The 57,671-nt window shown below is 33.9% G+C and carries 50 protein-coding genes and 1 riboswitch (2 of these 51 running past the window's edge); of the genes, 39 read left to right on the top strand and 11 right to left on the bottom strand.

The window, feature by feature from the left end:
• The 3 genes in view from AC0J6S_RS13325 to AC0J6S_RS13315 are tightly spaced (at most 33 nt apart) and all read right to left on the bottom strand, a layout consistent with a single transcriptional unit that may run on beyond the window.
• Window positions 1–3,049, bottom strand: partial view of an efflux RND transporter permease subunit gene (locus AC0J6S_RS13325; protein ID WP_474954256.1) — the 5' portion only. Its footprint begins 122 nt before the window's first position; the window shows 3,049 of its 3,171 coding nt (coding positions 1–3,049); it begins with the start codon at window positions 3,047–3,049; its stop codon lies off the left edge, out of view.
• A gap of 33 nt (window positions 3,050–3,082) precedes the next feature.
• Window positions 3,083–4,189, bottom strand: coding sequence for an efflux RND transporter periplasmic adaptor subunit (locus tag AC0J6S_RS13320; protein ID WP_474954255.1), 1,107 nt, complete (start codon window positions 4,187–4,189; stop codon window positions 3,083–3,085).
• A 22-nt stretch (window positions 4,190–4,211) separates the two neighbouring features.
• On the bottom strand, window positions 4,212–4,709 hold the full coding sequence (locus AC0J6S_RS13315; RefSeq protein WP_474954254.1) for a GbsR/MarR family transcriptional regulator: 498 nt from the start codon (window positions 4,707–4,709) through the stop codon (window positions 4,212–4,214).
• Window positions 4,710–4,872: 163 nt separating this feature from the next.
• On the opposite strand from AC0J6S_RS13315, the gene AC0J6S_RS13310 reads away from it, so the two are divergent.
• The 15 genes from AC0J6S_RS13310 to AC0J6S_RS13240 all read left to right on the top strand — a co-directional run bounded on the left by AC0J6S_RS13310 (window position 4,873) and on the right by AC0J6S_RS13240 (window position 20,644).
• Window positions 4,873–5,739, top strand: coding sequence for a 3-keto-disaccharide hydrolase (locus AC0J6S_RS13310; protein ID WP_474954253.1), 867 nt, complete (start codon window positions 4,873–4,875; stop codon window positions 5,737–5,739).
• Between the two features lie 125 nt (window positions 5,740–5,864).
• Window positions 5,865–7,094 carry an HD domain-containing protein gene (locus AC0J6S_RS13305; RefSeq protein WP_474954252.1) on the top strand — a complete coding sequence of 410 codons (1,230 nt, stop codon included), beginning with the start codon at window positions 5,865–5,867 and terminating at the stop codon, window positions 7,092–7,094.
• A 40-nt stretch (window positions 7,095–7,134) separates the two neighbouring features.
• Window positions 7,135–8,178, top strand: a complete 1,044-nt coding sequence (lpxD, locus tag AC0J6S_RS13300) for a UDP-3-O-(3-hydroxymyristoyl)glucosamine N-acyltransferase (RefSeq protein ID WP_474954251.1) — start codon at window positions 7,135–7,137, stop codon at window positions 8,176–8,178.
• Window positions 8,171–9,559 (top strand): bifunctional UDP-3-O-[3-hydroxymyristoyl] N-acetylglucosamine deacetylase/3-hydroxyacyl-ACP dehydratase, encoded by a 1,389-nt coding sequence (locus tag AC0J6S_RS13295; protein WP_474956368.1) that lies wholly within the window; start codon window positions 8,171–8,173, stop codon window positions 9,557–9,559. Before lpxD ends, AC0J6S_RS13295 begins: the two co-directional genes overlap by 8 nt.
• 87 nt (window positions 9,560–9,646) lie before the next feature.
• Window positions 9,647–10,432, top strand: a complete 786-nt coding sequence (gene lpxA, locus AC0J6S_RS13290) for an acyl-ACP--UDP-N-acetylglucosamine O-acyltransferase (protein ID WP_474954250.1) — start codon at window positions 9,647–9,649, stop codon at window positions 10,430–10,432.
• 57 nt (window positions 10,433–10,489) lie between these two features.
• Window positions 10,490–11,056 (top strand): elongation factor P, encoded by a 567-nt coding sequence (efp, locus tag AC0J6S_RS13285; RefSeq protein WP_113665730.1) that lies wholly within the window; start codon window positions 10,490–10,492, stop codon window positions 11,054–11,056.
• Between the two features lie 68 nt (window positions 11,057–11,124).
• Window positions 11,125–12,054, top strand: coding sequence for a UDP-3-O-(3-hydroxymyristoyl)glucosamine N-acyltransferase (locus tag AC0J6S_RS13280; RefSeq protein WP_474954249.1), 930 nt, complete (start codon window positions 11,125–11,127; stop codon window positions 12,052–12,054).
• A gap of 1 nt (window position 12,055) precedes the next feature.
• Window positions 12,056–12,418, top strand: coding sequence for a nuclear transport factor 2 family protein (locus AC0J6S_RS13275; RefSeq protein WP_474954248.1), 363 nt, complete (start codon window positions 12,056–12,058; stop codon window positions 12,416–12,418).
• Window positions 12,419–12,512: 94 nt separating this feature from the next.
• Window positions 12,513–13,385 carry a succinate--CoA ligase subunit alpha gene (gene sucD, locus AC0J6S_RS13270; protein WP_035672307.1) on the top strand — a complete coding sequence of 291 codons (873 nt, stop codon included), beginning with the start codon at window positions 12,513–12,515 and terminating at the stop codon, window positions 13,383–13,385.
• 216 nt (window positions 13,386–13,601) lie between these two features.
• On the top strand, window positions 13,602–14,024 hold the full coding sequence (locus AC0J6S_RS13265) for a hypothetical protein (RefSeq protein ID WP_474954247.1): 423 nt from the start codon (window positions 13,602–13,604) through the stop codon (window positions 14,022–14,024).
• A gap of 124 nt (window positions 14,025–14,148) precedes the next feature.
• Window positions 14,149–14,245, top strand: a riboswitch (SAM-I-IV-variant riboswitch).
• A 54-nt stretch (window positions 14,246–14,299) separates the two neighbouring features.
• A complete protein-coding gene (locus tag AC0J6S_RS13260) occupies window positions 14,300–15,622 on the top strand; it encodes a Na+/H+ antiporter NhaC family protein (protein WP_474954246.1) in 1,323 nt (440 codons plus the stop codon).
• Window positions 15,623–15,804: 182 nt separating this feature from the next.
• A complete protein-coding gene (gene fabG, locus AC0J6S_RS13255; protein WP_131910322.1) occupies window positions 15,805–16,551 on the top strand; it encodes a 3-oxoacyl-[acyl-carrier-protein] reductase in 747 nt (248 codons plus the stop codon).
• Window positions 16,552–16,652: 101 nt separating this feature from the next.
• Entirely contained in the window at window positions 16,653–18,680 is a 2,028-nt protein-coding gene (locus AC0J6S_RS13250; protein ID WP_474954245.1) for a hypothetical protein, read from the top strand.
• Window positions 18,681–18,694: 14 nt separating this feature from the next.
• A complete protein-coding gene (locus tag AC0J6S_RS13245; protein ID WP_474954244.1) occupies window positions 18,695–19,591 on the top strand; it encodes a LysR family transcriptional regulator in 897 nt (298 codons plus the stop codon).
• A 96-nt stretch (window positions 19,592–19,687) separates the two neighbouring features.
• Window positions 19,688–20,644 carry a YeiH family protein gene (locus AC0J6S_RS13240; RefSeq protein ID WP_474956367.1) on the top strand — a complete coding sequence of 319 codons (957 nt, stop codon included), beginning with the start codon at window positions 19,688–19,690 and terminating at the stop codon, window positions 20,642–20,644.
• Here the strand turns inward: AC0J6S_RS13240 and AC0J6S_RS13235 are convergent.
• The gene (locus AC0J6S_RS13235) at window positions 20,628–21,377 is read right to left on the bottom strand and encodes a YoaK family protein (RefSeq protein WP_474954243.1); all 750 of its coding nucleotides are present in this window, start codon (window positions 21,375–21,377) and stop codon (window positions 20,628–20,630) included. The genes AC0J6S_RS13240 and AC0J6S_RS13235 overlap by 17 nt on opposite strands.
• A 98-nt stretch (window positions 21,378–21,475) precedes the next feature.
• Between AC0J6S_RS13235 and AC0J6S_RS13230 the strand changes: the two genes are divergently transcribed.
• Window positions 21,476–22,474 carry a zinc dependent phospholipase C family protein gene (locus AC0J6S_RS13230; RefSeq protein ID WP_474954242.1) on the top strand — a complete coding sequence of 333 codons (999 nt, stop codon included), beginning with the start codon at window positions 21,476–21,478 and terminating at the stop codon, window positions 22,472–22,474.
• Window positions 22,475–22,531: 57 nt separating this feature from the next.
• Here the strand turns inward: AC0J6S_RS13230 and AC0J6S_RS13225 are convergent, their stop codons facing one another.
• Window positions 22,532–24,631, bottom strand: coding sequence for an LTA synthase family protein (locus AC0J6S_RS13225; protein WP_474954241.1), 2,100 nt, complete (start codon window positions 24,629–24,631; stop codon window positions 22,532–22,534).
• A gap of 160 nt (window positions 24,632–24,791) precedes the next feature.
• Between AC0J6S_RS13225 and AC0J6S_RS13220 the strand changes: the two genes are divergently transcribed.
• The 23 genes from AC0J6S_RS13220 to AC0J6S_RS13110 all read left to right on the top strand — a co-directional run bounded on the left by AC0J6S_RS13220 (window position 24,792) and on the right by AC0J6S_RS13110 (window position 51,879).
• Window positions 24,792–25,226 (top strand): thioredoxin family protein, encoded by a 435-nt coding sequence (locus AC0J6S_RS13220; protein ID WP_474954240.1) that lies wholly within the window; start codon window positions 24,792–24,794, stop codon window positions 25,224–25,226.
• Complete coding sequence (locus tag AC0J6S_RS13215; protein WP_474954239.1) at window positions 25,226–26,209, top strand: FAD:protein FMN transferase; 984 nt, start codon at window positions 25,226–25,228, stop codon at window positions 26,207–26,209. The genes AC0J6S_RS13220 and AC0J6S_RS13215 overlap by 1 nt, the downstream gene beginning before the upstream one ends.
• A gap of 12 nt (window positions 26,210–26,221) precedes the next feature.
• On the top strand, window positions 26,222–26,434 hold the full coding sequence (locus AC0J6S_RS13210) for a DUF4266 domain-containing protein (RefSeq protein ID WP_474954238.1): 213 nt from the start codon (window positions 26,222–26,224) through the stop codon (window positions 26,432–26,434).
• Between the two features lie 43 nt (window positions 26,435–26,477).
• On the top strand, window positions 26,478–27,926 hold the full coding sequence (locus AC0J6S_RS13205; protein ID WP_474954237.1) for a DUF3570 domain-containing protein: 1,449 nt from the start codon (window positions 26,478–26,480) through the stop codon (window positions 27,924–27,926).
• Between the two features lie 25 nt (window positions 27,927–27,951).
• Window positions 27,952–28,614 (top strand): response regulator transcription factor, encoded by a 663-nt coding sequence (locus AC0J6S_RS13200; RefSeq protein WP_474954236.1) that lies wholly within the window; start codon window positions 27,952–27,954, stop codon window positions 28,612–28,614.
• A gap of 6 nt (window positions 28,615–28,620) precedes the next feature.
• Window positions 28,621–30,015, top strand: coding sequence for a HAMP domain-containing sensor histidine kinase (locus AC0J6S_RS13195; RefSeq protein WP_474954235.1), 1,395 nt, complete (start codon window positions 28,621–28,623; stop codon window positions 30,013–30,015).
• Between the two features lie 56 nt (window positions 30,016–30,071).
• Window positions 30,072–34,406, top strand: a complete 4,335-nt coding sequence (locus tag AC0J6S_RS13190; protein ID WP_474954234.1) for a CusA/CzcA family heavy metal efflux RND transporter — start codon at window positions 30,072–30,074, stop codon at window positions 34,404–34,406.
• Window positions 34,407–34,416: 10 nt separating this feature from the next.
• Complete coding sequence (locus tag AC0J6S_RS13185; protein WP_474954233.1) at window positions 34,417–35,532, top strand: efflux RND transporter periplasmic adaptor subunit; 1,116 nt, start codon at window positions 34,417–34,419, stop codon at window positions 35,530–35,532.
• Window positions 35,533–35,548: 16 nt separating this feature from the next.
• Window positions 35,549–36,667, top strand: coding sequence for a VIT1/CCC1 transporter family protein (locus AC0J6S_RS13180; protein WP_474954232.1), 1,119 nt, complete (start codon window positions 35,549–35,551; stop codon window positions 36,665–36,667).
• Between the two features lie 56 nt (window positions 36,668–36,723).
• Complete coding sequence (locus AC0J6S_RS13175) at window positions 36,724–37,233, top strand: DUF2231 domain-containing protein (RefSeq protein WP_474954231.1); 510 nt, start codon at window positions 36,724–36,726, stop codon at window positions 37,231–37,233.
• 278 nt (window positions 37,234–37,511) lie between these two features.
• Window positions 37,512–38,369, top strand: a complete 858-nt coding sequence (hisG, locus tag AC0J6S_RS13170) for an ATP phosphoribosyltransferase (RefSeq protein WP_196854210.1) — start codon at window positions 37,512–37,514, stop codon at window positions 38,367–38,369.
• Between the two features lie 79 nt (window positions 38,370–38,448).
• Window positions 38,449–39,741 (top strand): histidinol dehydrogenase, encoded by a 1,293-nt coding sequence (gene hisD, locus AC0J6S_RS13165; RefSeq protein WP_474954230.1) that lies wholly within the window; start codon window positions 38,449–38,451, stop codon window positions 39,739–39,741.
• Complete coding sequence (hisC, locus tag AC0J6S_RS13160; RefSeq protein WP_474954229.1) at window positions 39,731–40,780, top strand: histidinol-phosphate transaminase; 1,050 nt, start codon at window positions 39,731–39,733, stop codon at window positions 40,778–40,780. Before hisD ends, hisC begins: the two co-directional genes overlap by 11 nt.
• 24 nt (window positions 40,781–40,804) lie before the next feature.
• Window positions 40,805–41,941 (top strand): bifunctional histidinol-phosphatase/imidazoleglycerol-phosphate dehydratase HisB, encoded by a 1,137-nt coding sequence (gene hisB, locus AC0J6S_RS13155; RefSeq protein WP_474954228.1) that lies wholly within the window; start codon window positions 40,805–40,807, stop codon window positions 41,939–41,941.
• A gap of 77 nt (window positions 41,942–42,018) precedes the next feature.
• Window positions 42,019–42,606, top strand: a complete 588-nt coding sequence (gene hisH / locus AC0J6S_RS13150; RefSeq protein ID WP_474954227.1) for an imidazole glycerol phosphate synthase subunit HisH — start codon at window positions 42,019–42,021, stop codon at window positions 42,604–42,606.
• A gap of 99 nt (window positions 42,607–42,705) precedes the next feature.
• A complete protein-coding gene (gene hisA, locus AC0J6S_RS13145) occupies window positions 42,706–43,470 on the top strand; it encodes a 1-(5-phosphoribosyl)-5-[(5-phosphoribosylamino)methylideneamino]imidazole-4-carboxamide isomerase (RefSeq protein ID WP_474954226.1) in 765 nt (254 codons plus the stop codon).
• A gap of 98 nt (window positions 43,471–43,568) precedes the next feature.
• Window positions 43,569–44,324 (top strand): imidazole glycerol phosphate synthase subunit HisF, encoded by a 756-nt coding sequence (gene hisF, locus AC0J6S_RS13140; protein WP_474954225.1) that lies wholly within the window; start codon window positions 43,569–43,571, stop codon window positions 44,322–44,324.
• 40 nt (window positions 44,325–44,364) lie between these two features.
• Window positions 44,365–44,970: a bifunctional phosphoribosyl-AMP cyclohydrolase/phosphoribosyl-ATP diphosphatase HisIE gene (gene hisIE, locus AC0J6S_RS13135; protein ID WP_474954224.1), complete on the top strand. Its 606-nt coding sequence runs from the start codon at window positions 44,365–44,367 to the stop codon at window positions 44,968–44,970.
• Between the two features lie 121 nt (window positions 44,971–45,091).
• Window positions 45,092–46,237, top strand: a complete 1,146-nt coding sequence (locus tag AC0J6S_RS13130; protein WP_474954223.1) for an alpha/beta hydrolase — start codon at window positions 45,092–45,094, stop codon at window positions 46,235–46,237.
• An 84-nt stretch (window positions 46,238–46,321) separates the two neighbouring features.
• Entirely contained in the window at window positions 46,322–47,755 is a 1,434-nt protein-coding gene (locus AC0J6S_RS13125) for a leucyl aminopeptidase family protein (RefSeq protein ID WP_474954222.1), read from the top strand.
• 3 nt (window positions 47,756–47,758) lie between these two features.
• Complete coding sequence (locus tag AC0J6S_RS13120; protein ID WP_474954221.1) at window positions 47,759–48,973, top strand: ATP-grasp domain-containing protein; 1,215 nt, start codon at window positions 47,759–47,761, stop codon at window positions 48,971–48,973.
• A 144-nt stretch (window positions 48,974–49,117) separates the two neighbouring features.
• Window positions 49,118–50,164, top strand: a complete 1,047-nt coding sequence (locus tag AC0J6S_RS13115) for an alkaline phosphatase D family protein (RefSeq protein WP_474954220.1) — start codon at window positions 49,118–49,120, stop codon at window positions 50,162–50,164.
• 59 nt (window positions 50,165–50,223) lie between these two features.
• Window positions 50,224–51,879, top strand: a complete 1,656-nt coding sequence (locus tag AC0J6S_RS13110) for a M1 family metallopeptidase (RefSeq protein WP_474954219.1) — start codon at window positions 50,224–50,226, stop codon at window positions 51,877–51,879.
• A gap of 70 nt (window positions 51,880–51,949) precedes the next feature.
• Here the strand turns inward: AC0J6S_RS13110 and AC0J6S_RS13105 are convergent, their stop codons facing one another.
• From AC0J6S_RS13105 to AC0J6S_RS13080, 6 genes are all read right to left on the bottom strand, one after another.
• Complete coding sequence (locus AC0J6S_RS13105; protein WP_474954218.1) at window positions 51,950–52,825, bottom strand: sugar phosphate isomerase/epimerase family protein; 876 nt, start codon at window positions 52,823–52,825, stop codon at window positions 51,950–51,952.
• A gap of 20 nt (window positions 52,826–52,845) precedes the next feature.
• On the bottom strand, window positions 52,846–53,739 hold the full coding sequence (locus AC0J6S_RS13100) for a hydroxypyruvate isomerase family protein (RefSeq protein ID WP_474954217.1): 894 nt from the start codon (window positions 53,737–53,739) through the stop codon (window positions 52,846–52,848).
• 10 nt (window positions 53,740–53,749) lie between these two features.
• Window positions 53,750–54,988, bottom strand: coding sequence for a nucleoside permease (locus AC0J6S_RS13095; protein WP_474954216.1), 1,239 nt, complete (start codon window positions 54,986–54,988; stop codon window positions 53,750–53,752).
• Window positions 54,989–55,050: 62 nt separating this feature from the next.
• A complete protein-coding gene (locus AC0J6S_RS13090) occupies window positions 55,051–55,788 on the bottom strand; it encodes a 3-keto-disaccharide hydrolase (RefSeq protein WP_474954215.1) in 738 nt (245 codons plus the stop codon).
• Between the two features lie 32 nt (window positions 55,789–55,820).
• Window positions 55,821–57,278: a Gfo/Idh/MocA family protein gene (locus tag AC0J6S_RS13085; RefSeq protein WP_474954214.1), complete on the bottom strand. Its 1,458-nt coding sequence runs from the start codon at window positions 57,276–57,278 to the stop codon at window positions 55,821–55,823.
• 100 nt (window positions 57,279–57,378) lie between these two features.
• On the bottom strand, window positions 57,379–57,671 hold the 3' portion of the coding sequence (locus AC0J6S_RS13080) for a c-type cytochrome (protein WP_474954213.1). 82 nt of this gene lie beyond the right edge of the window; the window shows 293 of its 375 coding nt (coding positions 83–375); its start codon lies off the right edge, out of view — the gene reads right to left on this strand; the stop codon is at window positions 57,379–57,381.

Below are 57,671 nucleotides of genomic sequence, written 5' to 3'. Positions count from 1 at the left end.
AAACACCAAAAATAGTTCCTATTAACATTCCACCAATAGCTCCAGTTCCAATAGCATTGTTTCCAATAGCTCCAGCTCCTTTAGCTAACATTAAAGGTAATAATCCAAAGATAAATGCAAATGATGTCATTAATATAGGACGCAAACGCGCGACTGCACCATGAATAGCAGCTTGCGTTATACTCATTCCTTTTTTTCTGGAATCTACAGAAAATTCGACGATCAAAATGGCGTTCTTAGCGAGTAATCCAATAAGCATAATCAGTGTTATTTGAAGGTAAATGTTATCACTCACGTCGAATAAATAAGCAAATAAGTACGCTCCTGCTAAACCAATTGGCAATGAAATTAATACGGCAAAAGGCAACATATAACTTTCATATTGAGCAGCTAACAAGAAATATACAAATACCAAACACAATAGGAAAATATACAATGTTTGACCGCCTGCACTTATTTCCTCTCGGGTCATTCCTGAAAACTCATAGCCATAACCAATAGGTAAAGTTTGACTTGCCACTTCCTCAACTGCTTTGATGGCATCACCAGAACTGAAACCTACGTTTGGAGCACCTGTGATTTTTACAGAAGTAAACAAATTGAAACGCTCTATTGCTTGAGGGCCAAATACTTTTACTAACGTCACAAATTGTGAAATAGGCGCCATTTGACCGTTTTTATTTCTGACTAATACTTGATTTAATGATTCGGGATTACTTCTAAATTCAGGTTCAGATTGGTAAACCACACGAAATTGTTTTCCAAATTTGTTGAAATTAGAAGCATAAACGCCACCATAATATCCTTGCATCGTTCCTAAAACATCAGTAACTGTTAAACCTGATTTTTTTATGGAAGCAACATTCAAATCAATTCGGTACTGCGGATAATTTGGAGAAAAAGAAGTAGTCGCATATTTGATTTCAGGACGGCTGTTTAAAGCTGCCAAAAATTTATTATTTACCTCACTTAACTCCGAGATTGTTCCTCCTTTTTGATCTTGTAATTGAAATTCAAAACCATTGGTAAAACCAAAACCAACAAGTGTAGGACGAGCAAAATAAAGGACTTTTGCATCTTTTACTGAAGCTGTTCGCTTAAATAATTCCTGTACAACTGCATTTATTTCTTGATTCGTTTCTTTACGTTCTGCCCAAGTTTTCAATTTCACGATTACCATTCCGTAGTTGCTACCGGTACCACTTAGTAAACTTCGACCTGAAATACGAAGCACTTCTTTTATTTCAGAAATGTCTTTAACTTTATTTTCAATTTGTAATAAAACCTCTTCTGTTCTTTCCAATGACGTTCCTGGCGGAAGCGAAATATCTGAAAGAATAGCACCTGTATCTTCACCCGGAACAAAAGCCTTTGGAGTAATATTTAATAATAAGATAAAAATTCCTGCAAAGATGGCAATTCCTAAAAATGCCAACCATTTTCGTTTTATAAAAAACTCAATAGATCTTTTATATTTAGCGGTTGTGGTTTCAAATCCAACATTAAATGCAGTAAAAAAGCGATCTGCAAAACCTTTTTTCTTAGCACTTTTATCGTGTTCTTTTAAGAAAATGGCACATAAAGCTGGGGAAAGTGTCAAGGCATTAATAGCTGATAATACGATTGCAACAGCTAAAGTTATTCCAAACTGCTTGTAGAAAACTCCCGCAGATCCACTGATAAATGAAACTGGAATAAATACTGCCGACATAACTAACGTAATGGAAATAATTGCACTACTAATATCCTGCATGGCACTGTGAGCCGCTTTTTTGGGATTATGTTCCCCAGCTTCCATTTTGGCATGCACGGCCTCAACGACGACAATGGCATCATCGACCACAATTCCCACAGCGAGTACTAAGGCAAAAAGCGTTAGTAAATTTATGGTAAAGCCAAATAAACTTAGGAAAAAGAACGTTCCCACAATTGCAACAGGAACAGATATTGCAGGTATAAGGGTCGATCTCCAGTCTTGTAAGAAGATAAAAACTACGATGAACACCAATATAAAGGCTTCAATTAAGGTATGAATCACTTTAGTAATAGATTCGTCTAAGAAGTCGTTTGCATTAATTAAAGTGGCATATTTTACCCCTTTTGGGAAATTTACTTCCGCTTCATCTAATACTTTTAAGGAACCTTCAATTACTTCTTGTGCATTAGATCCTGCAGTTTGAGCAATTGCAATCGCAATGGATTTGTTTCCGTTTGTGTACGCATTACTGGCATAGTTTACAGCTCCCAATTCAATTTTTGCAACATCGCCTAACTTAAGGATTTCTCCGTTTTCGGTTGAACGAACGATAATTTCTTCGAACTCTTTTACATTTTGCAAACGACCTTTATATTTTAAAGCATATTGAAAAGATTGGTCACCACTTTCACCTAATTGTCCTGGAGCGGCTTCAATATTCTGCTCAGCCAATAATGCTGTAATGTCCGAAGGAACAAGTCCATATGCACCCATTACATCTGGCTTAAGCCAAATGCGCATGGAGTAGTCTTTTTGTCCAAAAATCATTGCTTCTCCAACTCCAGCTACACGTTTTATTTTTGGTAAAATATTAATGTTAGCATAATTTTGAAGAAAAGTATCATCATAATCGGGGTTGTCACTGTATAATGATAAAATCAAGATATTATCGCTCTGTCTTTTTGAAGTTGTAACACCGGCTTTTGTAACTTCCTGAGGTAGCAAAGGTGTAGCACGTGAAACACGATTTTGCACATTTACAGCGGCTAAATCTGGATTTGTTCCTAATTTAAAGTAAATATTAATGGCTGCCGAACCATCATTATTTGATGTAGAAGTCATGTAAGTCATGTCTTCGACACCGTTGATTTGTTCTTCTAATGGAATTACCACCGAGCTCATTACCACTTCGGCACTGGCTCCTTGATAATTTGCTGATACAGTTACTGTAGGTGGTGCTATTTCTGGATATTGTGAAACTGGAAGTGAGATTAACCCTAAAACTCCCAAAATTACGATGATAATAGATATCACCGTTGACAATACCGGTCTGTCAATGAATTTTGAAAACATATTTTATTATTTATTCAATAGTTAGTGTGTGAATTATTTTTTTGCAGGATTGATTATGGTATTAAAATCGACTACTTCAGGTTTAATAAGGGTTCCTTCCGTAACAATCCCAACACCTTCAACAAGTATTTTATCATTTAAATTTAATCCGCTATCCACTACAAAAAATTTGCCTCCAGGAATTGCACGAACTACAATAGGAACCGCTTGTACTTTGTTATTTTTATCCACAACAAGGGCAATACGCTTGTCTTGCAATTCTAATGTCGCATTTTGTGGGACAATAATAACATCTTCTAAATTTGTTGGGATTTGTATCGTTCCACTTCCTCCAGAACGCAACAATTTGTTTCCGTTTGCAAAGCGTGCTCTTACATTAAACGATCCTGTTTGTGCATTGGCTTGTCCGCTAAAGGTTTCAATTTTACCCTTTTGTTCATAAGGCATACCATTGCTCAAAACCAAATTCACCGCTTCCATTTTGTTTATTTTTTCCTGAAATGACTGTCCTTCAGCATTCATCATGATATCCAATTGTTCTTTTTCATTCACTGAAAAATAAGCATAAATGGTACTTACATCTGAAATTCGGGTTAATGGTTCAACGGTTTGGCTACTGACATAACTTCCCAGTCTTAAAGGCAAATTCCCTACAATTCCATTCACGGGACTTTTTATAGTAGCATAATTAATTCTGGCAACTATACTTTGATAGGTACTCTTGGCACTGGCTAAATTTGCTTTTGCAGTTTCTAATTGCACATCACTGATAATGTTACGTTCTACCAAAGGGATTAATCGATTTACCTCTACTTGAGCAGCAGCAACTTTTGCTTTTGCAGCACCAGCTTCTTGGGTTGCAGTTTGTGTCTCTAATTTAAAAAGTAATTGCCCTTTTTTAACTTCTTGGCCTTCTTGCACAAATATTTTTTCAATATAGCCATCCACTTTTGCACGAATGTCAATATCAGTAATTCCTTCTAAACTGGCAGGATACTCCGCTAATAAAGTGGTATTAGAGTTTCCTATTTTGACTACTTTATAGGACATAACTGGAGGAGCCGTTTGAGTAGTTTCTTTTTTGCAAGAGAGTAAGCTTATTGATAACAAAATTACACTTATAAAATATTTCTTTTTCATGCGGACTATTTACTAAAATTGATTAATTATTTTTACTGTTATTGATTTCTATTTCTTTGAATTTTTCGATGGTTTTAATCAAAAGTTCCTCCACTTCACATACATGGACTTTATAGGCTTTTACATTTTCCATATTGCATTGTTCCTCTTTACAAGAAATAGTCTGCTCTCTGTACGTGATTAATTTGTCTATTATTTTTTTTTCAAAATCAAGGATTTTGATATAATTAGAAAGTCTTTCACTAAATGGAGATGGTTTAAAATATTTTTTACGATCGCCACTTACTGTGTAGTAATTTATTTTATCCATCTTTAGAAGTAGATTCAAGTTTGTGGAAATAGAGCTTTTACTGGCAGCCATTTTTTCAACTATCTCTTCAAATGTTAACCCGGTCTTGCAACCATCTACTATTAATAATCCAAGAATTCTGGAACCTAATGGCGGTAAATTGTATAATAACTCAAAATGAATTCCGAACATCTCGATGAGTTCTTCTCTCTCTTTTTGGATTGTTGCCATGATTTTTTTTGCAAAAGTAAAGTTAGTTCGTAATTTACCGAACTAAACGAACTTAAAATTATGTTAATTTTCAAGAAAACGATTTCTCTATAACTTATTGTCTTTCGAATAAAAATCTAAAGTTTAACCCTCAATTAGTTATATTTAAATTAAAAGTTAGTTCGTGAAAAAAAAATGCTTAATATTGAAAAGAGAACAATTAGCCTATATTGTATTAAACCAAATGAATTTAACTATGAAATCTAAAGACTTCACGAACTCTTTTTTAATGATTGCCTTATTTTCTGCAACGGCAGCTATGGCGCAACACAAATATGTCAACACGCCGCCGGAGGTTTCACCAATGCCAATGAAACCGGAAATGACTGAAATTTGGGAACCAGAAGTGAAAGTTATTACTCCCGCAAAAACCATTGGAAATGCACCTTCGGATGCCATTATTTTATTTGACGGTAAAAACTTAGATCAATGGGTAAGTCAAAAAGATGCCAGCAAAACTGCACCTTGGAAAATTATTGACAAAGATTACATGGAAGTTGTTCCAGGTTCAGGAGCCATTCAAACCAAAATGTCTTTTGGAGATTGTCAACTGCATTTGGAATGGAGTGCGCCGGATGTTGTTTTAGATGGTGGACAGGCTAGAGGAAATAGCGGTGTATTTTTCCAAAATAGGTATGAATTGCAAATATTGGATTCCTACAATAACAGAACATACAGCAATGGACAGGCGGGAAGCATCTATAAAGATCATCCACCATTAGTTAACGCGGTAAAAACACCATTAGAGTGGAATGCTTATGATGTAATTTATACGGCACCTCGATTCAAAGCAGATGGCAAAATTGATGCTCCAGCTAGAATAACCGTATTTTTGAATGGGGTTTTAGTACAAAATAACACTACTATTAACGGATTGACGCTTTACATAGGTTTACATAATTATCCGTCGTCTCACGGCGAAGATGTTATTTCGCTTCAAGATCACGATTCAAAAAATCAATTTAGAAATATTTGGATTAGAAAACTTTAAAAATAAATAGACTAACGGAGCGCCATAAACGCTCCGTTTTTTTTTTGTTCTAAATCAGTATCAGTAACGCTTCTGTTTTGAAATCTAATTTACTTATATTTGTTGACCTTAAAAACAAACTTATAGTGAGTCAAATCAATAAGCTAAAAATATTCAATGATCCCATTTATGGGTTTATTACCATTCCAAATGCATTAATCTACGATTTAGTTCAGCATCCATATTTTCAACGTTTACGCCGCATTTCCCAAATGGGATTGTCGTATTTAGTATATCCCGGAGCGAATCACACCCGTTTTCATCACGCTTTAGGCTGTATGCATTTGATGCAAAAAGCAGTCGATGTGTTGCGTTTTAAAGGAGTTTCTATTTCTCAAGAAGAAGAAAATGCATTATATATTGCTATTTTACTGCACGATATTGGGCATGGACCTTTTTCGCATGCAATGGAAAAAAGCATTGTTGAAGATGTACATCACGAAGAAATTTCACTGTTATTTATGAACCAATTGAATGTGGAATTTAACGGTCAGTTAAGTTTGGCAATTCAGGTTTTCAAAGGAGAATACAATAGGAAATTCATGTTGCAATTGATTTCCAGTCAGTTGGATATGGATCGAATGGATTATTTAAAACGTGATAGTTTTTATTCGGGAGTGGCAGAAGGAAATGTCAATTCGGAAAGACTGATTCAAATGATGAATGTGGTAGAAGATTATTTGGTAATTGAAGAAAAAGGGATTTATTCTGTAGAAAAGTTTTTGATGTCGAGACGCTTAATGTATTGGCAGGCGTATTTGCACAAAACGAGTTTAGTGGCAGAGTTAATTTTGATGAAAATCTTAAAACGCGCCAAAGAATTAACGTTAAAAGGAGTGCAGTTGCCATGCAGTGAACCGTTATTGTTTTTTATGCAAAACAAGGTAACGATTGATACCTTTGATGCTGAAACTTTAGATTTATTTGCTCAATTAGATGATTTTGATATTATTGGAGCTTTGAAATCTTGGCAAAAACAGGATGATTTTATTTTATCGTCTTTGAGTAAAATGATTGTCAACAGAGATTTATTAAAAATAAAATTAACCAGTGAAAAAGTAGTGATTGAAGAATTACAGCCGCTAAAAGAACGATTTGCACTGGAAAATAATATTTCATTATTAGAAACTAATTATTTTATTTTTAAAGGCAAAATAAAAAATCAGGCGTACAGCAAAGAAGCGGAACCGATACGAATTTTGAAAAAAGACAGCACAATTGAGGACGTTATAGAATCTTCTGACCAGCTGAATTTAAAATCGTTATCTAAATTAGTGACTAAGTATTATATCTGTTTCCCAAAACAACTGTTATAAAAACGTCATTTAAAATCTATTTTTTTATATTTTTGTCGGGATGAAATTTACAGCAGAACAAATAGCGGGGATTTTAGAAGGAGTAGTGGTAGGGAATCCCATGGCCGAAGTTTTTAGATTGTCAAAAATCGAAGATGGCACGGAGGGATCGCTTACTTTTTTATCAAATCCTAAATATCTTAATTATATATATTCTACAAAAGCTTCCGTAACAATTGTTAATGAGACTTTTGAACCAGAATCACCCTTGACTACAACATTAATAAAAGTACAGGATGCGTATGCCGCATTTTCTAAATTATTGGAGTTTTATAATCAGGTGAAATTAAATAAAAGTGGAATAGAGCAACCTTCTTTTCTTTCACAAAGTGTAAAATACGGAGATAATTTATATCTTGGTAGCTTTAGTTATGTGGGACAGAATGTAGTTTTGGGAAAAAATGTAAAAATATATCCCAATTGTTTTGTTGGAGATAATGTGGTAATTGGCGATAATGTATTGTTATTTGCAGGCGCAAAAATATATTCGGAGACGGTGATTGGGAATAATTGTACCATTCATTCCGGAGCTATTATTGGCGCTGATGGTTTTGGTTTTGCACCAAATCCAGACGGATCGTATACTAAGATTCCGCAAATAGGAAACGTAATTATTGAAGATAATGTTGATATAGGTTCATGTACCACAATAGATAGGGCCACAATGGGATCAACAATTATTAGAAAAGGAGTAAAGCTTGACAATCAAATTCAGATTGCTCATAATGTTGAAATTGGAGAGAATACCGTAATTGCTGCTCAAACAGGGGTTGCTGGTTCTACAAAAATTGGAAAAAATGGGATGATTGGCGGTCAAGTTGGAATATCCGGGCACTTAACCATTGGAAATAATGTTCGAATCCAAGCGCAATCCGGTGTGGGACGAAATATAAAAGATGATGAAATCTTGCAAGGAAGCCCTACATTTGGATACAATGATTTTAGTAAATCGTATGTTCATTTTAAGAATTTACCGAAAATCGTTGCAGAAATAGAAGAATTAAAAAAACAAATATTAAACCAAAAAAATGGAAACAATGGTTAAACAGAAGACCATCAAGACAGAAATTTCGCTAACTGGAGTTGGATTACACACAGGAAAAGAAGTAAAAATGACTTTTAAACCTGCTCCAGTGAATAATGGTTTTACTTTTGTTCGAGTAGATCTTGAAGGACAACCTATTATTGAAGCAGATGCGAATTATGTTGTAAACACGCAAAGAGGAACCAATTTAGAGAAACTTGGCGTAAAAATACAGACACCTGAACATGTTTTAGCAGCATTAATTGGTTGTGATTTAGATAATGTCATTATTGAATTGAACGCCTCTGAACTTCCTATAATGGATGGCTCTTCTAAGTATTTTGTAGAAGCGCTTGAAAAAGCAGGTTTTGAAGAGCAAAATGCAAAAAGAAATGTATATGTTGTCAAAGAAGTAATTTCTTTTACTGACGAAGCATCAGGAAGTGAAATTTTAGTAATGCCGAGCGATCATTATTGTGTTACCGCAATGGTTGATTTTGGCACTAAAATTTTAGGAACTCAGAATGCAAACATGAAAAGTATTGCTGATTTCAAAACTGAAATATCACAGTCCAGAACCTTCAGCTTTTTACACGAATTAGAATCTCTCTTGGAAAATGGTTTGATAAAAGGTGGTGATTTGAATAATGCAATTGTTTATGTTGACAAAGAAATTTCAGCAGCAACAATGGAAAATTTAAAAGTTGCTTTTGGAAAAGACGAAATTACAGTTAAACCAAATGGAATTTTAGATAATCTCACATTACATTATCCAAACGAAGCTGCAAGACATAAATTACTTGATGTTGTAGGTGATTTGGCTTTAATTGGAACAAGAATTCAAGGAAAGGTAATTGCGAATAAACCTGGGCATTTTGTTAATACACAGTTTGCAAAAAAAATGGCGAAAATCATAAAAATAGAACAAAGAAATTATGTTCCTGTTTATGATTTAAACCTAGAACCTTTGATGGATATTCATAAGATTATGGCGGTTTTACCTCACAGACCACCGTTTTTATTGATTGACAGAATCATTGAAATGTCTGAAACCCATGTTGTGGGAATGAAAAATGTTACCATGAATGAAAACTTCTTTGTGGGTCATTTTCCTGAAGCTCCAGTTATGCCGGGTGTTTTAATTGTGGAAGCAATGGCGCAAACAGGTGGAATCTTAGTGTTAAGTACTGTTCCGGATCCTGAAAATTATTTGACGTATTTCATGAAAATTGACAATGTCAAATTCAAGCATAAAGTTTTGCCTGGTGATACTTTAATTTTTAAATGTGATTTAATTACGCCAATCAGAAGAGGAATTTGCCACATGCAAGCAAATGCTTACGCAAATGGTAAATTGGTTGCTGAAGCGGAATTAATGGCGCAAATTGCAAAAAAACAATAGACTTAGGTTGAAAACGTTACAATTGAATCTCAACAAGAATTGATTGGAGTTTTTATTCTGATAAATATAAAAAATAAATAATAGCTGATGAATCAACCACTAGCCTACGTTCATCCAGGCGCCAAAATAGCCAAGAATGTTGTCATCGAGCCATTTACAACCATTCACAATAACGTAATTATTGGGGATGGAACTTGGATTGGGTCGAATGTTACGATAATGGAAGGCGCAAGAATTGGAAAAAATTGCAATATATTTCCAGGTGCTGTAATATCGGCAGTTCCTCAGGATTTGAAATTTGGAGGAGAAGATTCTTTGGCAATAATTGGAGACAATTGTACGATTAGAGAGTGTGTCACCATCAATAGAGGAACGATTGCATCAGGTCAAACGACTTTAGGTAATAATTGTTTGGTAATGGCAACCGCTCATATTGCTCACGATTGTCATATAGGAGATAACGCTATTATTGTGAACGGAGTCGCTTTGGCCGGTCATGTAACCGTTGGTAACTACGCTGTTATTGGTGGGTTGGCTGCAATTCATCAATTTATTCATATTGGCGATCACGCGATGATTTCTGGTGGATCTCTGGTTCGAAAAGATGTTCCCCCTTATACAAAAGCAGCAAAAGAACCATTATCATATGTTGGAATTAATTCTGTAGGATTGAGAAGACGCGGTTTTACTACCGAAAAAATCCGTGAAATTCAGGATATTTACAGAATTCTTTATCAAAAAAATTACAATACTACTCAGGCTCTGGGTATTATTGAAGCTGAAATGGAAGCAACACCGGAAAGAGATGAAATCATTGATTTTATTCGAAATTCATCAAGAGGAGTAATGAAAGGATATTCTGGGAACTACTAAAAAAAAGTAATTTCAGTTACCAAAAAATAAAAATAGTAATAAAAAATAAACATTCAAATGGCATCTACATCAGATATTAAAAACGGATTGTGTATCAAATACAACAACGATATTTACAAAATTATTGAATTTCTTCACGTAAAACCAGGAAAAGGTCCAGCTTTCGTTAGAACTAAATTAAGAAGTTTGACAAACGGAAAAGTCCTAGACAATACGTTTTCAGCTGGTCATAAAATCGAAGAAGTTCGAGTTGAAAATCATAAATTTCAGTTTTTATACCCTGAAGGCGATGATTTTCATTTTATGAATACAGAAACTTTCGAACAAATTACTTTGAATAAAAATATTTTAGATTCACCAGACTTATTGAAAGAAGGAGAAAATGTAATGGTAAGTATCAACACTGAAACTGACTTACCGCTATCAGTAGATATGCCGGCATCTGTTATTCTTGAAGTAACTTATGCTGAACCAGGAATTAAAGGAAATACTGCTACAAATGCAACAAAATCAGCAACTGTTGAAACGGGTGCAACTGTAAATGTTCCTTTGTTTATCAATGAAGGGGACAAAATAAAAATTGATACTGCATCAGGTTCTTATATGGAACGTGTAAAAGAGTAGATTACAGTGTTCAGTATTCAGTTTAAAAAGGAGCTGAATACTGAATATTGAAACCGAACATTAAATTTATGAAATTCCAAAAATTTTACACTTTAGAAGAAATTGCTACTATCATCGACTGTGAATATGTTGGTGATAAAGATTTTCCAGTGACTGGAATGAATGAAATTCACGTTGTTGAATCTGGAGATATTGTTTTCGTAGATCATCCTAAGTATTACGACAAAGCATTAAATTCAGCGGCAACAATAGTTTTAATCAATAAAAACGTTACTTGTCCAGATGGAAAAGTACTGTTGATTTCTGAAGATCCCTTTAGGGATTTTAATAAATTGACAAATTATTTCAAGCCATTTCAATTTTCGAATGGTTCAATAGCTACTTCAGCTTATATAGGAGAAGGGACTGTAATACAGCCAAATGCATTTATTGGGAATCATGTTGTTATTGGGAAGAATTGTTTGATTCATTCTAATGTTTCGATTTATGATTACACCGTGATTGGAGATAATGTAATCATTCATGCCGGAACTATTCTGGGTGCTGATGCATTTTATTATAAGAAACGACCTGAAGGATACGATCAATTACGTTCTGGCGGAAGAGTGGTCATCAAAAATAATGTGGGAATAGGGGCGCTTTGTACTATTGACAAAGGAGTTACAGGTGATACCACTATTGGTGAGGGTACAAAAATTGACAATCAGGTACATGTTGGACATGACACTGTTATTGGGAAAAAATGTTTGATAGCTTCACAAACCGGAATTGCTGGTTGTGTAATCATTGAAGACGAAGTTACTATTTGGGGACAAGTAGGAACTACCAGCGGGATAACAATAGGAGCAAAGGCAGTGATTATGGGACAAACTGGTGTCACAAAATCAGTTGAAGGAGGAAAATCGTATTTTGGTACTCCAATAGAAGAATCAAGAGAAAAATTGAAACAACTGGCAAATATTAAGAAGATTCCAGAAATTTTAAATAAACTAAAATAATATGTCTGCTAAAGAAATCGTTCAGAAATTTTATAAATCAGATGCTTTCATCGATAGCGAGGTCATAAAAGATTTTTTGCATCCTGAAGTTATCGTCGAATGGAACAGCAGCAAAGGATTAGTTCAATTAGATTATGATTCCTTGGTAAGTTTATCCAATGATTTGAGCAAGGCATATGTACGTTCGAAAGTTCGTATCAGTCACATTTTATCTGAAAATGATTTAATTTCCGTTCGTTATTCTCATTTTGTGAAAACGATTGAGAATCCAAGGGAAGAGATGTTACTAGCACATTTTATTGTTATTTGGCAATTAAAAGACAATAAATTATTTCGAGGCTATCAAATGAGCCAATTATCCTAATTTAGTGTCAAAAAACTGAATGCTGAATACGGATTACTGATTAGTATTTTATACTTTTGCATAACGATTTTAAAAACTACATAAAAAATATATCATGAGTGTTTTAGTTAATAAAGATTCCAAAATAATTGTTCAAGGTTTTACAGGAAGTGAAGGAACTTTCCATGCTTCTCAAATGATTGAGTACGGTACTAACGTTGTTGGTGGTGTAACTCCTGGAAAAGGTGGGACAACTCACTTAGACAGACCAGTTTTCAATACTGTAAAAGATGCTGTAGAACAAGCAGGTGCTGATACAACTATCATTTTTGTACCGCCGGCTTTTGCTGCAGATGCAATTATGGAAGCTGCAGATGCCGGAATAAAAGTAATTATTGCAATTACTGAAGGAATTCCTGTTGCTGACATGATAAAAGCAAATAGTTATGTTAAAGAGAGAAACGCACGCTTAATCGGTCCAAATTGTCCTGGAATTATTACTCCGGGTGAAGCTAAAGTTGGTATCATGCCAGGTTTTGTTTTCAAAAAAGGAACTGTTGGTATTGTTTCTAAATCTGGAACATTAACATACGAAGCTGCTGACCAAGTTGTAAAACAAGGATTAGGAATTACTACTGCAATTGGTATTGGTGGAGACCCAATCATTGGGACTACTACTAAAGAAGCGGTTGAATTACTGATGAATGACCCAGAAACAGAATGTATCGTAATGATAGGTGAAATTGGTGGACAATTAGAAGCTGATGCTGCTCATTGGATTAAAGCTGATGGTAACCGTAAACCAGTTGTAGGTTTCATCGCAGGAGTTACTGCTCCTCCAGGACGTACAATGGGACATGCAGGTGCAATCGTTGGTGGATCTGACGATACTGCTGAAGCTAAAAAACAAATCATGAGAGAATGTGGAATTCACGTAGTAGATTCTCCAGCTGAAATTGGTAAAAAAGTAAAAGAAGTTTTAGGTTAATCTAAACTCCAATTAAATATTTCTAGAAGCCTCACAATTTGTGGGGCTTTTTTATTATTAATTGAATTAAAGAAATATCTTTGCACTTTATTAAATATTCTGTTTTTGCAGATTCAATTATAATAAGAACAAACATAAACGACTGAATTCTAATGGGCCTCACGGTTTTGTGGGGTATTTTTTTGCCGAAATCAGTTTAAATAAAAATAAAATAATATGTACAAAGAGTTAAAAAAATTCAAAGTTACCAATCAGTTTTCATTCACCACAGAGGATAGTTTAGCAGAAGTTTGCAACGCATCAGAAGGATCTGGAGTATTTTTAGTGTATTCCGTTGGAGATGAAAAAGAGTTAATTATGGTTGCTTCTACTGGAACTGTTCAGAATAATGGAACTTTAAAAATCAAAAATGGAGGTTTGAAAGATAAGATTGTTGAAGGACACCAATTTGCAAAAACTGGAAGAAAATATTCTTGGCCCGCACAAATGAAAATCGAAGATATCAGCACACTAGAAGTAGTTTGGTATGAAACATTTAATGATAAGACTAAAGTAATCCCAACATTTGTAGAAGGACAAGTTTTACAAAACTTCCTTGATGAAAATGGAAGATTGCCAAAATGGAACGTAGCTTTCTAAAAAGTTAACAACTGTTTTTTAGTATTTTATAATTAAGCGCTGCATTTTTATGTGACGCTTTTTTTGTATTATTATTTTTTTGAATGAAATTCGAAATATTTCATAAATAATTAATTACTTTTGCACCCGTTATCACGAATCCTTCAATAGGATAGCAACCTGCAACAACAAGCAAGGTGCTAAAACGATAAGCCAAATCCTTTGGAAAAAATGTTGTTTACATTCCCATATTTAGCTTTGTTTTTCCTCATAATTTCTAATTTTAAATTATTTTTATGACTTTATTTTCCAAAGACAAAGGAAATGCCTTTGCATTAATCCCTTTATTTGTTTTTATTTTTACTTTTTTGGGAGCAGGAATCATTTTGAATGATTTTTATGCTTTTCCATCACCGGTGGCTGTTTTAGTTGGTATTATCGCTGCTTTTTTACTTTTCAAATCCTCAACTGAGGATAAAGTTGCTACATTAATTGCAGGATGTGGGGAAAGCAAAATTATGACCATGTGTTTAATTTACTTGCTAGCGGGAGCGTTCGCAGTGGTAAGTAAAGCGATGGGCGGTGTTGATGCTGTCGTGAATCTTGGAATAAATACTATCGACGTTGCCTATTTTCCGTTAGGAATTTTCTTGATAGCTTCTTTTTTATCAACTGCTACAGGAACTTCGGTTGGTGCAATTGTAGCGATTGGTCCTATTGCTGTTGCATTAGCTGATAAAAGTGGTGCTTCATTACCGCTTATATCTGGCGCTTTATTAGGAGGTTCTATGCTTGGTGACAATCTTTCCATGATTTCTGATACTACAATTGCAGCAACGCAATCATTAGGATGTGATCTAAAAGATAAGTTTAAAATCAACTTGTTTATAGCTTTTCCAGCTGCAATTTTGACTATTCTGGTTTTCTTTTATCTTGGTTTAAACTCGGATATTGTCACAGTTGCTATAGAAAAAAATAATTTTTCCTGGATTGCAATTGTGCCTTATCTTTTAGTAATAGTATTGGCGGTTGTAGGTGTTAATGTTTTTTCAACGCTGCTTATTGGTACTTTATTAGCAGGAATCATTGGATATTTTAGTGGTTCGTTTACGCTAATGGAGTTTACTCAAAAGATCTATGAAGGTTTTACCAGCATGACTGATATTTTCTTATTATCCATGCTTACCGGAGGTTTAGCTGCTATGGTAGATAAAGCGGGTGGAATAACGTATTTATTAGTTCAAATTAAAAAAAGAATCAAAAGTAAAAAATCAGCTCAAGCGGGAATTGGCGCTTTGGTAGGTTTTGCTAATCTAGCTATAGCTAACAATACGGTTTCTATTGTAATCACGGGGCCAATTGCAAAAGAAATTAATGATGAATATGATTTAAATCCTAAAAAAACAGCTGCGATTTTGGATATTTTTTCGTGTATAATTCAAGGGATTTTACCATATGGTGCTCAAATATTGCTTATATTGAACTACGCTAATGGCAAATTAGATTTTTTTGACTTAATTAGTAATGCATGGTATCATCTATTTCTACTAGTTTTTACATTAGTGGCTATTTATAGTTCGTTTTGGGACAAATGGACAAAGCGATTCTTTAAAATTTAAGAGTTGAATCTTGACTGTTCTTGCTTTTGAATTTTTTTTAAAAAGAGAATTATTCTATATTTGACGGGTGTAAGATAGCCCTGATAGTAGTGAAAATCCTTTTATGTGAGCGATAGCGATCCTAAAAGATTGAAGCGGATAGCAGGAATAGCTTCAAATAAATTTTAAACTTATTTTTGAATATGAAATTACTAGAAGGAAAAGTGGCCATAATTACTGGTGCGAGTCGTGGAATTGGAAAAGGAATTGCTGAAGTTTTTGCAAAACATGGTGCAAATGTTGCCTTTACATATAGTTCATCAGTAGAATCTGCTTTGGCTCTTGAAAACGAATTAAACGCTATTGGAATTAAAGCCAAAGGATATCAATCGAATGCTGCCGATTTTAATGATGCTCAAACTCTTGTCGATGCTGTTTTAGCTGAATTTGGAACGGTTGATATTCTAATAAACAACGCCGGAATTACTAAAGATAATCTTTTGATGCGTATGTCTGAAGAAGATTTTGATCAAGTAATTGATGTTAACTTGAAGTCGGTTTTTAATATGACTAAAGCCATTCAACGTACGTTTTTGAAGCAACGTTCTGGTTCAATTATCAATATGAGCTCTGTTGTGGGAGTAAAAGGAAATGCTGGACAAACTAATTATGCTGCTTCTAAAGCGGGAGTTATTGGTTTTTCTAAATCTGTAGCTTTGGAATTAGGATCACGTAACATTCGTTGTAATGTAATTGCTCCGGGTTTTATAGAAACGGAAATGACGGCTAAATTAAATGAAGATGTTGTAAAAGGATGGAGAGACGGAATTCCGTTGAAACGTGGCGGAACGACCGAAGATGTTGCTAATGCTTGTCTTTTCTTTGCTTCGGATATGAGCGCTTACGTAACTGGACAGGTTATGAATGTTTGTGGGGGAATGCTTACTTAAAAATTAATTGAAAGATTGTAAAATTCAAAGATTTAAAGATTTTTGAATTGTGTAATTAATTTTTTAATCATTAAATCCTTCAATCTTTTAATAAAGAATAAATGACAACAAACACGCTACTATTATTACTGCTTTCTTTACTAATAGCTGGTGGTTTGTCGTTTTTTCAATACATCTACAAAGCCAAAAACAAATCGAAAGTCGGTTGGTTTTTGGCTTTTTTGCGTTTTTTATCCATTTTTGGAATTTTATTGTTATTAATTAATCCAATATTAACTAAAAATACGCTGGAAACGGTAAAAACGCCTTTGCCGATTGTTGTTGATAATTCAAGTTCTATTTCTTTTTTGAATGCTAATGAAAAAGCATTGGAATTGTATAAAAGAATACAATCAAATTCAGATTTACGAGAGAAATTTGATGTGCAATCGTATCAGTTTTCGGATGATTTTGAACCTACGGAAAAATTTGATTTTAAAGGAAAGCAAACTAATATTGATGTTGTAGCCAAAAATCTAAAAAGCATTTATAAAAACACAATTTATCCAACAGTTTTGATTACCGACGGAAACCAAACTTCCGGGAATGATTACGTTTTTAGTTTTGATGCAGTAAATAAAGTATATCCTGTCATTGTAGGTGATACGACAACTTTATTAGATTTTAAAATCAATCAGCTGAACGTTAATAAATATGCTTTTCACAAAAATAAATTTCCTGTAGAAGCTTTTTTGCAGTATTCAGGAACTAAAAATGTAACAGCTGATTTTATCATTTCACAAGGCAATTCTGTATTAAGTAAACAATCCATTGCCTTTTCACCTTCTAAAAAAACAGCAACTGTAAACATACTTTTACCGGCTGATAAAATAGGATTACAAGTTTTTAAAGCTACAATTTCATCAAAAGAAAAGGAAAAAAATACTTATAACAATACCAAGAATTTTGCGGTTGAAGTCATTGACCAAAAAACAAATATTGCTATTATTTCAGCTATAAGTCATCCTGATTTAGGCGCGATGAAAAGAGCAATTGAATCGAATGTACAGCGTAAAGTAATAATTGTTAAACCAAATGAAATCAAATCATTACAAGATTATAATGTTTTGATTATATATCAACCGACAACAGACTTTAAAACTATTTTTGAGAATAATAAAGTTGCCGGAATTAATACGTTTATCATTACTGGAAACAACACCGATTTCAATTTTCTTAATCAGCAGCAGGATAATTTGAACTTTAAAATGAGCGGACAAAAAGAAGATTATTTGTCGGTTTTTAATGGGCAGTTTAATTTATTTGCAGCTGACAATATCGGCTTTGAAAATTTACCGCCTTTGCAGAATGCTTTTGGAACCGTTACCGTAAAAGGTGCGGTGTCTGTTTTGCTTTCGTCCAAAATCAGATCTATAGATACCAATTCACCTTTGTTGGCTTTTGCCGAAAATCAGGGCAAAAGAGCCGCTTATCTTTTAGGAGAAAACAGTTGGAAATGGCGTTTGCAAACCCATGTCAACAATCAATCCTTTGAAAAATATGATGTTTTCATCGATAAGATTATTCAATTTTTGGCTTCTAATAATTCTAAAAAATCACTGGTGGTTGAACATGAAAGCTTCTATAATTCAGGTGAAGCCATTGCAATAACCGCTCAATTTTTCAATAAAAATTACGAGTTTGATGAAAAAGCCCGTTTGACAATTGCGGTGACCAATACTAAAACGAAGCAAACTAAAAATTACGATTTATTAAAAGGAAATAATTCCTACAAAGTCAATCTTGATGGATTGAAAGCGAGTTCTTATGTGTTTACAGTAAAAGAATTGAATTCTAAAACGACCTATTCCAGTAGTTTTGAAATTCTTGATTTTGATATCGAAAAGCAATTTGTCAATCCCGATGTGGAGAAATTGACACAATTAGCCACGCAAACGCAAGGAAAAGCTTTTTTCACAGACCAAGTTGATGTGTTGATTAAAACGCTTTTGGAAAATGATGAATTTAAAGCGATAGAGAAGAACATTGTAACTAAAACTCCTTTGATAGATTGGATTTGGTTATTGGTTTTAATTTCATTTTTGTTGGCAACGGAATGGTTTGTTCGAAAATACAACGGATTACTCTAATACAATTAAACAACATGGATTTTAGACTGAAAGTATTTTATACTGTTGCAAATCGTTTGAGTTTTACAAAAGCCGCAACGGAATTATTCATTACGCAACCTGCGATTTCCAAACATATTCAAGAGTTAGAAGAGCAGTATAAAATCAAATTGTTTAACAGGAATGGTTCAAAAATCGCATTGACACCTGCAGGTGAAATGTTATTAAAACATACCAAAAACATTTTCGAACTATATCGCGAGATCGATTTTGATATGAGCACGCTCATTAATCAACGTTCGGGATTATTGCGATTAGGTGCCAGTACAACTATTTCTCAGTATATAATTCCGCCACTTTTAGCCCATTTCCATCAAAAATTGCAAGATGTAAAAGTGAGTTTACTCAATGGAAACACGGAGCAAATAGAAAATGCGCTTTTAAAACAGGAAGTTGAAATAGGAATTGTTGAAGGGCAGTCGAAAAATAAGTCCATTAAATATACCGAATTTTTAAAGGATGAATTGGTTTTAGTTTGTAGGAGTTCCAATCCATTAGTCAGTCTTGATGAAGTGACTCAGGAGGATCTAAAAAAAATGCATTTTTTAATGCGGGAACAAGGTTCAGGAACACTTGAAGTTATTGAACATGCGTTAAAACCATTTGACATTAAACTATCGGAATTACAAATTGAAATGCAATTGGGAAGTACCGAAAGTATAAAATCCTATTTGATGAACTCTGACTGTGTGGCTTTTATATCGATTCATGCGATAAAAAAAGAACTTCGGAACAATGAATTGGCCATATTAGATATTAAAGACTTAGTTATTGAACGTTTCTTTTACGTCATTACTTTACAAGGAAAAACGGATTCATTAGCGAATTTGTTTATCCAAAACATTTCCAATCATTATAATTTAAAGTTATAGCGGATTATAATTTGCGATTGGCTTAAATAGATTTATCTGCTGACCTTTGTACTATACTAATTCAACAACTTTACATTGGAAACGCATCAAAAAGAAATTCAAAAAGAATCTTTTATTATTTTTAAAGTTGAAGCCCCTTTGCAGCAACTTATTTTTGTTGTCTTGCTATTGTTTTGTACCACAATTTTCGTTTCTCCTCCAATTGCTTTAGTATTAGGATTGATTGTCACCAACTTTTTCGGACACCCTTTTTTAGAATTGAATCACAAAGCCACCAATTATCTGTTGCAATTTTCAGTTGTTGGTTTAGGATTTGGAATGAATGTTCACAGTGCTGTTTCTGCAGGAAAAGAAGGGTTTTTGTTCACCATTATTTCTATTGTGAGTACTTTGATTTTAGGAACTTTTCTTGGAAAATGGTTTAAAACCGATAAGAAAACATCTCATTTAATTTCTTGCGGAACTGCGATTTGTGGCGGAAGTGCCATTGCTGCGATTGCACCAGTAATCAAATCCAATGAAAAACAAACGTCAGTTGCTTTAGGAGTGATATTCATTCTGAATTCAGTAGCACTGTTTTTGTTTCCTGCTGTAGGCCATTGGTTGGATTTAACTCAAAAAGAGTTTGGATTATGGTGTGCCATTGCCATTCATGATACTAGTTCTGTGGTGGGAGCGGCGAGTAAATTTGGCCCCGAAGCCTTGCAAATAGCCACAACAGTAAAACTAGCCCGAGCGTTATGGATTATCCCTGTCGCATTGATTACGGCGTTTATTTTCAAAAATAAATCTGGTAAATTAAAAATCCCTTATTTTATCGGCTTGTTTATTTTGGCGATGATTGTCAATACCTATCTGCCACAAATTGAGAATGTAGCGACGCATTTGGTTTCAGTTTCCAAAATAGGTTTGACAGTAACTTTGTTTCTTATTGGAGCAGGACTAAATAGGAATGTTTTAAAATCAGTGGGATTAAAACCGCTGGCGCAGGGAATCTTGCTCTGGACATTTATTGCAATTGCGACTTTAATTTCAATTATTTATCTAAAATAGTTTTGTGACGGAAGGTTTTTCGTTTGATCACATGAAATTGCAATCGGATATAATCATACAAAAGCGCAAACAACAAAAAGGTTGCAGCAACAAAAAGTGTTTTCATTTCCAGTAAATTATAAAGAAAACCACCTGAAATACAACCGATGAAAAAGAAAATAATAATCGATAATCGGAGGTAAATACTGGTCTTTAATTTCTTCTTTTCTTCGGGTTTTTTATAAAAGAACAACTGCGACAGTTCTATTCCTAAATCAGTAAAAAGCCCCGTTAGATGAGTTGTTCTAACAGTAGATTGAGAAATTTTAGTTACCAAAGAATTTTGTATTCCCATCGCAAAAAGCATTGCAAAAGCAATCCATTTTCCTTCGATACTGGATAATGCAGATTGTGCTCCGAAAATCCCAACACTAATCAAAATAATCATTTCCAAAGAAATAGGAATAACATGAGATAAATTGGGATGTTTTCTCGAAATTAATTCGGCTAAAAAATTAGAAGTAAATGCACCCAATAAAAAGAAAATGGTGAATATAAAAAATGTAATTGCAGCTGTGTAATCACGCTTCATGATTTCTTCGGCAAAATAGGCGAAATGTCCCGTAACATTTGTTGTCAATGTTTGTAATGATAAAACTCCTGTAACATTTACGATTCCGGCAACAAAAGATAATAAAGTGGCTAAACGAAAATTATGAATAAAAGTTCTGTTTTTTCCTTGATGTCGAAACATATTTGTAAGTTTTCTTATTTAATTAACAGAATCTTAAACCCAATTTTTTCTAATAACGATTTAAAGAAATACATTTGTACTTCAAAAAAATAAATTTAATGAAAAATTTTAAAATTAGACCTACACTAATCACTTTATCTGTTCTTGGAGTTGCCCTTTTTCTTTTGTCATGGGGCGTTATTGGTCATGAACGAATCAACAGAGCGGCAGTAATGGCATTGCCAAAACCGTTGCAAACCTTCTTTTACAATCACATTGATTTTATTACACAAGAATCTACCGTTCCAGATTTAAGAAGAAATGTTTTGAATGATAAAGCAGAACCACCACGTCATTATTTTGATATGGAAAACTTTGGTGATGTGGCTACATTTCCAAAGACTATGGACGAAGCAAAGCTAAAATACGACGAAAAATTCTTGACCAAAAACGGAATTTTACCTTGGCATATTCAAGATTTAATGGTGAAACTTACCAAAGCATTTAAGGAAAAAAGGAAAAATGAAATACTATTTATTGCAGGTGATTTAGGACATTATATTGCTGATGGTCACATGCCATTGCACACATCGGACAATCACGACGGGCAAAATACAAACCAAAAAGGAATTCACTCTTTATGGGAAAGCCGTTTGCCAGAATTGTTTGCAAAGGATTATAAGTTCAACGTACCTCAAGGCGTTTATCTTGAAAATGTAGAAAAAGCAACATGGGACATGATTTTTGATACTCATAGTTTAGTAGAACCTCTATTAGCGATTGATAAAAAATTGAGAACTTCGACACCTGAAAATAAAATATTTGTGACTGATGCTAGTGGAGAAATTGTAAAAAATAAATACGGAGGAACCATGTATTCTGATGAGTATGCCAAACAATTGCATGCCGATATGAACGGAATGGTTCAACAACAAATGAGAAAAGCTATTACAGTTACGGCAAGTTTTTGGTACACTGCATGGGTTAATGCCGGTAAACCTGATTTAAGTGGTCTTGACACTCCAGCATTAACTAAAAGAAACAGCAAACTTCTAAAAAAAGATATGAAGACTTACACTAAAGGAGATCTTTTTGGGTTGACAAACGAAAAAGAGTAACTATATATTTCCAATTAAAAAACGGGTGAAACTTTAATTTCACCCGTTTTTTTTATGCTAATTAATTTTTTGATATTTCTTTTTCTTCAACATATCCGAGGCTGTTTGATAGTAAGAAATTGTTTCGTTTACTAAATCCGATCTTTCATTTTTCAACGGTATTTGGTCATAAAATATTTGAAAATCAGAAGCTACTTTTTGATTGGGTTTCAAAGTCAATTGAAACTGTTTTACGGTTTGTTTTGGGGAAATAATCGTTAAAATATTGTCTTTAATCAATCCTAAATCCTGATAAGTAGCAATCAAAGCTCTTGGTCTATAATCTGGTTTTAAAACATCCTGCCCAAAGAATTTACTTTGGTAATCAAAACTCAATAATCCAAAAACGGTCGGCATTATATCAATTTGCGACATTAAATTATTGTATTTTTTGGGTTCAACAAAACCAGGGCTGTAAATCATTGCCGGAATTCTGTATTTATCTGCTGGAAGCTCTGTTTTTCCTGCACTCGAAGCACAATGATCGGCTAGAATCACAAAAACTGTATTGTTAAACCAAGGCTGTTTTTTGGCCATTTCAAAGAATTTTCTCATCGCATAATCCGTGTACTTTACACCGCCATCACGAGATTTTGCATCACCTGGAATATCAATTTTCCCATTGGGATACGTAAATGGTCTGTGATTGCTTACGGTCATAATGTGATTGAAGAACGGCTTATTTGCCGCTGCTTCTTTGTTTATTTCTTTGATAGCTTTGTTATACATATCCTCATCGCAAACTCCCCAGATATTGGCAAAAGTGATTTCGTTGGGTTCAAATGTTTTTTTATCTACAATTTCATATCCATTTCCTGAAAAGAAATCGCCCATGTTATCAAAATAGGAATCTCCTCCGTACATGAATTTTACAGCATAGCCTTTTTGTTTAAAGATACTTCCGGTAGAGAATTTATTTTTATTGTCTTCCCGTTTTACCACACTTTCTCCGGCTGTAGGAGGAAAGCATAAAGTAACCGCTTCAAGACCGCGAACTGTTCTGTTTCCTACGGCATAAAGGTTGGTGAAAACTAAACTTTTGGTTGCTAAACTGTCAAGAAATGGAGTAATATTTTCCTCGTTTCCATACATTTTCATAAACTCTGCACTGTAACTTTCAATAGTAATCAGGACCACATTTTTATGATTTTCCGCAAATTCATTTTTTATTTCTCTTAAAGTCGTTTCACCTGAAATGGAAGAAATTTGTTGTTTTAATTGAGCAAAAGCTTCGTTACTGGGAACTGTTTTATAGAACTTAAAATAATCTAATTCACTTTTCATAAATGCCAAGTAAAACTTATAAAGTCCATTGGCTTGTAATTCATTGGCAAATATATTTTGGGAATTTTCTCTGGCAGATAAAGCGGGAACTGCTAATAATGATAATCCGAAAAGTAGTAGGTAAACTCCTGAAATTTGGACTTTTTGCACAAAATCGGGAATGTTTTCAATATAGCTTTTTGATCTTTTTACAATGAAATAAGTAACAAGTCCTGCAATAATAAACAGCGCTGAAAATAAAGGGATAACAGGATAGGATTCCATAATATTTCCAATCACTTCATTGGTGTAAACCAAATAATTTACTGCAATGAAATTGTATCTTACCCCAAATTCATTCCAAAAGAAATACTCGCTAATTGCGTTTTGCAGAATTAAAACTACGTAAAGAAAAATGACGAAGGAAAATAACCAAAACCTGATTTGGTTTCTATATTTTGGTAAAAAAAGTAATAACCCGAATAAAATCATTTTTATGGATAGGAAAGCGATTACAATTTTAGGTATAGCACTTCCATATTCGTTAAGGATCGTGTTTCCAAATGCAACGTAAAGCAATAAGGCAATCAACAATCCAAAAATTAGATATCCGTGGGGCTTATAATATTTTGCATTGGATATAAAAATAAGATACAGCCATAAAAATCCACTAACTAAAACAAATATAAATATATCAGAAATTAACCCTAATACAAATAAAGACAGCATATCAACCCAAATAAATGATGCTTGTGTTATTGGATGAAAGAAAAGTATAAATCTTACAATAAAACTTATGCTAATGTAAAACAAAAGCAAATGATAAAACGGAGAACTTTTTATTAAAACGTTCATAATTAGATATTTATGTAAATATAGTGCATATTGGTACTTTTTATTTTTAAGATTTGCTTAATGTTTTCTAAAAATTAATATTAGCTTAAAATTAGGAAACAAGAGATTTGATCTGGTATAAAAGGAATAATTTTACTTCAAAATGTAAACCGTTATTGCAATGAAAAAAAATATTATGATTTTGTTTCTTTTCATAGGATCTTTAGGCTATTCCCAAAACTGGGAAGCAAATTTTGAAGAAGCAAAAACGCAAGCCAATAAAGAAAACAAAAATATTCTTCTTGTCTTTTCAGGATCAGATTGGTGCGCTCCATGCATTAAATTAGAAAATACCATTTGGAAATCGGAAGATTTTAAAAAAGAAGCAGAGCAAAAATGGGTAATCTATAAAGCTGATTTTCCTAAAAAGAAGGCAAATTTACTATCAGCAGAACTAACTGCCAGCAATAAAAAATTAGCAGAACAATACAACAAATCAGGAAACTTTCCTTTAGTGCTGCTTCTAGATAAAACAGGAAGTGTATTAGGAATCACTGGTTACAAAAATGTAAGTCCACAAGAATACATTCAAATCATTCTTTCCTTTGAAAAATAATGAAAAAAATACTCCTTATAAGTTTTTTATTTACAACAGTGTTAGCAACTTCTCAAATTACACACAAGAGAAAGTTGTTTATGTTGGGAAGTCCTTTTGAGGTTACTGCTGTTGCAAATGATACTATAAAAGCCAACGAGTATATTGATTTGGCTATAACTGAAGTGAAACGAATTGAAAATTTAATTTCCGATTGGATTCCAACGACACAAATCTCAGAAATCAATCGCAATGCAGGAATAAAACCCGTAAAGGTAGATACCGAAGTTTTTGAATTGGTCGAAAGAGCGATAAAAATTTCTCAAATTACCAATGGTGCCTTTGATATTTCCTATGCTTCGATGGACAAAATATGGAAGTTTGATGGTTCGATGAAAGTAATGCCAACCGAAGAAGCCATAAAAAAATCAGTTGCGAAAATTGGTTATAAAAACATTATTCTAAATCCAAAAGAACACACCATTTTTCTAAAATTAGAAGGAATGAAGTTAGGATTGGGCGGAATTGGACAAGGATATATTGCTGATAAAGTGAAAGATTTATTGTTTTCAAAAGGCTGTGTTTCGGGAATTATAAATGTTTCTGGCGATATTAATGCTTGGGGAAAACAACCGGATGGAAAACCTTGGACTATAGGAATCGTAAATCCTTTGAATAAAAATAAGATTTTTGCTACCTTCCCAATAGAAGACAGCGCAGTTGAAACTTCAGGCAGTTATGAAAAATATGTGATTTTTAATGGAATCCGTTATTCACATATTATTGATCCCAGAACGGGTTATCCGGCAAAAGGTGTGGTCAGTGTCTCTGTTTTTGCCAAACAAACAGAAATTGCTGATGCGCTGGCCACCGGGATTTTTGTAATTGGAGTAGAAGTAGGCTTGGATTTAGTAAATCAAATTAAAGGTATTGAATGCATTATTGTTGACGATAAAGGCAAAATTCATTCTTCAAATGGAATAGATATTAAAAAATATAATTAAAAAAATACATTCATGAAACAGAAGATAGCTTTTGTGTTTTTCACACTACTGATTTTGCAATCGTGCAGTTCCGTAAAACAATACGAAAAAGAAAAAATTAATGATCCTGATATGAAGATTTCTGCTCGAACAGCGGAGCGTTATGAAACATCTTTTCAAATATATCGAGAAGCTGCGGCTGGCGCCAATGGTGGAAAATCAGGTGGCGGTTGTGGTTGTAACTAATTTAACGCATCAATTCAGATTGTAAATTTGAATCCACTAAAAAATGAAAATAAAAATTTTATCTCTTTTTATCCTGATTACGGCAACTGCTTTTTCGCAAGAAAAAAGTAAAAAACCAGTTTTCAAAAAAAGAGTGTTGGAAAGTACCGAAGTCGACTTTCTAGCCAGTTATTACGATCAAGATGGTTCAAGATCAGCTGTATCTGGTGGTATTGGTTCGGAGAAACTGACTGATGTTGCTTCCAATATTGTTGTGGCAATACCCTTGAATGATGATGATGTTTTAACTATTGATTTAGGAATATCAGCTTATTCATCAGCATCTTCGAGTAACATAAATCCATTTAATTCTACGGGAGCTTCTGGTGCAGGCGGAGATGATGATGATAGAATTGCTGGCGGTCAAAAAGTTGCGGCTACGGGTCCTACTGGAACGCCTTGGCAAGCTTCTTCTGGTGCTTCAAAAAGTGATCAGCTGGTTTCTGTTGTTGCAAATTACAGTCATAGCAGTGATTCAAGAAATTTTATTTGGAATACCGATGTTTCTTTTTCAAATGAATACGATTATACTTCTGTTGGTTTTGGCGGAGGAATCGCGAGTCTTTTTAATGAAAAAAATACGGAATTGAGCTTGAAAGTAAATGCATATTTAGATCAGTGGAGACCTATTTATCCTACTGAATTACACGAATATTCAAAATATGGTTCTAATTTTTTAAATCAAGGTTATTTTAGCGGAGTTTCAGTTTTGGATCAAAACGGAGTTTCCACAACCAATTATTTGCCGTCAGCGTTTCAAACAGTAAATGCGGTTAATCGAAATTCATTCTCAGCTTCGGTAGGATTTTCTCAGGTTTTAACCAAGAAATTACAAGTTTCTGTTTTCTTTGATGTGTTGCAACAACAAGGATTATTGTCGTCTCCTTATCACCGAATTTATTTTGCTGATAAAGCGAATTTTTACATTGGACAACCGGAATATATCAGCAATTATGAAAGTACAAGTAATGCCGGAGCTTACAAATTAGCAGATGATATCGAAAGATTACCTGATTCACGTTTTAAACTTCCTGTTGGAGCACGTTTAAATTATTACGTCAATGAACATTTTATAGTGCGAACTTATTATCGTTTTTATTCTGATAACTGGGACATACAATCCCATACCGCCAGTATAGAACTTCCTGTGAAATTATCCGATAAGTTCACTGTTTTTCCCATGTATCGTTATTATACACAAACGGCTTCTAAATATTATGCACCTTACGAAACCCATTTGTCAACAGAAAAATTTTATACTTCGGATGCTGATTTAGCAACATTTGATGCGAACCAATATGGTTTTGGCGTAAATTACACCGATATTTTTACTGCGGGTAAAATCTGGAATTTTGGTTTGAAAAATATTGACTTTAGATTCAACCATTACAAACGAAGTGATAATCTGAACGCTAATATTGCTACCATTGCTTTCAAATTTGTAATGCAATAAAACCTAAATTTACAAAAAGATAAAAATGCACATATTAATTGTAGAAGACGAAGCCGGAATTGTTCAATTTCTGCAACAAGGATTAGAGGAAGAAGGCTATACAATTAGCAGTGCTTCGGATGGTTTGAAAGGATTTGAGTTGTCCCAAAAGGAAAATTTTGATTTGATTTTATTGGATTGGATGTTACCCAAAATGACTGGATTAGAACTTTGTAAATCCATTCGATTAAAAAACACTACGACTCCAATCATTTTTCTGACAGCAAAAGATACCGTTCAAAAAACAATTGAAGGATTGAAAGCTGGTGCCAATGATTACATCAAGAAGCCTTTTAGTTTTGATGAATTGGTGGAGCGCATCAAAATTCATTTCAGAAACCAAAATGAAGATGAAATTCTGACTCTTGGCAGCATCAAAATTGATATTCCGCGACATCGTGTTTTAGTAAATGAAATTGAAGTGGCATTGACCCAACGTGAATTTGAACTATTGACGTACTTGGTAAAAAATAAAGGAAAAGTGTGCACCAGAACTCAGATTATAGAAGATATTTGGGACATTCATTTTGAATATGATACTGGCGTAATTGATGTTTTTATGAATGCAATTCGTAAAAAATTGAATTTAAAAATTGAACAAGACTACATAAAAACGGTTCGTGGTGTAGGGTATATTGCTAACGATTAAATAAAAATGCAACAACTTTCCTTTAAAAATAGAATTGCTTCTAACTATATTGTTACCACAGCTTTGTTGATTTTTGTGGTTTTCTTTATTATTTATTCTATTGTTAAATATAGTGTTTACAACCATGTTAACAACGATATTAGCAGTGAAGTGGAGAAACATCTCACCGAAATTGAAATTGTGGGCAACAGTTTCCGTTTGATTCATGAAGAAGAATGGAAGGAACGGGAGCACAATACGCTGGATGTAAATCCAGTATTTATTCAGTTTATTGATCAAAATAGTAATGTGATTGAAAAATCGCCCAATCTTAAAAAATCTACTTTAACTTTTGACAAAGAAAATGCGGAAAATAAACTTTTTGATACCAAATTAGCCGATAACGCTATCCGTCAAATTCAGGTTCCCATTTATCAAAAAACAAAAGTCATTGGTTACATTTTAATTGCTATGTCATTGGAAGATGCTACGATGGTACTCAATAATTTATCCGAAGTATTGATAATTGCCTATCCTGTAATTCTGATAGTATTGTTTTTTATTGCACGTTTTTTCGCAGGAAAGAGCATAAAACCGATTAGCTCCATTATTACCACTTCCAATATTATTACCAAAGACAATCTTAGTTCCCGAATTCCGTTACCGCAAAATCGAGACGAATTGTTTGTATTATCACAAACCATCAACAATTTATTAGACCGAATAGAAACTGCTATTGAAAGAGAAAAGCAATTCACCTCGGATGCTTCACACGAATTAAGAACACCATTAACTGTAATCAAAGGAACTTTGGAAGTTTTGATTCGCAAACCCAGAGATCACGCTGAATATGAAGAAAAAATTAATTTTTGTGTCACAGAAGTCAATCGGTTGAATCATTTGGTGGATCAGTTGCTTTTATTGGCTCGATTTGAAAACCAAAAGCAAACCTTAAAAACGGAAAAAGTGTATCTAAATGCGTTATTTTTAGATACAATTGCTCTAAACTCTATAGTCATTCAATCTAAAAATATTACAGTTGCTACTGAATTTCCTCAAGAGTATTACTTGGAAACGGATAGCTATTTGTTTTCGATAGTAATTAACAATCTGATATCTAATGCATTAAAGTATTCAAATCAAAATGGGAATTTGATTGTCACTATAAAATCAATCGGCTCTAAAATTGAATGTCAGATCACTGATTTCGGAATTGGAATACCTGTTGAGGATTTAGAAAAAATATTCAATCAGTTTTACCGTTCAAAATCTAGTAATCATCCAGAAATCAAAGGAACAGGCTTAGGATTGTCTATTGTAAGAAGATTGTGTTCCTTGCTCAACATTGATATTGCAATTAGCAGCGAAGAAAATATTGGAACCACAGTAATTTTAAGTTTATTTAAAGCAGACCTTAAGTAGTTCTTAAGGAAATCCTTATCTTTAAACTTTACTTTTGAAGTATAAATAAGATAAAAATGCTCGAAAAAATTATTGCCTTTAGCTTAAAAAATAAACTAATTGTTTTACTCTTTACTTTAGGAGTTTTTGGATTTGGTTTGTTTTCTGTTTTCCAAATATCTATTGGAGCCGTTCCTGATGTGACGAACAACCAAGTTCAGGTAATTACCACTTCTCGTAACCTTTCTACACAAGACATTGAACAGTTTATCACGTATCCTGTTGAAATTGAAATGGCTAATTTGCCTGGTGTCACTGAAATTCGTTCCATTTCAAAATTTGGCTTATCTGTTGTCACGATTGTTTTTGATGAAAATTTAGGAACTTATCTTCCAAGACAACTTATTGCGGAGAAAATAAAAACTGCCTCGGAGAAAATTCCGCAAGGTTTTGGAACACCGGAAATGGGACCAATTACCACTGGACTTGGAGAAATTTATCAATATACTTTAGAAGTAAAACCAGAATTCAAGAATAATTATTCCGTTACTGATTTACGAACCATACAGGATTGGGTGGTAAAACGTCAATTGTCAGGAATAAAAGGTGTTGTAGAAATCAATACTTGGGGTGGTTTTTTGAAGCAATACGAAATTGCGATTAATCCGTCAAGTTTGAAAGCGATGAATATCACTACTACGGATGTTTTTACAGCGCTGGAAAAAAACAACAGTATAGCAGGTGGTGCCTATATCGAAAAAGTGAACCAAAGTTATTTTATCAGGGGTGAAGGAAAAGTTAATTCACTCGAAGATATTGGGAATATTGTTGTTACAAACACCAATGGATTGCCAATTTATATCAAGAATGTAGCGCAAGTTCGTTTTGGTCATGCCAACCGTTTTGGTGCAATCACCGGAAATGGCGAAGGCGAAAAAGTACTAGGACAAGTGATGATGCTTAAAGGTGGAAATTCTAAACAGGTAATTGATGATGTTAAAAATAGAGTTGCCGAAATTCAAAAAACATTGCCGGACGGTGTGTACATTAACGGTTTTCTGGAACGAAGCGAATTAGTGGGAAAAACGACTTTTACAGTTGCAGAAAACTTGATTTTAGGATGCTTAATCGTAATTTTTGTTGTCATTTTGTTATTAGGAAACTGGCGTTCCGGATTGGTCGTGGCCTCTGTGATTCCGTTATGTTTATTATTCGCCATTTCGTTCATGAATATTTTTGGTATCGATGCCAATTTGATGAGTCTGGGTGCTATTGATTTTGGAATAATTATCGATGGTGCCGTAATTATTGTCGAGTTTATTGCGTTCCAAATCACAAGTAAATCCGCTCATTTAGTGAATCTTAGTAAGGAAGAACGTCAATTGGAAATTGACCAAATCACTTATAAAAGTGCTTCCAAAATGATGAATTCGGCTATTTTTGGCCAATTGATTATTCTGATTGTTTTTATTCCAATTTTATCCTTATCCGGAATTGAAGGTAAAATGTTCAAACCAATGGCGATGACGTTTAGTTTTGCTTTATTAGGCGCAATGATTTTCTGCTTTACCTATGTTCCGGTTGTTTCTTCTTTGTTTTTAAAACCAGAAGCAGAAAATCCAAATTCAATTTCCAGTAGATTAATCCGTAAACTGAAATCCTGGTATTTACCGATAATTACTTGGGCGATAAGCAATACCAAAAAAGTAATATATGGCGCATTAGGTTTATTATTGCTGGCCGTAGGATTATTTGCAACCATGGGAGGAGAATTTATTCCTACGCTTGATGAAGGTGATTTTGTGATTCAGCCGGTTTTAAAAACAGGAACTTCATTGACAAAAACAATAGCGATAACCACCAAAATAGAGAAAATAATCCTCAATAACTTCCCAGAAGTCACACAAGTTGTCAGCAGAATTGGAGCTGCCGAAGTGCCTACAGATCCTATGTCCATGGAAGAAAGTGATATTATTGTAAAATTGAAACCCAAATCAGATTGGACTTCGGCTTCCTCCAAAGATGAATTGGCAGATAAAATAAAAGCAGCATTAGAAGAACAAATCCCGAATATGGAAATCGAATTTACGCAGCCGATAGAAATGCGTTTTAACGAATTAATTTCTGGAACCCGATCTGATGTGGCAGTTAAAGTTTTTGGCGAAGACTTAAATATTTTGGCCAAAAAAGCGAATGAAATCAAAAATGCTATTGCAAAAGTGGAAGGCGCTTCGGATATTATTGTCGAAAAAACAGAAGGTTTGCCACAAATGTCAGTGGTTTATGATCGCTCGAAAATTGCCCGTTACGGTTTGAATATTGCTGATTTGAACGAAATGATTGCGCTGGGCTTTGCCGGAAAAACCGTTGGAAATGTCTTTGAGGGCGAGAAACGTTTTGATATGGTAATACGTTTGGATCAAGCAATCCGTCACGACATTGAAGATTTACGTAATTTATATGTTCCAACGCCTAACGGAGAACAAATTCCGTTGAGTGAATTGGCTTCTATCGAATATACCGAAGGTCCCGCTAAAATTTCTAGAGACAATACCAATAGAAGAATTGTAGTGGGAATCAATGTTCGGAACCGAGATTTACAAAGCGTAGTGACCGATATTCAGAAAATTGTAGACAATCAAGTTAAAATGCCAGACGGATATTACGTGAAATATGGCGGACAATTTGAAAATTTACAAAGCGCCAAAGCCCGATTGATGATTGCAGTTCCTATCGCTTTATTTTTGATATTTATCCTTTTGTATTTTGCGTTTGGCTCCGTAAAAGAAGCCTTAATGGTGTATTCAGCAATTCCTTTATCAGCAGTTGGGGGAGTTTTATTTTTATGGATAAGAGATTTGCCGTTCAGTATTTCGGCAGGTGTTGGTTTCATCGCGCTTTTTGGAATTGCAGTATTAAACGGAATTGTACTAATCGAACATTTTAAAGAACTCAAACACCAAGGCATGAAAGATATCGATGCATTAATTTTAAAAGGAACTACCGATAGATTACGTCCGGTTTTATTAACCGCGTCGGCTGCCGCATTAGGATTTTTACCCATGGCAATTTCATCTTCAGCTGGAGCCGAAGTGCAACGACCATTAGCAACGGTAGTGATTGGCGGATTGTTTACGGCAACTATTTTGACGATGATTGTGTTGCCTATTTTATATAAGGTTTTTGATAGTCAATCCTTCAAAAAAGCGAAGTTTAAGAAACATCAAAGTTCCACTTATATCATTTTGTTATTGTTGAGTTCTTCGTTGGCTTTTTCACAAAATGCTAATCCAGAATTGGATAGTTTATTGTCTAAAGCACTTCAAAATAATAAAGGAATTAAAGCGGCTCAATTGCAAGTGGATAAAACAAAAGCCAATATCAAAACTGCAAATACTTTTGATAAAACCAATCTTTATTACAGTTACGATCAAAATAATTTGGCAATCAATAACGAACCTTTAAGAGTATTTGGCATACAGCAACGTTTTGCTTTTCCGACGGTTTACGGAGCGCAAAAAAAAGTATTTTCCTCAGAATATGAAAGGGTAAAAGCCAATTTTGATATTCAAAAAAACAAACTTTCATTGGCTGTTTCTAAGTCGTTTCAGCATATCGTTTATTTGCAACATCAAGAAAAACTCTATCAATATTTAGATAGTTTGTACCAAAATTTCTCTAAAGCAAGCGACAGACGTTTTGAATTAGGAGAAACTAATTATCTTGAAAAAATTACTGCTCAAGCTAAATTCAGACAAATTAGAACCAAACTTTCACAAATTGAAAATGATAAAAAAGGACAATATGAACTGTTGCAATCATTGCTTCAAACCGATGAAATTATAGTAATAAATAGTAATTCAATTACACCTCTAAATACTTTTATTGATGCAACAAGTAAATCATTTTATACTGCTTATTTAGAAAGTGTTACCACAAATTATAAAAACCAGATAGAGCTGCAAAAACAGCATTGGCTACCGGATATTAACTTGGATTATTTTCAAGGAAGAAATAACGGTTTATCACAATCGTTGTATGGTTTTCAAGTTGGTTTAGCAGTACCAATATTATTCTCTGGACAAGTTGCTAAAAGCAAAGTAGCGCAGCTTGAATTACAAAGTTGGGAACAACAAAAACAAAATGAGGAAGTAAAAATAGAGAAGTACATTTCTCAAAAAAAGAATGAATTAGCGAAGTATCAGGAAGCGATAAATTACTACAATCTGTACGGAAAAAAATTATCGGATGAGATTATAAAAGTGGGAAACAATAGCTACAAACATGGTGAGATTGATTTCTTTCAATACATCCAAAGTTTAGAAAATGCTACAACCATTCAGGTGGATTATTTAGATACTATTTTGCTATTCAACCAAACCCAATTAGATTTACAATACCTAAATTTTTAAAATACAAATAATGAAAAAATCTCTATATATAATTGCTCTATCCATTGCTTTATTTTCTTGTAAAGAATCAAAAACAGAGGAAGTGGAACAAAAAGACGACGGTTTGACAACTGTAACTTCCGTCCAATTCAAATCTTCTGGAATGGAGATTGCCACTCCAACAGAACAGGATTTTGATGTAACGGTAAAAGCATCGGGAAAAATTGATGTTCCACCACAAAACCGAGCTAAAGTAAACACTTTTATGGGTGGCTATGTGAAATCAACAACACTTTTGGTTGGAAATAAAGTGACTAAAGGACAAGCTTTGTTAACGCTACAAAACACGGAATTTCTTGATATTCAAAAAGATTATATGGAAGTGGCTGAGCAACTTAATTTCCTGAAATCGGAGTATGACAGGCAAAAAACCTTGTATGATGAAAAAATAACTTCGCAGAAAAACTACCTAAAAGCAGAAAGTGAATACAGAAGAGCCAAAGCAATGCATCAAAGTTTACGCGCCAAATTAGTGCTTTTGAATATTAACCCAAGAAATGTAGAGAAAGGAATTTTGACTTCAACAATCACTATTTTTTCTCCAATAACAGGTGATATTGTGATAATGAATGCCAATGTGGGAATGTATGTGGCGCCTTCGGATGTGATTTTAGAAATTGTCGATACGGATCATTTGCATTTAGAGTTGGCCGTTTTTGAGAAAGATATTTTGAATGTGAAAATTGGGCAAAAGATACATTTTAAAGTTCCTGAAGCTTCTAAAGATGTTTTTAATGCCGACGTACATTTGGTTGGAAAATCAATTGAAGGAAATGACAGAACGATTAATATTCACGGACATTTAGATGATGCCATAAAACAAAAACTATTGACGGGTATGTTTGTAGAAGCTGAAATAATTATCGATTCTAAAAAAGGTTTAGCCATTCCTTCTGAAGCATTACTAACTGAAAACAACAAAAATTTCGTGCTTTTATTGGACAATGAAAAAAACGGATATTCATTCAAGAAAGTAAGCGTTAAAATAGGCGAGAAATCTGAAAAGTTTGTCGAAATACTTCCAAATACTATGATTAATGATTCTTCAAGAATTTTGACAAAAGGGGTGTTCGATTTGGCTAATTAATTAAAATGTAAATAAAATGGACTTGAAAAAACTAAAAGATCAGTTGCAAACAGAGGTTGATACTGCCTTTTTGTATGATAGTATTGCGGCCATTCAATCGGACGACAATCTTTCAAGAGTATTATTGAGTTTGGGTGAAATTGAAAAAGGACATGCGAAACACATGCTTGATAAAGTGTTGACTTTGGAACCAAATTATAAAATGCCTTCGCCTTCAGGAAGAGCAAAATTCCAATTGAAGTTGGGTAAAATCTTTGGTTACAGTTCTATTATTAGCAATCTTTCTAGTATTGAAAAGCAGTTTGCAGTAAATTCAATTAAAAATAAACTTAAAAGCGGAGAGAAACCAACAGGTTTTGAGCACAATCATCTTAATATTATTGAAGCTGTAAACAATAATGCTGCCTTGAATGTTTCCGGTGGCTTATTGTCTAAATTTGAAAGCAGGCATAAATCAGTAGGCGGAAATGCATTGCGAGCTGCTGTTTTAGGTTCTAATGATGGATTGGTTTCGAATATGAGTTTAGTCATGGGAGTTGCCGGAGCAGCTGTTTCTAATAATACCATACTATTAACCGGAATTGCGGGACTTATGGCAGGAGCAATCTCCATGGCTTTGGGCGAATGGCTTTCGGTACAAAGTTCACGAGAATTAAATCAGCGCCAAATCGATTTGGAAACCGAAGAATTGGAAGCTTCACCCGAAGAAGAGAAAAAAGAATTAGTTTTATTGTATCAGGCCAAAGGAATGAATGCTGTCGAAGCACAAAAACTGGCTGATAAAGCTTTTGAAAATCCTCAAACGGCAATTGATGCAATTATCACGGAGGAATTGGGAATTGATAAGGAAGAATTAGGCGGTTCAGCCTGGGAAGCGGCAATAGCTTCATTTGTACTTTTTGCTATTGGAGCGATAATTCCATTATATCCATTTATGTTTTTAGATGGAAAAAACGCCATTTTATTGAGCGTCGGAAGCAGTGTTATTGGACTTTTTGGGATTGGTGCCGCTATTACTTTACTTACAGGAAAAAGCGTTTTATTTTCCGGATTTAGACAAGTTTCTTTTGGATTGCTGGCTGCAGCCGTGACTTATGGAATTGGCTCCCTAATCGGAGTTTCACTGGCGGGATAAAATAATTAACGTCTTAAAAAATATTGAGTAGTATTAAACTTTTAAATAAAAAAATTATGAATGATGCTCATTTACACTTGGTTGTTAACCATTTTCCAATTATTGGAACTTTTTTTGGAATTGCAATCCTGATTACAGGAATATTATTAAAGAACAATTCTATAAAAAATACTGCTTATGTTTTATTCATAATTGCAGCAATTTTTGGTGCGTTCAGTATGGGAACCGGAGAAGGAGCAGAGGAAGTGGTGGAAGATTTTCCAAATATTGGTAAAGCAATCATCCATGAACATGAAGAATTAGCGGAGAAATTTGCTTTACTGCTTTATGCAACCGGAGTTTTTGCGTTGATTACATTAGTTACAACTGCAAAAAAGTTCCGATTGGCTAAAATATTTTCCATTATTACGCTTGTTTTAGCATTGATAAGTGGAATTATGTCGATAAGTGTTGGAACTTCGGGTGGAGAAATTCGTCATACAGAAATCAGGGAAAACAGCGCCGCTTCTGCACCGTTGAATGAGAATCCAGCTGTTACTAAAGAATATAAAGAAGATGAAAAATAATTTTAATTTAACAAAAATCACTGGTTAAGTTACAATAAAAATTGCTTTGTAAATAATTTATCTCTTATATTTGCACAAGAATTAAAACAAGTACACTAAAATGTTTACAAATCAATTGCATCATCATCATTTTCATTATTGCTCTCAAGCGATGTGTTAATGGTATGTGTGTAAATCATCATATTCTAAAAACCCGTTTGAGTACATCAAACGGGTTTTTTATTACCCATTATTTGTACTCAATCAAAATATTTTAAACAAAAACAAAAAAAGACAAAATGAGTACATTAAAAATTGCAATTCAAAAATCAGGACGTTTAAACGAAGACAGTATTCAAATTCTTAAAGATGCAGGTATTTCAATAGATAACGGAATCGACCAATTAAAAGCCGAAGCATCTAATTTCCCTTTAGAAGTTTTATATTTAAGAAATTCGGATATTCCTCAATATTTGATTGATGGAGTTGTAGATATTGCTATCGTAGGGGATAATCTTTTAGTTGAAAAAGGCGGGGATATTGAAGTAATTCAAAAATTAGGTTTTTCAAAATGTAAAGTATCTGTTGCTGTACCAAAGGCATTCGAATACAAATCCGTTAAAGATTTAGAAGGTATGCGCATTGCAACTTCTTACCCTAAAACAGTCCTTGATTTTTTTAGTTCTAAAGGCGTGACAGTTGATATTCACCAAATTTCAGGTTCAGTAGAAATTGCTCCAAACATTGGTTTAGCTGATGCTATTGTTGATATTGTTTCCAGCGGAAGTACTTTATTTAAAAATAATCTGAAAGAGGTTGAAGTTATTTTTAAAAGTGAAGCAGTTTTAGCTGTTTCGCCAAAAGTAAGTCCTGAATCTCAAAAAATAATTGATACGTTAAAATTCAGAATCGAATCTGTTTTAAGAGCAAGAAAATCAAAATACATTTTGATGAACGTTCCAAATGACAAAATTGAAGCAGTTGGTAAAATTCTTCCTGTATTAAGAAGTTTAACCGTATTGCCATTGGCACAAGAAGGATGGAGCAGCGTACACTCTGTAATCGACAAAGATACTTTTTGGGATGTAATTGATCAACTGAAAGAAGCCGGTGCCGAAGGTATTTTGGTTTGTCCAATTGAGAAGATGGTACTTTAAGAATTTTAAATTATAAATTGTGAATTATGAGTTTAAAAACGGAATAATTCTATTATTTAATCTTTGAATAAAACTATAAATGAATAAAATATACAATCCAAAAGCAGAATCTTGGTCCTCAATTTTAGAGCGTCCTACCAAAACTATTGATGACATTGAAGCCACTGTAAAAGAAATTTTCAGTGAAGTTCAAAAGAAAGGTGATGTTGCTGTTGCAAAATATACGTCGCTTTTTGATGGTGCCAAAATCGATTCAATTGAAGTTTCTAAAGCTGAAATTGATTTGGCAATTGCTTCCGTTTCTCCAGAGTTAAAAGAAGCTATTGAGTTAGCCAAATCTAATATTTCGAAATTTCATATTGCTCAAAAAACAGATAGAGTTACTGTTGAAACAATTGAAGGAGTAAATTGCTGGCAGGAAAAAAGACCTATTCAAAAAATAGGATTGTATATTCCTGGTGGAACCGCACCTTTATTTTCTACTGTTTTAATGCTCGCTGTTCCTGCAGAAATTGCAGGTTGTAACGAAATTGTTCTTTGTTCGCCACCGGATAAAAATGGAGTTGTAAATCCTGCGATTTTGTATGCTGCAAATTTATGTGGTGTGACAAAAATATTAAAAGTTGGAGGAATTCAAGCTATTGCAGGAATGACTTTTGGAACAGAAACGATTCCGAAAGTGTATAAAATTTTTGGTCCCGGAAATCAATTTGTGACAGTTGCAAAGCAGCTCGCGACTCAATTTGGGGTAGCAATAGATATGCCAGCTGGACCATCAGAATTACTGATTGTTGCTGATGAGACTGCAGTTCCGGCTTTTGTAGCTTCGGATTTGTTATCACAAGCAGAACACGGAGCGGATAGCCAAGTAATTTTAGTTTCTACTTCCAAGAAATTAATTGATGCCGTAGAGAATGAAATTCAAATACAAATGGAAGCGTTGCCAAGAAAAGCGATTGCCGAAAAAGCGATTGCGAATTCTAAGTTAATTTTTGTTGAAAATGACAAAATTGCTTTAAATTTAATTAATGAATATGGACCGGAACATTTTATTATCTGCTCCGAATATGATGATTTTTACAGTAATGGCGTTCAAAACGCAGGTTCTGTATTCATAGGAAACTATACACCAGAAAGTGCTGGGGATTATGCTTCCGGAACCAATCATACATTGCCAACGAATGGTTATGCCAAAAATTATAGCGGTGTAAATCTGGATAGTTTTACGAAAACGATGACTTTTCAAAAAATAACCGAAAAAGGGATACAAAATATCGGGAAAGCTATAGAAATCATGGCAGAAGCGGAAGGTTTACAAGCACACAAGAATGCAGTTACATTACGATTAAAAGCGATTGAAGATGGAAAATAATTTTGATATAAATAATTTAGTTAGAGAAAACGTTAAACAAATGAAACCCTATTCTTCGGCTCGCGATGAATTTGAGGATTTTGACACCGCAGATATGATTTTTCTGGATGCTAATGAAAATCCGTTTGAAAATGGGGTGAATAGATATCCGGATCCACAACAAATGAGTGTAAAAGAGGTTTTGGCTAAACAAAGAAACGTCAAAACAAATCAAATTTTGCTAGGAAACGGAAGTGATGAAGTATTGGATTTGTTATTTAGAGCTTTTTGCGAACCAAAAACGGACAATGTAGTTACTTTGCCACCAACCTATGGAATGTATGGCGTTTTAGCTAATATTAATGCTGTAGAAAACAAAGAAGTATTACTTTCGGATGATTTTCAACCGCAAATTGAGAAAATCATGGAAGCTGTTGATGAAAACACAAAAATCATCTTTTTGTGTTCTCCAAATAACCCAACCGGAAATTCCTTTTCAGATGAAAGTGTTGCGTATCTTTTGCAAAATTTTAAAGGATTAGTGGTGATTGACGAAGCCTATATTGACTTTTCAAAGAAAGAAAGTTGGATCAATGAATTAGATGAATATCCAAATTTGGTAATTACCCAAACACTATCAAAGGCATATGGTTTAGCAGGTATTAGATTGGGAATTTGTTATGCATCTGCGGAAATAATTTCTGTTTTAAATAAAATTAAACCACCTTATAATGTGAATGAATTGAGTCAAAAAAGGGCTTTGGAACGGTTGGACAATCCGGAAAAAATAAAATCTGAAATTAACTCTATTATAGTGCAAAGAGAGGATTTACTTAAAGTATTACTTGATATTAAATTTGTCGAAAAAATTTATCCAACAGAAGCCAATTTTATTTTGGTAAAAGTGGATGATGCCAATAAAAGATACGATGAATTGATTGCAAAAGGAATTGTAATCCGTAATCGAACAACCCAACCATTATGCGACAATTGTTTGCGTTTTACTGTTGGAACTGAACAAGAAAATATAAAATTAATTGAGGTTTTAAAACAACTTTAAACCTTAGACTTTAAACTTTTTTTAATGAAAAAAATACTTTTTATAGATCGTGACGGAACAATGGTTTTGGAACCAAATGATTATCAATTAGACAGTTTTGAAAAATTAGAATTTTATCCAAATGCCTTTCAATATCTTGGTAAAATAGCAAAGGAATTGGATTTTGAATTAGTAATGGTGACAAATCAAGATGGTTTGGGAACTGATTCTCATCCTGAAATTAACTTTTGGCCAGTTCATAATTTAATTATGAAAGCGTTTGAAAATGAAGGAGTAGTTTTTAAAGAAGTTTTAATTGACAAAACATTTCCACACGAAAATGTGCCAACTCGCAAGCCTGGCACTGCTATGTTGACCAAATATCTTAATAATCCAGAATATGATTTAGAGAATTCATTCGTCATAGGAGACAGAATAACCGATGTTGAATTAGCAAAAAACTTGGGTTCAAAAGCGATTTTCATTAACAGAGATGAAGCTTTGGGAGGAGATGAAATAGCCTCTAAAAGACATGAATTGGATTCGGTTATTGCTTTGCAAACTACTGATTGGAAAGTAATTTATGAGTTTTTGAAATTAGAAGAGCGTTCAGCAACCATTTCTAGGAAAACGAATGAAACTGATATTTTCATCAATTTAAATCTTGACGGAACAGGAAAAAGCAAAATTGAAACAGGTATTGCTTTCTTTGATCACATGCTAGACCAAATTGCGCGCCACGGACAAATGGACTTGGAAATCCTTGTAAAAGGAGATTTAGAAGTGGATGAACACCACACAATTGAAGACACTGCGATTGCACTTGGTGAAGTTTTTGCGAAAGCATTAGGAAATAAGTTAGGAATAGAACGTTACGGTTTTTGTTTACCAATGGACGACTGTTTAGCACAAGTTGCCATTGATTTTGGAGGCAGAAACTGGCTGGTTTGGGAAACCGAATTCAAACGAGAAATGGTAGGTAAAATGCCGACGGAGATGTTTTATCATTTCTTCAAATCATTCTCGGATGGTGCCAAAGCTAACATTAACATCAAAGCAGAAGGAACAAACGAGCATCACAAGATAGAAGCCATTTTTAAAGCTTTTGCAAAAGCTATAAAAGTAGCCGTAAAAAGGGATGCGGAGAAGATGATTTTGCCAAGTACCAAAGGAATGTTGTAAAATTGTTTAAAGTTTAAAGTTTCAGGTTGACTCGAGCAACTTTAAACATTAAACTTTAAACTTTAAACAAAACTAAAATGAAAATAGTAATCATAAATTACGGAGCAGGAAATATTCAAAGCATAAAATTCGCCATTGAAAGATTAGGTTTTGAGGCTGTTTTGAGTAACGATTGGACAGAAATTAAAGCTGCGGATCGAGTAATATTTCCTGGTGTTGGAGAAGCTAGTTTTGCAATGAAAATGCTTATCGACAGTGGTCTTGATGTATTAATCCCAACCTTGAAACAACCCGTTTTAGGAATTTGTCTGGGCATGCAATTGATGTGCAACAAATCAGAGGAAGGGAACACTACAGGCTTAGGAATTTTTGATGTTGATGTGATTAAATTTACACCAAAAGTAAAAGTACCACAAATGGGTTGGAACCAAATTTACAATTTGAAATCGGATTTATTCAAGGGCATTTCTGAAAATGAATATATGTATTTAGTACATAGTTTTTATGCTCCAAATTGTCCTGAAGCCATTGCTACAACAGATTATGAAGTCGAATATGCCTCGGCTTTACAGAAAGATAATTTCTATGGAACACAATTTCACCCAGAAAAAAGTGGCGATATTGGAGAACAAATTTTGGCAAATTTCTTAAAATTAAAGGATTGAAAAATTCAAAGATTGAAAAATTAGAGAGTCAAAAATTTCTTTGACTAACAATGTCAATCTTTAAATAATTCAATTTTTAAATCTTTAAATTATAAATAAATGAGAATAATACCCGCAATAGATATAATAGACGGAAAATGTGTTCGCTTATCAAAAGGCGATTATAACACAAAAATCATCTACAACGAGAATCCGCTTGAAGTGGCTAAGTCATTTGAAGCACACGGAATTGAATTTTTGCACTTGGTTGATTTAGACGGAGCAAAGTCAAGCCAAATTGTGAATTATAAAATATTGGAGCAAATTGCTACTCACACCAAATTAAAAATTGATTTTGGTGGTGGATTAAAATCGGATTCCGATTTAAAAATTGCGTTTGAAAGTGGTGCGAATCAAATTACAGGTGGAAGTATTGCCGTTAAAAACAGAGAGTTATTCGAAAAATGGATTGCTGAATATGGTTCGGATAAAATCATTTTGGGAGCAGATGCAAATAATGAAAAAGTAGCCGTTTCGGGTTGGTTGGAAGATTCAAATGAAGATTTGATTCCATTTATCCAAGATTACCAAGGCAAAGGAATTCAGTATGTTATTAGTACGGATATTGCCAAAGACGGTATGCTTGAAGGACCATCTTTTGATTTATATAAAAAAATACTTGATGTATGCACTGTCACTTCGAGCGGAGTCGAGAAGTTGGCGGAAGCCAAGGGCATAAAATTAATTGCTTCAGGAGGAATTTCTACTTTTGATGAGCTACCAAGACTAGCCGAATTAGGTTGTGAAGGAACGATAATCGGTAAAGCAATTTATGAAGGACGAATTTCATTGAAACAGCTTGAAAACTATATTTTAAATAAATAGATTATTTCACAAAGTCACAAAAAGAAAACACAAAGATTCTCTAAAAATTTTGTGTACCTCTGCGTTACTTTTGTGAATCTCTTTGTAAAAACAAAATTATGCTTACTAAAAGAATTATTCCTTGTCTAGATATAAAAAACGGACGTACCGTCAAAGGTGTAAATTTTGTAGATTTGCGTGACGCCGGCGATCCCGTAGAATTAGCCAAAATATATTCGGATGAAGGTGCTGATGAATTGGTTTTTTTGGATATTTCGGCAACGGAAGAAAGAAGAAAAACCCTAGTTGATTTGGTTCGTAAAGTAGCTTCAACTATTAATATTCCGTTTACTGTTGGTGGTGGGATTTCATCTGTAAAAGATGTTGAAATATTGTTGCAAAACGGAGCTGATAAAGTTTCTATTAATTCATCGGCAGTCAAAAACCCGCAGTTGATTAATGATCTGGCACAAAAATTTGGAAGTCAATGTGTCGTTGTTGCGATTGATGCCAAACAAATTGATGGTCAATGGATTGTTTATTTAGTTGGAGGAAAAGTACCTACAGAATTGAATTTATTTGATTGGGCAAAGGAAGTCGAAGAACGTGGAGCAGGTGAAATATTATTTACATCAATGGATAATGACGGGACGAAAAACGGGTTTGCTAATGAAGCTTTGGCGAGACTTTCGGAATTAGTCAATATTCCAATTATTGCTTCTGGTGGCGCGGGAAACATACAGCATTTTGTAGATACTTTTTTGGATGGAAAAGCAGATGCAGCATTGGCCGCAAGCGTATTTCATTTTAAAGAAATTGAAATAAAAACATTAAAAACAGCGCTTAAAAATAACAATATTGAGGTTAGAATTTAAGTCTTAGTACTTAATTCTCACTACTTAATACTTAAAAAAAATGAACATAGATTTCTCAAAAAATACAGATGGATTAATACCAGCCATCATTCAAGACAGCGAAACCAAAACGGTTTTGATGTTGGGTTTTATGAATGCTGAAGCGTATCAAAAAACGGTGGAAACTAAAAAAGTAACATTTTATAGTCGCACCAAACAAAGACTTTGGACGAAAGGAGAGGAAAGTGGCAATTTTCTGAATCTGATTGACATCAAAAACGACTGTGATAATGATACTTTGTTGATTCAGGTTAAACCAGAAGGGCCAACATGTCACAAAGGAACTGATACGTGCTGGAATGGCGAAAATAAAGGAAAATATGGTTTTATTTCAGATTTAGAAGATACCATCCAACTTCGAAGAGAAAATGTAGACTCTGAAAAAAGCTATGTGGCTTCCTTATTTAAATTAGGGATGAACAAAATTGCACAGAAAGTTGGCGAGGAAGCCATTGAAGTGGTGATCGAAGCTAAAGATGACAATGACGATTTATTCTTAGGCGAAAGTGCCGATTTACTTTTTCATTATCTTATTTTATTGCAAGCCAAAGGTTTTAAATTAGATGATGTTGTTGAAGTTTTGAAAAGCCGCCAGAAGAAAAATTAATTTATTTAAATTTCATTTATAAAAACCCAATAGGAAATTCATTTGCTATTGGGTTTTCTTTTTTCTTTTATTTCCAATGGCAATCGACTATATTTACTATTATTTATAATTAAAGAAGCGCATGCACATAATGAATACAGATAATACCACCTTTAACCCTGATTTAAACAATTCCATAATAAATACCGGACTGCATATAATAATGACAACTGACGAAGATGATTCTCGACCGGTTTACATCTCAGGAAATTTTAATAATTGGCGAACACAGGACAAAGAATTTGTAATGGAAAAGATTGGAAACGGTTCATATCATTACAAATTTTCTCATGATTTTGATTATCCTGCTATGCTTTTGTATAAATTTACAAAAGGAGATTGGAGTGAAGTTGAAATTGACAGCCATGGAAATCGAACCAAAAATCGCTCCACAATAGCGCATACTGGAATTCAAAACGAACACGTTGCCAGGTGGAGGAAAAACTGGTTGCCATTTAAACAATCGTATTTGCCACAAGTGCAGTTGATATCGGATGAATTTGAGATTCCGCAACTCAACAAAACCAGAAAAATTTGGGCGCTTTTGCCACATGATTATGATAATTCGATAGAGAGTTATCCGGTGATGTATTTGCAGGATGCTCAAAATTTATTCAATGAAAATGCTGAATTTGGAAATTGGGAAATTGACAAAAAACTGGCAGTTATGTCTGAGTATAAAATCGGAAAAATTATAATAATTGCAATAGAACACGCCGAAGAAGATCGCATAAAAGAATACAATGTTGGGAAAACAGTTTTGGGAAAAGGGCAAGGCAAGAAATACATTCGCTTTGTAACGGACACATTAAAACCCTATGTAGACAGTCATTTTAGAACCAAAAAAGAACGAGAATTCACAGGAATTGGAGGAAGCTCGATGGGCGGATTAGTGAGCATTTTTAGTGGGTTGAGAAATCCTGAAGTGTATGGAAAATTAATGATTTTTTCCCCGTCATTGTGGGTTGTTCCCGAATTAAAAATTGACCCAAAGAAAGCGAATACTGCTGATACCAAAGTGTATTTATATGCTGGCGGTGATGAAAGTAAAACCATGATTGAGCATGTAAATAAGTTTCAGAATGATTTGATTTCAAGTGAATTTGTGAAAGAAAAATCGAACATTAATTTAAGTATAAACAGGCAAGGAAAACATAGTGAAACGTATTGGAGTGATGAATTTCCTAAGGCAATCGAGTGGTTGTTTTTTAATACAAAAAATTCGTAAAGAAGCGATTTATTGAATATAAAACAAAAAAAGTATCAGGCAATGCTATTGCATTTAATCAGTTAGCTATAAAAAAACAAGAAAATGACAACAAAAACAATTACAAATTTAGATAGTTTTTCAGGTACAATTTTGATTCCGGTTTTTGAAACCTATTCAAAAAGTATTGTTCCCATTGCATTCAATGGACTGGAGATTGCCTCTAAAGTTTTTTTTGGAAAAAAAGATTCTTACTATTTAGCTGAAGAAAATGATAATATGTATCTCTTCATTGGATTAGGAAAAACTATAGATTATAAATCTTTGAAAACTACTTTTCGCCGCATTTCATCGAAACAAAAAGATAATTTCAGTTCGAATGTAGCTTTAGTTATACCGCAGGAATTCTTTGAAAACCAGATTGAAGCTATGGTTTCAGGTTTGCTTTTGGGTACGTATGATTTAGGTCATTTTAAATTAGACAAAAAAAAACATCCATTTATAGAACCGGATTTTAATTTGAGTTTGATTTCAGAAAAAGATTATTTGGCTGCAGCCAAAAAAGGAATTAAAATTGCCAAAGCACAATTAGCAACCTATAGCTTAGTCGATTTGCCACCTAATACTGTTAATCCAAAATATTTAGCAAAATGGGCCAAAGAAACAGGAGATCAATATGGATTTGAAGTTGAAGTTTTGGGTTACGATGCTTCAAAAATAGTTGGATTGGGTGCTTTTTTAGCGGTAGGAAAAGGAAGTGAAAATGAGCCTCAGTTTATTATCATGAATTACACCCCTAAACAAGAAGTGCCACATCTAAAACATGTTGGATTGGTAGGAAAAGGAATTACTTTTGATACTGGAGGATTGAATATCAAAACAGCAGGAATGGTTCATATGAAATGTGACATGGCCGGCGGTGGTGCTGTATTTGGGGCGATGCAACTAATTGCTGATTTACAACTACCTATAAAAGTTACTGCAATTGTTCCTTGTGCTGAAAATGCTGTGGATGCCAAATCATTTTTACCCAGCGACGTAATTCACAGTTACAGCGGACATTCGATAGAAATTATTGATACGGATGCTGAAGGGCGACTTGTTTTAGCAGATGGATTGTCCTATTTGATTAAAAATTTCGAACCGGAATATATTGTTGATATTGCTACATTGACTGGAAGCAGCGTGGCTACACTTGGTTTTGAATGCGGTGCTTTGTTTACCAATAACGAAGAAATGGCTAAGAAGCTACAAGAAAATGGAGATGCAATTGGGGAGCGTTTGTGGCCATTACCGCTTTGGGATGTATATAAATCAGATATTGATAGCGATATTGCCGATGTCAAAAATTATAGCGGAAAAGCAGTTGCCGGAGCCATAAGTGCTGCTAAATTTTTAGAATATTTTACGCAAGAACATAAAGCTTGGGCACATCTTGATGTGGCAGGAGTGGCGTTTGGAGATGATGAATTTGCAAAAAGTAAACACGCAACAGCGTTTGGTGTTCATTTATTAACTAAATTCATAGAAAATTTATAACCAATGGAAAACACTAAAACCTTTCTTTGTATTTCAAATTATTTCAAGGGTGCCGATTTTTTAATTAATTTAAAAAAGTTGGGTAACAAAGTCTATTTAGTGACGAGTGAAAAACTCAGAGATAAACCATGGCCGCATCAATATATTGATGAAATTTTTTATATGGAAGGTCAGGACGTCGATTGGAATCTAGAACATCTGTTGCTGGGTGTTGGGAATTTTATGAAGTCCACTAAAATTGATGCCATTGTTGCTCTGGATGATTATGATGTTGAAAAAGCTACGTATCTCAGGGAAAATCTTCGCATTGATGGGATGGGACAAACTACGGGACGTTATTTTAGAGATAAACTCGCCATGCGCATGAGAGCCAAGAGCTGTGGAATACCTATTCCAGCTTTTTGTTCTTTATTTAATGATCATGACATCAACACTTTTGCGGATACAATTCCGGCCCCATGGGTTCTGAAACCACGCTCTGAGGCATCGGCATCAGGGATTATAAAAGTTTATGACAAAGAGAATTTGTGGATTCATATCAATGAAATGGGGAATAACAGATTCAAATATTTATTGGAACAATTCAAACCAGGCGATGTGTATCATTGTGACAGTTTGATTTCAGAAAGTAAAGTAATCTTTAGTTTGACTTCAAAATATTTGGCAACACCAATGGAAATTTCACAAGGAGGCGGTGTTTTCCGCTCCGCTAATATCAAATACAATTCTGATGATGACAAAGCGATAAAAAAACTAAATGAGCAAGTGATGAAAGGCTTTGGCTTGAAACATGGTGCTGCGCATACGGAGTTTATAAAAAGTAATGATGATGGTCAGATTTACTTTTTGGAAACATCCTCAAGAGTAGGAGGAGCGCATTTGGCCGAAATGGTTGCTGAAGCTTCCAATATCAATTTATGGAAAGAATGGGCAGCAATTGAAAATGGATTGGTCAAAGAATCTAAATACATTTTACCAAAAGTAAAAAAAGGATATGCCGGTATTGTTTTGACATTGTCTAAATTCCAACATCCTAATTTAGCATCGTTTTCAGATCCGGAACTTTGTTTTAAAGTTCCACTAGAATATCATGCTGGATTGATAGTGAAATCAGATAAACAAGAAAGAGTTTTAGAATTGTTAGAGGATTATGGCAATCGCTTAGCTGCTGATTTTACTGCTGTAGTAGAACAAAGTAAAGTGACAAACCTTCATTAATCTTTGACTTAAAACCTTGAAAAAAGCGACTATTTCCATAAGAATAGTCGCTTTTTTATTAAACTTTACTTAAAGTTGAACTGAACTGATTTTTATATCTTCGTAGCAAATTTAGAATTTAGACATATTTTATAAAAATACCACATGAAAAAAATACTTTTTATTTTTGGTTTTTTGGCCTTTATTGGTTGCAAAACGCAGGATACAAAATCCACTATTATAACTGAAAAACCGTTTCAAAATACTTTCTTAACGGTTGCATTTGGTTCCTGCGACAACCAGAAAATTAAGAATGAACTTTGGCCAGCAATAGATGAAAATCATCCGTCCGTTTGGATTTGGGGAGGAGATAATGTGTATTCGGATACCGAGGATATGCAATTTCTCAAAAATAATTATGAAATTCAGAAACAGGATGCTGATTATCTCAAGTTCATCAAAGACAAAATCGTTCTTGGAACATGGGATGATCACGATTTTGGCGCAAATGACGGCGGGGAAGAATATCCTTTTAAAAGAGAAAGTCAACAGCTTTTGTTGGATTTTTTAGGCACTCCAAAAAGTGATCCTGAGCGAAAAAGAGATGGCGTTTACACTGCCGAAACTATTGACGTAAATGGAAATAAAGTCAAAATAATTGTATTGGATTCCCGTTTTTTTAGAACTAAATTGACGAAAGCCAGCGATTCTAAAAAACGTTTTGAACCCAATAAATACGGTGAAGGAACGGTGTTAGGAAATGCACAGTGGGAGTGGTTGGAAAAAGAACTTCAAAATTCTGATGCGCAATTTAATGTAATTGTTAGCAGTATTCAATTTCTTTCCGATAAACATGGTTTTGAAGCTTGGGGGAATTTTCCTCATGAAGTAGAAAAGATGGAAAAGTTAATAATTTCTACCAAAGCGAAAGGTACTTTTATAATCTCCGGTGATCGCCATATCGCTACATTTTCTTCAAAAAAGGTAATTGGTTTGTCGTATCCTTTAATTGATTTTACTTCAAGTGGATTAACGCATACTTACACTTCCTTTTCAGGTGAAGAAAATCCTTATGTGAAAGGTGAAGTTATCAAAGATATTAATTTTGGGTTGTTGAAGTTTGATTTTGAAAACAACAAGGTAATCATGCAAATTAGAGGAAAAGATAATAAGCTGTTGCAAGAATATGCCCAAATTTATCCTGGAAAATAAATTTCAGGAAGTTTATTTCTAAAATTTTAAAGTTTATTTTTGTCCAAAGTAAATTCACTATGAAAAAACAATTCAGTCTTATTTTTATCTCATTTATCATTTTTAATGGTTTAAATGCACAAGGACTTTTAGAAAAAAAAGAAGAAATATTCACCAGACAAGATACTCTACGCGGTAGCATCACCAAAGAAAGAGCATGGTGGGACGTAAAAAATTACCATCTTGATATAAAAGTAAATCCTGCAGACAGCACTATTTCTGGTTCCAATACTATAAAATATCAAGTTGTTGAGGAATACAAGACTATGCAAATTGATTTACAAAATCCAATGCAAATTTTTAAAGTTATTCAGGATGGTACGACTTTAAGATACAGCAGAGAAGGAAATGCCTTTTTTGTCGAATTAATTGCTCCTCAAATCAAAGGTGCTATAAAAGAACTGACAGTATTTTACGGAGGTAAGCCAAAAGTTGCAGTAAATCCGCCTTGGGATGGAGGAATTACTTGGAAGAAAGACAATAATGGTAACCCTTTTATTGCATCTTCCTGTCAAGGATTGGGAGCCAGTGTTTGGTGGCCGAACAAAGATCACATGTATGACGAAGTGGAAAATATGTTGATTAGTGTCAATGTTCCTAAAAATTTGACTAATGTTTCCAACGGACGTTTGCTAAGTGTCAAGCAATTAAAGGATGGTACTAAGACCTACAATTGGTATGTTTCTAATCCAATCAATAATTATGGAGTAAACATAAATATAGGGGATTATGTTTCTTTTTCTGAAAAATACAAAGGAGAAAAAGGCGATTTAGATTGTACCTATTATGTTTTAAGAGACAATTTGGCGAAAGCCAAAAATCAATTTCAGGATGTTCCAAAAATGCTGAAAGCCTTTGAACACTGGTTTGGTCCTTATCCATTTTATGAAGACAGTTATAAATTAGTAGAAGCGCCATATTTAGGAATGGAACATCAAAGTTCAGTAACCTATGGAAATAAATTTCAAAATGGTTATTTAGGACGTGATTTGAGCGGAACGGGTTGGGGATTAAAATTCGATTTCATCATTATCCACGAATCTGGACATGAATGGTTTGCGAATAATATTACGTACAAAGATATTGCTGATATGTGGATTCACGAGAGTTTTACGAACTACTCGGAAAGTCTTTTTGTAGAATATTACTATGGAAAAGAAGCTGGATTTGAGTATGTGAGAGGAACCAGAAAAAACATAGAAAATGACAAACCAATTATAGGGAACTATGATGTTAACAATGAAGGTTCTGGGGACATGTATCCTAAGGGCGCGAATATGTTGCATACTCTTCGCCAAATTGTAAATGATGATGAAAAATGGAGAGGGATTTTAAGAGGTTTGAACAGTACTTTTTATCACCAAACGGTAACTACACAACAAATTGAAGATTACTTAAGTCAGCAAGTAGGAATCGATTTGTCTACCGTTTTTAATCAGTATTTAAGAGATACCAGAATTCCAACATTGGAATATTTTTTCAAGGATAATCAAATGGGTTATCGCTGGACAAATTGTGTTGCTGGATTTAATATGCCTGTGAAAGTAACGCTGAATGGGAAAGAAGAATTGCTGCAACCAAAGACAGAATGGAAAAATGTTCCAGCAAATACTGAAAATTCAAAACTGGAAATAGATAAAAACTTTTATGTAGCCAGTTTTAATATTACGGAGTAAGTTTAAGAATAAATTATAAAAAAAGGGATACGATAAGTATCCCTTTTTTTATTCAATTTTCTAAAAATATTTAGATTAAATTTTTCTTAATGTAATTAAAACTTGTTGCTGCAGATTCTATTGGATTTGGTTTGTAGTTTGATTCGTGTTCCAAGAAAAAACGCTTCATTCCAGATAGTTTTGCTTCTGCAAAAATCGATTTGAAATCTATAGTTCCAGTTCCTATTTCAGCATTCCAATCCGGATTTACTTTATCCATATCTTTTACGTGCCACATTGTGAAACGTCCTGGATATTTTTTGAATAATTGTAATGGATCATTTCCAGAACGAACTACCCAATATAAATCCAATTCAAAATCAACTAAATTTTTATCCGTTTCATTTAATAAAATCTCATATCCATTGGTGGAACCAAATTTTGTAAATTCAAAATCATGATTGTGATATGCTAATTTTAAGCCGCCAGCTTTGCAAAGTTCACCCACTTTATTAATTTGTAATGCTAATTTTTTATATTCATCACCTGTAGTTCCTCTTAATTCTGAAACTATATAAGGTACTGTTACGTACTCGCTACCTAGTAAATTAGCAGTTTCTATGTAATTTTGAACCAAATCAGTAGAGCCGTCTTTGATCATCGAATTAAAATCGAAGTGATTACTAGTAGCTTTTAAATCATTATCATCCAATATCATTTTAAAATCACGAACTGAGGTTCCAAAAAAACCTTTATCGGCTGAGTAACCAAAAGTTTCTACTTCACAAAATCCAGCTTTACCGACTTGGGACAAAACTCCTTTGACATCTTTTGGCAATGTATCACGTAATGTCCATAACTGAATTCCGATAGCTCTCTTTTTTGATTCAAAAGCAAATGAAGGAGCAAGGGCCAAAGCGCCTAAAGCTAAACCAGTATTTATTAAAAATTCTCTTCTTTTTATCATGAGTTAGTTTTTTAGATTCGTTAAATATCACAAATAGTAATAGCTTGTTTCAGGGAAGCTAATTTGTCAGGGTTTTTAGGAATAAATTCTTGTCCTACAAAACCTTTAAAACCAGTTTGTGCAATTGCTTTCATAATTGCAGCATAATTTAATTCTTGTGTGTCATCAATTTCATTACGTCCAGGAACTCCGGCCGTATGATAATGAGCAATATATTGATGATTGTCTCTTATATTTCTAATTACATCACCTTCATCAATTTGCATGTGATAAATATCGTAAAGCAATTTAAAGTTTTCTGAATTTAAACGTTTTGCTAATTCTACTCCCCATGAGGTTCTGTCACATTGGTAATCTTTATGATCAATTTTACTGTTTAACAATTCCATTACTAAAACCACATTATGCTTTTCAGCCAAGGGAATTAGTTTTTGTAAACCAATAACACAATTATTCCAACCTTCCTCATCTGTTTTTCCTCTTCGGCTTCCGCTAAAGCAAATCAGATTTTTATAACCGGCTTTTGCCACCATCGGAATCATTTCAGTATAGTTTTTCAGGAGTGTTTCGTGGAATTTCAAATCATTAAAACCATCCACTAAATTAATCTCAGCACCATTGCACATTGTAGAAACTAAATCATATTTTTTCAATGTGGGCCAAGAAGCTGGACCTACTAAATCAATACCGGTTATTCCGATTTTATTGGCTTCAATGCAAAGTGTATCCAAATCAAGACTATCAAAACACCAGCGAGAAACGGAATGATTTATATTTCCTTTCAACATACCTAATTGTTCTTCTGTATTATTCATTGGCATAGCCAAAGCAGAAAATCCAGAAGGAATTCCCATAGCGGCTGTTCCGGCTAATATCCCTTTTATGGCGGATCTTCTATTTAAATTATTGCTCATTTTTATTTATTTATACAGCAGAAGAAGTTTCATCTACTTTGTTTTTTTCATTGAATAAAAGTGCAAAAAGTAGGAACACAACTATTGCAATACCAGCAGGAATAATCCACACCATTTGCCAATTTACAGCACCGTTAGCCATTTTGTAATTATCGGTTATCCAACCTGCAACTGCAAATCCAATTAACATTCCCACTCCATAAGTAGCTAATGTGATTAGACCCTGAGCGGCACTTTTATATTTTTCTCCCGCTTTTGAATTGGTGTAAATTTGACCCGAGACAAAAAAGAAATCATAGCAAATACCGTGCAGCGCAATACCAATGATCAACATGAAACTTAAATCATCTCCATTTCCATAAGCAAATAAAACATAACGGATTGCCCATGCTAACATCCCGATTAAGATTGTTTTTTTGAAACCAAAACGGGCAAAAAACACAGGAATCAATAACAAAAATAGTGCTTCAGATATTTGACCAATTGCCATTTTTCCAGTTGGATTTTCAACACCTGCTTCCGTTAAAAAGAGATTAGCATTTTGATAATAAAAAGCAAGAGGGATACAAATTAGAATAGACGAAACGAAAAATATTGCAAAGTTTTTATCTTTTAATAATTTTAATGCATCAAGACCTATAATATCTCCGATTTTTATTTTTTCATCACTTACCTTAGGTGGTGTTTTTGGCAATGAAAAGCTAAATAAACCTAATATGAAGGCAGCAATACCAGCCAGTAAGAAGGTATTTTTAAGTAAACCTGAACTTATTCCTTCAGCAGAATCCCAATGAAATAAATAACTTATTGAAAGCCCCGCAATGATCCAACCAATAGTTCCCCAAACTCTAATATTAGCAAACTCTTTCTCCGGATCTTTCATTTGATTAAAAGAAACAGAATTTACTAAAGCTAATGTTGGCATATATAAAATCATATAACTCAAAACATAGGTATAAAACATTCCAACCTCTTCTGATTGATACATTTGATACATTAAAAAAGCTCCAATAAGGTGAAGAATTCCTAGAATTTTCTCAGCATTAAAATAACGGTCAGCGATTAATCCAATAATAAAAGGTGCGATAATGGCGCCCCATGATTGTGTAGAAAAAATTGCAGCAGTTTCTGAACCTGATGCTTTTAAATTATTTCCAAGGAATGTTCCAAGGGTTACAAACCATGCGCCCCAGATAAAAAATTCTAGGAACATCATTATGGATAATTTAATTCGGATTGTGCTATTCATTATTTTTTATTTTGGTTTTTATTTTTTTGGTTTTGGTTATTTTTTTAATTTTCAGATATTAATTACATTCCGGCCTCACATCCCGTTGTAATTTTCATGGTATTCCATTCTTTAATCATAATGTTTCTGAACCAGACATTATCGCCATGATCTTGTAGTGCAATTTTTCCTTTTTTGAATGCTGCAAAACCAGGCCAAGAAGCGAATTTACTTCCTGCTACAATAGTTTTAAAATTATCATCCCAAAGTGTTGTTTCAACTACTTTTACACCATTCAATAACATCGTAAGTTTTCCGAATTTGCAAACTAAATCTACAGAATTCCATTCTCCAACAGGCTTAACTGGTTCTGAAGTACTTTTAATTAAATCATATAAATCACCAGCTCTGTGTTTTTCAATTTTAGCATCTGGATGGCCATTGTTATCCAATACTTGCATTTCTAAACCAGTTTCATAGGTATTTTTGAATTTTGTCAAATCCTCATTCACGAAGAAAATAATACCACTATTTGCATTCGCTGCTACTTTCCATTCTAATTTCAAATGAAAATTCTCATATTCAACATCAGTTACAAGATCGCCTCCTTGACCATTTTGAGCAGCAGAAGGGTCAAAATGCAAGGTGCCTTCCTCAACTTTCCAACCAGAACCAACTGTTTTTTTTCCATAACTGTGCCAACCAGTTGTCGATTGTCCGTCAAATATTGACTTAAATCCTTTTGGTACGGGAGCTTGTTGCGCATTTGCTGCTTGAATTAGTATCATAACAAGTAATGAAGTAAAAATATTTTTAATCATTTTTAAATTTTTGAATTAATAATTAATCTTGCTTAAAGAGTTAAAGCTTTCCAACCTTGACGATAATCGCGTTTTACAAATTGATTTACTTCATCAAAATTTGTAATCCTCATGGCGTCATTATCCCATAATAATTTTGCAGAACGTCCCGGATACACTTCTTCTCCAAGTTCATCTCGCATGACATCGTAACCTCTGATAGCAAGATTTGCCATTAATAAGGCTTCTGTTAATGGTCCGGCAATTTCTAAAGGAGAACTTAATTCTTCTTTTCCATAACCAGCAATAGCAGCTTCAACCCATTGTTTGTAATGGCCATCGGCACCATCAATTACTCTGCTATATTTTTGAGCTACTTTTAGATCTTCATTTTTACTAAGAGGAAGTAAACGAGGATTTAAACCGTACGTATCACACATCATTTTTCCTTTAGTTCCAGTGAATAATGTTCCATTTCCACCATCGCCAAAAATTTCATTAGGTCCTAATTCAGCAGGTCTTTCAGGTTGAATTCCTCCATCCATCCAGTGAACTGCTATGTCGCCGTTTGTTTTTTCTGTTTTTGGAAAAGTTAAGGTTACGTGACTTGAAGGAGGACAGCTTTCAGGGAAATACCCCCTTTTAAATTCATCTACATAGACGGAGCCGACACTACATTGAACATCTTTTGCATATTTTAGGTTCAAAACACTAAAAGGTGCTTCTAACAAATGGCAACCCATGTCTCCTAATGCACCAGTGCCATAATCCCACCAACCACGCCAGTTGAAAGGAACTAATTTATTCACATAGTCTTTATAAGGAGCTGTTCCTAACCATAAATCCCAATCTAATTCTTTTGGAATGTCGGCTTTATTTGCAGACCAAGGAATACCTTGCGGCCAAACTGGACGGTCCGTCCAAGCATGAATAGTGTGAACATCTCCAATTAAACCTGCTTCATACCATTCTTTCATGATACGGGTACCATCATTGGAGGCACCTTGATTTCCCATTTGGGTTACCACTTTATATTTCTTTGCAGCTTGAGTTAAGATACGCGCTTCATATATATCATGAGCCATAGGTTTTTGAACATAGACATGTTTCCCTAATTGCATTGCAGCGAGCGCTTGAATAGCATGATTATGGTCGGGCGTAGAAACTGAAACGGCATCAATATTCTTGTGTTCTTTATCTAACATTTCGCGCCAATCTTTATAGAATTTAGCTTTAGGAAAAGCATTTACGCTTGCGGCAGCTCTTCTGGTGTCCACATCACATAAAAATGAAATATCAGCTTTTCCACTGCTTGCAAACATAGCAATATCCGATTTTCCTTTTCCGCCAACTCCAATTCCGGCTATCGATAAACGATCACTTGGTGCTACAAAGCCTCGACCCAAAACATGACGAGGAACAATCATAAACGCTGCAGCAGCTATAGCAGTTGTTTTTATAAAATCGCGACGGTTATTTGTGATTTTATTTTCTTCTTCTTTTTGTTTCATTTAATTTTAATACGGTTAGCTAATAGAAATGAAAATTATTTGAGAATTGGTCTGTTTTAAATAATCTACAGTGAGTTTGAATTTGCAAATACCTGTACTATTATTTTTTCAGCGATAAAATATACTTTGCCATAGAAGTTGCATCATTCTTTTTCAAAGATGCATGCGCTGACATAGGAATTGTTCCCCAAACACCGGAGCCTCCTTTTATAATTTTACCTGATAAATAAGCAACATTTTTATCAGTAGCTGGATATTTTTTTGCAATATCTAAATAGGAGGGACCTATCAATTTCTTGTCTAATTTATGGCATCCAATACAATCCGATTTAGCAATTAGTTTTTCACCATCTGATACTTGAAAAACAGTATTTGTTCTTTTGCTCGCAGTAG

The organism is Flavobacterium sp. TS_SC_5, assembly GCF_056156265.1.
Note: the sequence above shows the minus strand (reverse complement) of the source record. Positions and strands in the feature narration are given on the sequence as shown.

What these genes read in the sequence shown, in the direction of transcription:
- AC0J6S_RS13320 (WP_474954255.1), bottom strand. Translation starts at nt 4,189, where the DNA reads ATGAAAAAGAAATATTTTATAAGTGTAATTTTGTTATCAATAAGCTTA.
- AC0J6S_RS13315 (WP_474954254.1), bottom strand. Translation starts at nt 4,709, where the DNA reads ATGGCAACAATCCAAAAAGAGAGAGAAGAACTCATCGAGATGTTCGGA.
- lpxD (WP_474954251.1), top strand. Translation starts at nt 7,135, where the DNA reads ATGAAATTTACAGCAGAACAAATAGCGGGGATTTTAGAAGGAGTAGTG.
- AC0J6S_RS13295 (WP_474956368.1), top strand. Translation starts at nt 8,171, where the DNA reads ATGGTTAAACAGAAGACCATCAAGACAGAAATTTCGCTAACTGGAGTT.
- lpxA (WP_474954250.1), top strand. Translation starts at nt 9,647, where the DNA reads ATGAATCAACCACTAGCCTACGTTCATCCAGGCGCCAAAATAGCCAAG.
- efp (WP_113665730.1), top strand. Translation starts at nt 10,490, where the DNA reads ATGGCATCTACATCAGATATTAAAAACGGATTGTGTATCAAATACAAC.
- AC0J6S_RS13280 (WP_474954249.1), top strand. Translation starts at nt 11,125, where the DNA reads ATGAAATTCCAAAAATTTTACACTTTAGAAGAAATTGCTACTATCATC.
- AC0J6S_RS13275 (WP_474954248.1), top strand. Translation starts at nt 12,056, where the DNA reads ATGTCTGCTAAAGAAATCGTTCAGAAATTTTATAAATCAGATGCTTTC.
- sucD (WP_035672307.1), top strand. Translation starts at nt 12,513, where the DNA reads ATGAGTGTTTTAGTTAATAAAGATTCCAAAATAATTGTTCAAGGTTTT.
- AC0J6S_RS13265 (WP_474954247.1), top strand. Translation starts at nt 13,602, where the DNA reads ATGTACAAAGAGTTAAAAAAATTCAAAGTTACCAATCAGTTTTCATTC.
- AC0J6S_RS13260 (WP_474954246.1), top strand. Translation starts at nt 14,300, where the DNA reads ATGACTTTATTTTCCAAAGACAAAGGAAATGCCTTTGCATTAATCCCT.
- fabG (WP_131910322.1), top strand. Translation starts at nt 15,805, where the DNA reads ATGAAATTACTAGAAGGAAAAGTGGCCATAATTACTGGTGCGAGTCGT.
- AC0J6S_RS13250 (WP_474954245.1), top strand. Translation starts at nt 16,653, where the DNA reads ATGACAACAAACACGCTACTATTATTACTGCTTTCTTTACTAATAGCT.
- AC0J6S_RS13245 (WP_474954244.1), top strand. Translation starts at nt 18,695, where the DNA reads ATGGATTTTAGACTGAAAGTATTTTATACTGTTGCAAATCGTTTGAGT.
- AC0J6S_RS13235 (WP_474954243.1), bottom strand. Translation starts at nt 21,377, where the DNA reads ATGTTTCGACATCAAGGAAAAAACAGAACTTTTATTCATAATTTTCGT.
- AC0J6S_RS13230 (WP_474954242.1), top strand. Translation starts at nt 21,476, where the DNA reads ATGAAAAATTTTAAAATTAGACCTACACTAATCACTTTATCTGTTCTT.
- AC0J6S_RS13225 (WP_474954241.1), bottom strand. Translation starts at nt 24,631, where the DNA reads ATGAACGTTTTAATAAAAAGTTCTCCGTTTTATCATTTGCTTTTGTTT.
- AC0J6S_RS13220 (WP_474954240.1), top strand. Translation starts at nt 24,792, where the DNA reads ATGAAAAAAAATATTATGATTTTGTTTCTTTTCATAGGATCTTTAGGC.
- AC0J6S_RS13215 (WP_474954239.1), top strand. Translation starts at nt 25,226, where the DNA reads ATGAAAAAAATACTCCTTATAAGTTTTTTATTTACAACAGTGTTAGCA.
- AC0J6S_RS13210 (WP_474954238.1), top strand. Translation starts at nt 26,222, where the DNA reads ATGAAACAGAAGATAGCTTTTGTGTTTTTCACACTACTGATTTTGCAA.
- AC0J6S_RS13205 (WP_474954237.1), top strand. Translation starts at nt 26,478, where the DNA reads ATGAAAATAAAAATTTTATCTCTTTTTATCCTGATTACGGCAACTGCT.
- AC0J6S_RS13200 (WP_474954236.1), top strand. Translation starts at nt 27,952, where the DNA reads ATGCACATATTAATTGTAGAAGACGAAGCCGGAATTGTTCAATTTCTG.
- AC0J6S_RS13195 (WP_474954235.1), top strand. Translation starts at nt 28,621, where the DNA reads ATGCAACAACTTTCCTTTAAAAATAGAATTGCTTCTAACTATATTGTT.
- AC0J6S_RS13190 (WP_474954234.1), top strand. Translation starts at nt 30,072, where the DNA reads ATGCTCGAAAAAATTATTGCCTTTAGCTTAAAAAATAAACTAATTGTT.
- AC0J6S_RS13185 (WP_474954233.1), top strand. Translation starts at nt 34,417, where the DNA reads ATGAAAAAATCTCTATATATAATTGCTCTATCCATTGCTTTATTTTCT.
- AC0J6S_RS13180 (WP_474954232.1), top strand. Translation starts at nt 35,549, where the DNA reads ATGGACTTGAAAAAACTAAAAGATCAGTTGCAAACAGAGGTTGATACT.
- AC0J6S_RS13175 (WP_474954231.1), top strand. Translation starts at nt 36,724, where the DNA reads ATGAATGATGCTCATTTACACTTGGTTGTTAACCATTTTCCAATTATT.
- hisG (WP_196854210.1), top strand. Translation starts at nt 37,512, where the DNA reads ATGAGTACATTAAAAATTGCAATTCAAAAATCAGGACGTTTAAACGAA.
- hisD (WP_474954230.1), top strand. Translation starts at nt 38,449, where the DNA reads ATGAATAAAATATACAATCCAAAAGCAGAATCTTGGTCCTCAATTTTA.
- hisC (WP_474954229.1), top strand. Translation starts at nt 39,731, where the DNA reads ATGGAAAATAATTTTGATATAAATAATTTAGTTAGAGAAAACGTTAAA.
- hisB (WP_474954228.1), top strand. Translation starts at nt 40,805, where the DNA reads ATGAAAAAAATACTTTTTATAGATCGTGACGGAACAATGGTTTTGGAA.
- hisH (WP_474954227.1), top strand. Translation starts at nt 42,019, where the DNA reads ATGAAAATAGTAATCATAAATTACGGAGCAGGAAATATTCAAAGCATA.
- hisA (WP_474954226.1), top strand. Translation starts at nt 42,706, where the DNA reads ATGAGAATAATACCCGCAATAGATATAATAGACGGAAAATGTGTTCGC.
- hisF (WP_474954225.1), top strand. Translation starts at nt 43,569, where the DNA reads ATGCTTACTAAAAGAATTATTCCTTGTCTAGATATAAAAAACGGACGT.
- hisIE (WP_474954224.1), top strand. Translation starts at nt 44,365, where the DNA reads ATGAACATAGATTTCTCAAAAAATACAGATGGATTAATACCAGCCATC.
- AC0J6S_RS13130 (WP_474954223.1), top strand. Translation starts at nt 45,092, where the DNA reads ATGCACATAATGAATACAGATAATACCACCTTTAACCCTGATTTAAAC.
- AC0J6S_RS13125 (WP_474954222.1), top strand. Translation starts at nt 46,322, where the DNA reads ATGACAACAAAAACAATTACAAATTTAGATAGTTTTTCAGGTACAATT.
- AC0J6S_RS13120 (WP_474954221.1), top strand. Translation starts at nt 47,759, where the DNA reads ATGGAAAACACTAAAACCTTTCTTTGTATTTCAAATTATTTCAAGGGT.
- AC0J6S_RS13115 (WP_474954220.1), top strand. Translation starts at nt 49,118, where the DNA reads ATGAAAAAAATACTTTTTATTTTTGGTTTTTTGGCCTTTATTGGTTGC.
- AC0J6S_RS13110 (WP_474954219.1), top strand. Translation starts at nt 50,224, where the DNA reads ATGAAAAAACAATTCAGTCTTATTTTTATCTCATTTATCATTTTTAAT.
- AC0J6S_RS13105 (WP_474954218.1), bottom strand. Translation starts at nt 52,825, where the DNA reads ATGATAAAAAGAAGAGAATTTTTAATAAATACTGGTTTAGCTTTAGGC.
- AC0J6S_RS13100 (WP_474954217.1), bottom strand. Translation starts at nt 53,739, where the DNA reads ATGAGCAATAATTTAAATAGAAGATCCGCCATAAAAGGGATATTAGCC.
- AC0J6S_RS13095 (WP_474954216.1), bottom strand. Translation starts at nt 54,988, where the DNA reads ATGAATAGCACAATCCGAATTAAATTATCCATAATGATGTTCCTAGAA.
- AC0J6S_RS13090 (WP_474954215.1), bottom strand. Translation starts at nt 55,788, where the DNA reads ATGATTAAAAATATTTTTACTTCATTACTTGTTATGATACTAATTCAA.
- AC0J6S_RS13085 (WP_474954214.1), bottom strand. Translation starts at nt 57,278, where the DNA reads ATGAAACAAAAAGAAGAAGAAAATAAAATCACAAATAACCGTCGCGAT.